57 protein-coding genes and 1 pseudogene (2 of these 58 running past the window's edge) are annotated in these 57,049 nt (G+C 51.4%); 29 read left to right on the forward strand and 29 right to left on the reverse strand.

What is annotated here, in order from left to right:
* The 4 genes in view from MWU63_RS01935 to MWU63_RS01950 are tightly spaced (each overlapping or abutting the next) and all read left to right on the forward strand, a layout consistent with a single transcriptional unit that may run on beyond the window.
* Positions 1-274: the end of an FAD-dependent oxidoreductase gene (locus MWU63_RS01935; RefSeq protein ID WP_247076793.1), read on the forward strand. Its footprint begins 899 nt before the window's first position; the window shows 274 of its 1,173 coding nt (coding positions 900-1,173); the start codon falls outside the window, past its left edge; it ends in the stop codon at positions 272-274.
* A complete protein-coding gene (locus MWU63_RS01940; RefSeq protein ID WP_247076795.1) occupies positions 249-557 on the forward strand; it encodes a (2Fe-2S)-binding protein in 309 nt (102 codons plus the stop codon). The genes MWU63_RS01935 and MWU63_RS01940 overlap by 26 nt, the downstream gene beginning before the upstream one ends.
* Entirely contained in the window at positions 550-1,953 is a 1,404-nt protein-coding gene (locus MWU63_RS01945) for an FAD/NAD(P)-binding oxidoreductase (RefSeq protein ID WP_213887843.1), read from the forward strand. The genes MWU63_RS01940 and MWU63_RS01945 overlap by 8 nt, the downstream gene beginning before the upstream one ends.
* A complete protein-coding gene (locus MWU63_RS01950) occupies positions 1,953-2,297 on the forward strand; it encodes a RidA family protein (RefSeq protein WP_247076797.1) in 345 nt (114 codons plus the stop codon). The genes MWU63_RS01945 and MWU63_RS01950 overlap by 1 nt, the downstream gene beginning before the upstream one ends.
* Before the next feature lie 69 nt (positions 2,298-2,366).
* Here the strand turns inward: MWU63_RS01950 and MWU63_RS01955 are convergent, their stop codons facing one another.
* Complete coding sequence (locus MWU63_RS01955) at positions 2,367-3,059, reverse strand: helix-turn-helix domain-containing protein (protein ID WP_213887841.1); 693 nt, start codon at positions 3,057-3,059, stop codon at positions 2,367-2,369.
* A gap of 158 nt (positions 3,060-3,217) precedes the next feature.
* Here MWU63_RS01955 and MWU63_RS01960 point away from each other — a divergent pair, with 158 nt between their 5' ends.
* Positions 3,218-3,544 carry a DUF1330 domain-containing protein gene (locus tag MWU63_RS01960; protein ID WP_213887840.1) on the forward strand — a complete coding sequence of 109 codons (327 nt, stop codon included), beginning with the start codon at positions 3,218-3,220 and terminating at the stop codon, positions 3,542-3,544.
* 189 nt (positions 3,545-3,733) lie between these two features.
* Here MWU63_RS01960 and MWU63_RS01965 read toward each other — a convergent pair whose 3' ends face one another.
* Positions 3,734-4,351, reverse strand: coding sequence for a TetR/AcrR family transcriptional regulator (locus tag MWU63_RS01965; RefSeq protein WP_213887839.1), 618 nt, complete (start codon positions 4,349-4,351; stop codon positions 3,734-3,736).
* A 188-nt stretch (positions 4,352-4,539) separates the two neighbouring features.
* On the opposite strand from MWU63_RS01965, the gene MWU63_RS01970 reads away from it, so the two are divergent.
* Both MWU63_RS01970 and MWU63_RS01975 read left to right on the forward strand, forming a co-directional pair.
* The gene (locus MWU63_RS01970) at positions 4,540-5,499 is read left to right on the forward strand and encodes a homocysteine S-methyltransferase family protein (RefSeq protein ID WP_213887838.1); all 960 of its coding nucleotides are present in this window, start codon (positions 4,540-4,542) and stop codon (positions 5,497-5,499) included.
* A 55-nt stretch (positions 5,500-5,554) separates the two neighbouring features.
* Complete coding sequence (locus MWU63_RS01975) at positions 5,555-6,133, forward strand: GNAT family N-acetyltransferase (protein ID WP_213887837.1); 579 nt, start codon at positions 5,555-5,557, stop codon at positions 6,131-6,133.
* A 163-nt stretch (positions 6,134-6,296) separates the two neighbouring features.
* On the opposite strand, the gene MWU63_RS01980 is transcribed toward MWU63_RS01975, so the two are convergent.
* The 4 genes from MWU63_RS01980 to MWU63_RS01995 all read right to left on the reverse strand — a co-directional run bounded on the left by MWU63_RS01980 (position 6,297) and on the right by MWU63_RS01995 (position 10,328).
* On the reverse strand, positions 6,297-7,508 hold the full coding sequence (locus tag MWU63_RS01980; protein WP_247076799.1) for a saccharopine dehydrogenase family protein: 1,212 nt from the start codon (positions 7,506-7,508) through the stop codon (positions 6,297-6,299).
* Between the two features lie 39 nt (positions 7,509-7,547).
* A complete protein-coding gene (nspC, locus tag MWU63_RS01985; RefSeq protein ID WP_348646202.1) occupies positions 7,548-8,651 on the reverse strand; it encodes a carboxynorspermidine decarboxylase in 1,104 nt (367 codons plus the stop codon).
* A 90-nt stretch (positions 8,652-8,741) separates the two neighbouring features.
* Positions 8,742-9,290, reverse strand: coding sequence for a pseudouridine synthase (locus MWU63_RS01990; RefSeq protein WP_247076801.1), 549 nt, complete (start codon positions 9,288-9,290; stop codon positions 8,742-8,744).
* A 66-nt stretch (positions 9,291-9,356) separates the two neighbouring features.
* On the reverse strand, positions 9,357-10,328 hold the full coding sequence (locus MWU63_RS01995; protein WP_213887833.1) for a LysR family transcriptional regulator: 972 nt from the start codon (positions 10,326-10,328) through the stop codon (positions 9,357-9,359).
* Between the two features lie 120 nt (positions 10,329-10,448).
* Between MWU63_RS01995 and MWU63_RS02000 the strand changes: the two genes are divergently transcribed.
* From MWU63_RS02000 to MWU63_RS02015, 4 genes are read left to right on the forward strand one after another with little or no spacing between them, the layout of a single operon-like run.
* Positions 10,449-12,008 carry a trimethylamine methyltransferase family protein gene (locus MWU63_RS02000; RefSeq protein ID WP_213887832.1) on the forward strand — a complete coding sequence of 520 codons (1,560 nt, stop codon included), beginning with the start codon at positions 10,449-10,451 and terminating at the stop codon, positions 12,006-12,008.
* A gap of 1 nt (position 12,009) precedes the next feature.
* Positions 12,010-14,409, forward strand: coding sequence for an FAD-dependent oxidoreductase (locus tag MWU63_RS02005; RefSeq protein ID WP_213887831.1), 2,400 nt, complete (start codon positions 12,010-12,012; stop codon positions 14,407-14,409).
* Positions 14,406-16,817 carry an FAD-dependent oxidoreductase gene (locus MWU63_RS02010; RefSeq protein WP_247076803.1) on the forward strand — a complete coding sequence of 804 codons (2,412 nt, stop codon included), beginning with the start codon at positions 14,406-14,408 and terminating at the stop codon, positions 16,815-16,817. Before MWU63_RS02005 ends, MWU63_RS02010 begins: the two co-directional genes overlap by 4 nt.
* A gap of 18 nt (positions 16,818-16,835) precedes the next feature.
* Positions 16,836-18,161 carry an aspartate aminotransferase family protein gene (locus MWU63_RS02015; RefSeq protein ID WP_213887829.1) on the forward strand — a complete coding sequence of 442 codons (1,326 nt, stop codon included), beginning with the start codon at positions 16,836-16,838 and terminating at the stop codon, positions 18,159-18,161.
* Positions 18,162-18,168: 7 nt separating this feature from the next.
* Here MWU63_RS02015 and MWU63_RS02020 read toward each other — a convergent pair whose 3' ends face one another.
* The 9 genes from MWU63_RS02020 to MWU63_RS02060 all read right to left on the reverse strand — a co-directional run bounded on the left by MWU63_RS02020 (position 18,169) and on the right by MWU63_RS02060 (position 26,445).
* Positions 18,169-19,389 (reverse strand): cysteine desulfurase, encoded by a 1,221-nt coding sequence (locus MWU63_RS02020; protein ID WP_213887828.1) that lies wholly within the window; start codon positions 19,387-19,389, stop codon positions 18,169-18,171.
* 2 nt (positions 19,390-19,391) lie between these two features.
* A complete protein-coding gene (locus tag MWU63_RS02025) occupies positions 19,392-19,988 on the reverse strand; it encodes a hypothetical protein (protein ID WP_213887827.1) in 597 nt (198 codons plus the stop codon).
* Between the two features lie 46 nt (positions 19,989-20,034).
* Positions 20,035-20,538, reverse strand: coding sequence for a YIP1 family protein (locus MWU63_RS02030; protein ID WP_213887826.1), 504 nt, complete (start codon positions 20,536-20,538; stop codon positions 20,035-20,037).
* Positions 20,539-20,548: 10 nt separating this feature from the next.
* Positions 20,549-21,838: a Fe-S cluster assembly protein SufD gene (sufD, locus tag MWU63_RS02035; RefSeq protein ID WP_213887825.1), complete on the reverse strand. Its 1,290-nt coding sequence runs from the start codon at positions 21,836-21,838 to the stop codon at positions 20,549-20,551.
* The gene (sufC, locus tag MWU63_RS02040; protein WP_213887824.1) at positions 21,838-22,593 is read right to left on the reverse strand and encodes a Fe-S cluster assembly ATPase SufC; all 756 of its coding nucleotides are present in this window, start codon (positions 22,591-22,593) and stop codon (positions 21,838-21,840) included. Before sufC ends, sufD begins: the two co-directional genes overlap by 1 nt.
* 309 nt (positions 22,594-22,902) lie before the next feature.
* A complete protein-coding gene (locus MWU63_RS02045; RefSeq protein ID WP_247076805.1) occupies positions 22,903-23,322 on the reverse strand; it encodes a hypothetical protein in 420 nt (139 codons plus the stop codon).
* Between the two features lie 51 nt (positions 23,323-23,373).
* On the reverse strand, positions 23,374-24,897 hold the full coding sequence (gene sufB, locus MWU63_RS02050; RefSeq protein ID WP_213887822.1) for a Fe-S cluster assembly protein SufB: 1,524 nt from the start codon (positions 24,895-24,897) through the stop codon (positions 23,374-23,376).
* A gap of 46 nt (positions 24,898-24,943) precedes the next feature.
* Complete coding sequence (locus MWU63_RS02055) at positions 24,944-25,987, reverse strand: cysteine desulfurase family protein (protein ID WP_213887821.1); 1,044 nt, start codon at positions 25,985-25,987, stop codon at positions 24,944-24,946.
* Complete coding sequence (locus MWU63_RS02060; protein ID WP_247076808.1) at positions 25,984-26,445, reverse strand: Rrf2 family transcriptional regulator; 462 nt, start codon at positions 26,443-26,445, stop codon at positions 25,984-25,986. Before MWU63_RS02060 ends, MWU63_RS02055 begins: the two co-directional genes overlap by 4 nt.
* 158 nt (positions 26,446-26,603) lie before the next feature.
* Here MWU63_RS02060 and MWU63_RS02065 point away from each other — a divergent pair, with 158 nt between their 5' ends.
* The 4 genes from MWU63_RS02065 to MWU63_RS02080 all read left to right on the forward strand — a co-directional run bounded on the left by MWU63_RS02065 (position 26,604) and on the right by MWU63_RS02080 (position 29,415).
* Complete coding sequence (locus MWU63_RS02065; RefSeq protein ID WP_213887819.1) at positions 26,604-27,257, forward strand: alpha/beta hydrolase; 654 nt, start codon at positions 26,604-26,606, stop codon at positions 27,255-27,257.
* A gap of 26 nt (positions 27,258-27,283) precedes the next feature.
* Entirely contained in the window at positions 27,284-27,508 is a 225-nt protein-coding gene (locus tag MWU63_RS02070; protein ID WP_213887818.1) for a hypothetical protein, read from the forward strand.
* On the forward strand, positions 27,505-28,092 hold the full coding sequence (locus MWU63_RS02075; RefSeq protein ID WP_247076810.1) for an HD domain-containing protein: 588 nt from the start codon (positions 27,505-27,507) through the stop codon (positions 28,090-28,092). Before MWU63_RS02070 ends, MWU63_RS02075 begins: the two co-directional genes overlap by 4 nt.
* Positions 28,093-28,200: 108 nt before the next feature.
* Positions 28,201-29,415: an NADP-dependent isocitrate dehydrogenase gene (locus MWU63_RS02080; protein ID WP_213887816.1), complete on the forward strand. Its 1,215-nt coding sequence runs from the start codon at positions 28,201-28,203 to the stop codon at positions 29,413-29,415.
* Positions 29,416-29,581: 166 nt separating this feature from the next.
* On the opposite strand, the gene MWU63_RS02085 is transcribed toward MWU63_RS02080, so the two are convergent.
* Positions 29,582-29,788, reverse strand: a complete 207-nt coding sequence (locus tag MWU63_RS02085; RefSeq protein ID WP_213887815.1) for a DUF6356 family protein — start codon at positions 29,786-29,788, stop codon at positions 29,582-29,584.
* Positions 29,789-29,906: 118 nt separating this feature from the next.
* Here MWU63_RS02085 and MWU63_RS02090 point away from each other — a divergent pair, with 118 nt between their 5' ends.
* The 3 genes from MWU63_RS02090 to typA all read left to right on the forward strand — a co-directional run bounded on the left by MWU63_RS02090 (position 29,907) and on the right by typA (position 32,641).
* Positions 29,907-30,365: an Lrp/AsnC family transcriptional regulator gene (locus tag MWU63_RS02090; RefSeq protein WP_213887814.1), complete on the forward strand. Its 459-nt coding sequence runs from the start codon at positions 29,907-29,909 to the stop codon at positions 30,363-30,365.
* 18 nt (positions 30,366-30,383) lie between these two features.
* Positions 30,384-30,719: an SMR family transporter gene (locus MWU63_RS02095; RefSeq protein WP_213887813.1), complete on the forward strand. Its 336-nt coding sequence runs from the start codon at positions 30,384-30,386 to the stop codon at positions 30,717-30,719.
* Between the two features lie 101 nt (positions 30,720-30,820).
* Positions 30,821-32,641: a translational GTPase TypA gene (gene typA, locus MWU63_RS02100; RefSeq protein ID WP_213887812.1), complete on the forward strand. Its 1,821-nt coding sequence runs from the start codon at positions 30,821-30,823 to the stop codon at positions 32,639-32,641.
* Between the two features lie 57 nt (positions 32,642-32,698).
* Here the strand turns inward: typA and MWU63_RS02105 are convergent, their stop codons facing one another.
* The 6 genes from MWU63_RS02105 to recA form a co-directional block, all read right to left on the reverse strand.
* Positions 32,699-33,220 carry a peptide-methionine (R)-S-oxide reductase gene (locus MWU63_RS02105; protein WP_213887811.1) on the reverse strand — a complete coding sequence of 174 codons (522 nt, stop codon included), beginning with the start codon at positions 33,218-33,220 and terminating at the stop codon, positions 32,699-32,701.
* A 295-nt stretch (positions 33,221-33,515) separates the two neighbouring features.
* Entirely contained in the window at positions 33,516-33,908 is a 393-nt protein-coding gene (locus tag MWU63_RS02110; protein WP_213887810.1) for a DUF1348 family protein, read from the reverse strand.
* A gap of 176 nt (positions 33,909-34,084) precedes the next feature.
* Positions 34,085-34,570: an MOSC domain-containing protein gene (locus tag MWU63_RS02115; protein ID WP_213887809.1), complete on the reverse strand. Its 486-nt coding sequence runs from the start codon at positions 34,568-34,570 to the stop codon at positions 34,085-34,087.
* Positions 34,571-34,596: 26 nt separating this feature from the next.
* Entirely contained in the window at positions 34,597-34,881 is a 285-nt protein-coding gene (locus MWU63_RS02120; protein ID WP_213887808.1) for a DUF1330 domain-containing protein, read from the reverse strand.
* A 1-nt stretch (position 34,882) separates the two neighbouring features.
* Entirely contained in the window at positions 34,883-37,540 is a 2,658-nt protein-coding gene (alaS, locus tag MWU63_RS02125) for an alanine--tRNA ligase (protein WP_247076812.1), read from the reverse strand.
* A 126-nt stretch (positions 37,541-37,666) separates the two neighbouring features.
* On the reverse strand, positions 37,667-38,734 hold the full coding sequence (gene recA, locus MWU63_RS02130) for a recombinase RecA (RefSeq protein ID WP_213888145.1): 1,068 nt from the start codon (positions 38,732-38,734) through the stop codon (positions 37,667-37,669).
* A gap of 200 nt (positions 38,735-38,934) precedes the next feature.
* On the opposite strand from recA, the gene MWU63_RS02135 reads away from it, so the two are divergent.
* Complete coding sequence (locus MWU63_RS02135; protein WP_213887806.1) at positions 38,935-39,555, forward strand: sulfotransferase family 2 domain-containing protein; 621 nt, start codon at positions 38,935-38,937, stop codon at positions 39,553-39,555.
* Between the two features lies 1 nt (position 39,556).
* On the opposite strand, the gene MWU63_RS02140 is transcribed toward MWU63_RS02135, so the two are convergent.
* From MWU63_RS02140 to MWU63_RS02160, 5 genes are all read right to left on the reverse strand, one after another.
* Positions 39,557-40,084 carry a response regulator gene (locus MWU63_RS02140; protein WP_247076814.1) on the reverse strand — a complete coding sequence of 176 codons (528 nt, stop codon included), beginning with the start codon at positions 40,082-40,084 and terminating at the stop codon, positions 39,557-39,559.
* A gap of 8 nt (positions 40,085-40,092) precedes the next feature.
* The gene (locus MWU63_RS02145; RefSeq protein ID WP_247076816.1) at positions 40,093-41,514 is read right to left on the reverse strand and encodes an ATP-binding protein; all 1,422 of its coding nucleotides are present in this window, start codon (positions 41,512-41,514) and stop codon (positions 40,093-40,095) included.
* A 449-nt stretch (positions 41,515-41,963) separates the two neighbouring features.
* Positions 41,964-43,154, reverse strand: coding sequence for an RsmB/NOP family class I SAM-dependent RNA methyltransferase (locus tag MWU63_RS02150; RefSeq protein ID WP_213887804.1), 1,191 nt, complete (start codon positions 43,152-43,154; stop codon positions 41,964-41,966).
* 56 nt (positions 43,155-43,210) lie between these two features.
* A complete protein-coding gene (gene guaB / locus MWU63_RS02155; protein ID WP_213887803.1) occupies positions 43,211-44,665 on the reverse strand; it encodes an IMP dehydrogenase in 1,455 nt (484 codons plus the stop codon).
* A gap of 138 nt (positions 44,666-44,803) precedes the next feature.
* Positions 44,804-45,580 (reverse strand): HpcH/HpaI aldolase/citrate lyase family protein, encoded by a 777-nt coding sequence (locus MWU63_RS02160; RefSeq protein WP_247076818.1) that lies wholly within the window; start codon positions 45,578-45,580, stop codon positions 44,804-44,806.
* A gap of 158 nt (positions 45,581-45,738) precedes the next feature.
* Here MWU63_RS02160 and MWU63_RS02165 point away from each other — a divergent pair, with 158 nt between their 5' ends.
* The 7 genes and pseudogenes from MWU63_RS02165 (at position 45,739) to MWU63_RS02190 (ending at position 50,970) form a co-directional block, all read left to right on the forward strand.
* The gene (locus MWU63_RS02165; RefSeq protein WP_247076820.1) at positions 45,739-46,728 is read left to right on the forward strand and encodes an ROK family protein; all 990 of its coding nucleotides are present in this window, start codon (positions 45,739-45,741) and stop codon (positions 46,726-46,728) included.
* Between the two features lie 112 nt (positions 46,729-46,840).
* Positions 46,841-47,116: an STAS domain-containing protein gene (locus MWU63_RS02170; protein ID WP_213887800.1), complete on the forward strand. Its 276-nt coding sequence runs from the start codon at positions 46,841-46,843 to the stop codon at positions 47,114-47,116.
* Positions 47,113-47,478 (forward strand): response regulator, encoded by a 366-nt coding sequence (locus MWU63_RS02175; RefSeq protein WP_247076822.1) that lies wholly within the window; start codon positions 47,113-47,115, stop codon positions 47,476-47,478. The genes MWU63_RS02170 and MWU63_RS02175 overlap by 4 nt, the downstream gene beginning before the upstream one ends.
* Positions 47,479-47,524: 46 nt before the next feature.
* Positions 47,525-47,740: pseudogene (locus MWU63_RS20455) on the forward strand (Hpt domain-containing protein); the annotation flags it as partial.
* A gap of 330 nt (positions 47,741-48,070) precedes the next feature.
* Positions 48,071-49,639, forward strand: a complete 1,569-nt coding sequence (locus tag MWU63_RS20460; protein ID WP_348646203.1) for a chemotaxis protein CheA — start codon at positions 48,071-48,073, stop codon at positions 49,637-49,639.
* A 3-nt stretch (positions 49,640-49,642) separates the two neighbouring features.
* Entirely contained in the window at positions 49,643-50,110 is a 468-nt protein-coding gene (locus MWU63_RS02185) for a chemotaxis protein CheW (RefSeq protein WP_213887797.1), read from the forward strand.
* 38 nt (positions 50,111-50,148) lie between these two features.
* On the forward strand, positions 50,149-50,970 hold the full coding sequence (locus tag MWU63_RS02190; protein WP_247076847.1) for a protein-glutamate O-methyltransferase CheR: 822 nt from the start codon (positions 50,149-50,151) through the stop codon (positions 50,968-50,970).
* Positions 50,971-51,199: 229 nt separating this feature from the next.
* On the opposite strand, the gene MWU63_RS02195 is transcribed toward MWU63_RS02190, so the two are convergent.
* Positions 51,200-53,398 carry a methyl-accepting chemotaxis protein gene (locus MWU63_RS02195; RefSeq protein WP_247076826.1) on the reverse strand — a complete coding sequence of 733 codons (2,199 nt, stop codon included), beginning with the start codon at positions 53,396-53,398 and terminating at the stop codon, positions 51,200-51,202.
* Positions 53,399-53,626: 228 nt separating this feature from the next.
* Between MWU63_RS02195 and MWU63_RS02200 the strand changes: the two genes are divergently transcribed.
* Genes MWU63_RS02200 through mmsB form a run of 3 tightly spaced genes read left to right on the forward strand, consistent with a single transcriptional unit; the run spans position 53,627 to position 56,686 of the window.
* Positions 53,627-54,772 (forward strand): acyl-CoA dehydrogenase family protein, encoded by a 1,146-nt coding sequence (locus tag MWU63_RS02200; RefSeq protein WP_213887794.1) that lies wholly within the window; start codon positions 53,627-53,629, stop codon positions 54,770-54,772.
* On the forward strand, positions 54,769-55,806 hold the full coding sequence (locus MWU63_RS02205) for an enoyl-CoA hydratase/isomerase family protein (RefSeq protein WP_213887793.1): 1,038 nt from the start codon (positions 54,769-54,771) through the stop codon (positions 55,804-55,806). Before MWU63_RS02200 ends, MWU63_RS02205 begins: the two co-directional genes overlap by 4 nt.
* A gap of 4 nt (positions 55,807-55,810) precedes the next feature.
* Entirely contained in the window at positions 55,811-56,686 is an 876-nt protein-coding gene (mmsB, locus tag MWU63_RS02210) for a 3-hydroxyisobutyrate dehydrogenase (protein WP_247076828.1), read from the forward strand.
* A gap of 294 nt (positions 56,687-56,980) precedes the next feature.
* Here mmsB and MWU63_RS02215 read toward each other — a convergent pair whose 3' ends face one another.
* Positions 56,981-57,049 carry the 3' end of an Hsp20/alpha crystallin family protein gene (locus MWU63_RS02215; protein WP_213887791.1) on the reverse strand. It continues 348 nt past the right edge of the window, so the window shows 69 of its 417 coding nt (coding positions 349-417); the start codon falls outside the window, past its right edge; the stop codon is at positions 56,981-56,983.

Consider the following 57,049-nt stretch of genomic DNA (forward strand, 5'->3'; position numbering starts at 1 on the left):
AGCATCCGCAATCGCAGCGCGCGCCGTTGCAGTTTACCCGGATCTGGCGAAAGCCAAACTTGTACGAAGCTGGGGGGCATTACGCATAATGTCACCCGACGGTTTTCCGATCTATCAGGAATCCTCAACCACGCCCGGTGCATTTCTTGTAACATGTCACAGCGGTATAACGCTGGCGGCCGCACATGCGCGTTACCTTCCCGCTTGGCTGGACGGGTCTGATCAGGCCCCAAATCTGGAGGTGTTCAGTGAACAACGCTTCGCCATTTCATAACATTTCCCCTTCTGATGACCTCGTAACTGTTACCTTCGACGGTATTGAATACATCTTGCCCGATGGTGCAAATCTTGCTGCTTCCTTATTGGAAGCCGGTTTGCGGTATTTTCGCAATACGCCTGTCTCAGGCGCGCCACGCGGGCCTTTTTGCATGATGGGTGCCTGCTACGACTGTCTGGTTGAAATCGACGGCGAAACCCGGCAAGCCTGCATGACCGAAGTGACTTCCGGTCTGAAAATAGAACGCGCGCATCGCGACAAGGGTCTTGAAAATGACTGAGGTTGATCTGGTTATCGTTGGTGCCGGTCCAGCCGGAATGAGTGCCGCAGTAACCGCTGCAGAAATCGGCCTGTCTGTTCTACTGCTCGACGAGCAACCCGCAGCCGGAGGCCAGATTTACCGAAACGTTGCAAAGGCTGACGAGACACGCGGCGATATCCTTGGAAAAGACTACACCTATGGGTTGGAGCTGGTGACGGCCATGCGAAGTGCTTCCATTACCCATGTTACGGATGCAACAGTTTGGAAAATTGGCGAAGACGGGACGGTTGCGTATTCCGTAAACGGAAAAGCCAGCCTGGTCCAAGGTCGAAAAGTCATTCTTGCAACGGGTGCCCTGGAACGGCCTGTGCCGATCCCCGGATGGACATTGCCTGGCGTTATGACAGCTGGTGCTGCCCAAATATTGCTGAAGCAATCTGGCCTTGTTGCAGAGCGCGCCGTGATTTGCGGTTCGGGCCCGTTAATCTATCTGATCGCGCAACAAATGATCCGCGCAGGAAAGCCTCCACTGGCGATCATTGAGACGCAGACAAAAAGTGATTTGCTAAACGCCATGCGACACCTGCCCCACGCACTGCGCGGCTGGCGTTACCTGATGAAAGGCGCAAAGCTATTAAGCGAAATCAAACGCGCAGGCGTGATGCGCGTTACAGGCGCAGAGAACCTAGAGATCGAAGGTGATACCGAAGTTCGGGCGATTGCATTTACCCATCGTGGGCAAACCACGCGCATTCAATGCAATTTGGTTTTGCTACATCAGGGCGTTGTGCCCAATACGCAAGCGACTCGCTCATTGCGGCTTGAGCATGCGTGGAGTTCAGCGCAGCGCTGCTTTCATCCCATTACAAACGAATGGGGCCTCTCAAGCCTTGAGACGGTTTATGTTGCGGGTGACGGAGCGGGCATAGGTGGCGCAAAAGCCGCTGAACAGGCTGGCGCAATCAGCGCGTTACACGTCGCCTTTGCCCTTGGGTTTATAACAAAGGCAGACCGCGATAAGAGGGCTGCGCCAATACTGCGCCTGCAATCTGCTGAACTTGCATTACGACCCTTTCTGGACAGGGCATATCCGCCATCAGATCAGGTCCTAAAACCCGCCGACGATACCGTGATTTGTAGGTGCGAAGAAGTCACCGCAGGTGATATCCGCGCCTACGCGCGGCTGGGATGCACAGGGCCTAATCAGGCCAAGGCGTTTGGACGTAGCGGTATGGGCCCCTGTCAGGGACGTTACTGTGGATTGACTGTAACTGAACTGCTATCCCAAGAAACAGGTACAACACCTGATGCTGTTGGATCATATCACATCCGCCCACCTTTGAAACCAATCACGCTGGGCGAACTTGCCACTCTGGAACAAACTTTAACAGACGAAACCAAAGGACTGATTTAATGATAAAACGGATCGAAACTGGCACGCGGATGAGCAAAGTCGTTATACACAATGACGTGGCCTATCTTTGTGGGCAAGTGGGGAGCGGTACGACAGTAACCGAGCAGACAAAGGATTGCCTTGCACGGGTAGACGCATTGCTGGAACAGGTCAGATCCTCGCGTGAACACATGCTTCAGGCCATTGTCTGGATGTCTGATATGGCGGATGTAGCCGAGATGAATGCCGTCTGGGACGCTTGGGTTCCACAAGGGCACGCGCCTGCCCGCGCCTGCGGGGAAGCGAAACTTGTAAGCGAAAGCCTGAAAGTCGAAGTTATCGTAACTGCGGCTATTCCCAGTTAAAGCAGACAAAAACTGAGGCGCGGAAGAACGGCATTTAGAACCTCTATTTCCGCGCCCTTCTCAACAGCTTCAAGCCACCAGTTTCTTTTGTTTTGAAAACGGGCTGAGGCCAAGCCAGACTTGCATGGTTTCCGCAACTTCGCGTGAACCAAGCAGCTCTATCTTTTCACTTTCGCTTTTCACCGTGCCAAGCCCCATCCAGATCGCGGTCATCGTTCTCAAGTCTGTGGTGACGTAAAGGTCGATTTCAAACCCCGGATCAGACCAGCATAAATCAACGTCGCCTTCGCGTTCGATAACAAGCCACCAATCCCGTTTACTTGAAGGAAGATCAGAATACAGAAATTTCACCACTGTTCGCTGATCTGGCAAAGGCGACGGGTTGAGGTTGCGGCGCATGTCCCACATCAAAAGCGAAGGATCGAGGTTTTTCAAAGACAAGGATGACTCGACCCATTTCTGACCCCAAACTCCCAGTGCCTCGACAACAGATCGCAAGTCTTTGCCAGCCTCGGTCAGGTGATATTCAAAGACGCCCCGTTCTCCGCGGCAAGGTCGGCGCACGATAATATTTGCAACTTCAAGTTCTTTTAAGCGGGTCGACAAGAGCGACGGTGACATTTTCGGAACCCCGCGCCTGAGATCATTGAACCGCGTCGTTCCAGCGACAAGCTCTCGCATCAAAACCATTGTCCACCTTGTACAAAGTATCTCTGATGCCATCGCAACCGGGCAGAACTGCTTGTAGCCAGCATTTGTCATCAACGCCTCCTTCATTCTTTCACCAGAGTATAATAGAGAACTCAGGCGCTCTAGTTCAGAAACTGTACTCGTCGATTCAGACTTTGAACTAGATATCGCTCGCTTACTGTTCCACTATCCTGAAACAAGCGAACAAAAAAACAAAAGGGAGACAAACGATGAGCGTGTATCTTATTGCAGAGGTCAAAGTAACAGACGACAGTTGGGTGTCCGACTATGTTACCAATGTTCACGACCTTGTTGAAAAGCACGGTGGCAAATATTTGTCCCGAAGCGGCAATATCGAAACGCTGGAAGGGGAAGACAAGGATGCAACGTTGATTGCGATTCTGGAATTTCCGACAAAAGACGCATTGCTGGGTTTCGCAAATGACCCCGCTTATGCGCCATATGGCTCTGCCCGTCAGGCAGGTAGCATAAGTAATTTTCACATGATTGATGATACCGACCTTGCAGGAACTATTCCGTATCTTCCCGCTGGCTGAAAATACGTGAAACAACAGGCAGTCTAAGCTTACTTGCAACAACTTTCTTTTCCCCGAAACAGCGGAATGGCAACAGTATTCGTTTGGGCGTCCTCAATACTGTAGTTCCCTGTTTCGGGAACATCTTTCTAAATCAGATTTAGCCGAGAAACGGCTTGCCTCAGCTATTCAGGCCAGATTCTGACCGGATCAGTTGCGCGTCGGTGAAAACAATAGCTTGATGTAAGAGCGAAGCAACATGACCTGCCTCGGCAACACACCCGGGTCGCGCAACGCTTTGGACATGATGATACCGCCCTCAACGGTGTTCGAGACCATGTCAGCCAGATCATCCAGATCCACACTATCTCTGGCAGGGTATATTTCAGTGATCTCATCGAATGTGTCGCGAAATCGTTTGCGCCAGACAAGGGTTGTCTCGCGGGTCAGATCCCTGATTTCCTGATCGAACAGACGTTCCTGATAACAATAGGTCGCAACAAGACATCCGGGGTGGCCACTTGATAGATCTTCCATCATCTCTGCGAAAAGTTTCAGACCAATAAGGAATGAATGCAGAGGGTCGTCATGCAATTCGCGCGACCGGTTGAAAAGATCATCAAGTATGAATTCTTCTTTTTCGATGTACCGAACCAACAAGGCACGCGCGAGATGGTTCTTGTCTTTGAAATGATAGAAAAAGCCACTTTTTGTAATTTCAGCTGCAGCAATAATTTCGTCGATTGAGGTTGCTCCAAAGCCTTTTTCAAGGACAGCTACCTCGGCGATGCCAAGTAGCCTCTCTCTTGTTTCACTTCCCTTTGCCAACGTAATCGCTCCGATTTTACTGTACCGTAAGTACAGTTTTTAGGTGGTTTGGAAATCTATGGACGTATAGTAAGGCATAACACGTTGATAAACTACGTAATTTTTTTCTGAATTTTTAGAACTTTAACTCTACTAGTTTCATCGCCTCTCAAATTGGATGTTCCCCCAATCAAAACGGAGGAACTGAAATGACAACCCCAAAATACCGAAAGAACCTTCCGCTGCTTGATGGGCGGCGGTTCCTGACTGACGGTGGACTTGAAACCGTTCTTATTTTCAACGAAGGGTTTGAATTGCCCTTGTTCGCGGCGTTTACGCTGCTGAAAGACCAGAAAGGTGTCGCCGCGATAAAGCGTTACTTCGCAAAATTTTGCGATATCGCCAGAACAAATGGGACTGGATTTATTCTCGACACTCCTACGTGGCGGGCAAGCAAACGCTGGGCGGACGAACTGGGATATTCAGATGTCGCGCTTAGGGCAGCGCACGAAGACGCGGTTACATTAATGAACGAAATCCGAGACGCAAACGAAACTGAAACGACTCCCTACATTGTGAACGGCGTCGTTGGTCCGAATGATGATGGTTACAACCCGAACAGTTTTATGACAGCAAAGGAAGCCGAAAACTATCACGCGACCCAGATCGCCTATCTCGATTCTTCTGGTGTCGATATGATTACCGCACTCACCATGACCTATGTGGAAGAGGCTATAGGTATCGCTAAAGCCGCCCGGGCCAGAAACATCCCCTGTGTGATTTCCTTTACGGTTGAAACTGACGGGCGCCTGCCCTCGGGTCAGACCCTGAAGGACGCCATTCAACAGGTCGACATTGAAACAGACAATGCGCCGATCTACTTCATGATCAACTGCGCACACCCCGACCATTTTGTGGACGCCATCGCGAACAATGAAAGTTGGCTCGAGCGTATTCGCGGAGTACGGGCGAATGCATCCCGCATGAGTCACGAAGAACTGGACAACTCTGAGGAGTTGGATAACGGCGACCCGCAGGAATTGGGGAATGATGTTGTCGGATTGACGGAGTTATTGCCTAATCTGACCGTCTTTGGTGGCTGCTGTGGCACTGACCACAGACATATCGAAGCAATGGCGCGATCTTGCAGACATGAACACGCCGCCTGAAGGAAGATAACCGCCCTCTCATTGACGCAGATATGAGAGGGCGGCGGAGGACAATATGGAAACCATAACGCAAAGAATACGCCCCGCCCGCCCGGAAGACGGAATGCACCTTGCCCATCTGATCAATTTCGCAGGCGAAGGTATGCCTTACCATTTTTGGTCAAAACTCGAGGAACCCGGTCAGGACCCGTGGGAGATTGGCGAGGCACGGGCGCAAAGGTCGGACGGAAGCTTCAGCTACAAAAATGCATTTGTCATCTCCGTTGATAACAGCGTTGCAGCCTGTCTGATCACCTACTCAATTGGTGATGAGCCTGACGAGATAACGCCGGATACCCCGACCATGTTCGTCCCACTTATTGAGTTGGAGAACCTCGCGCTATCCACACAGTACGTCAGTGTTTTGGCTGCATTTCCTGAATACCGCGGAAAAGGATTTGGCTCTGAACTCTTAAAACAAGCCGAAGCCGCGTGCACTAACGACCAGATGAGCATCATCGTGTCAGACGCAAACAAAGGTGCACGCCGCCTGTATGAAAAACACGGGTACAAACCCACTGCCTCGCGTCCAATCGTTAAGGAAGACTGGAAGAACCCGGGTGAAAACTGGATTCTGATGAAAAAGACGCTATAAAAAAGCAGCGTCTGAGGAAAGTTGGAGAAACGAAGTTCGATCGACACATCGTCAAAGAGGTGTCGGTCGAACTTTCTCTGTTTTTTTGGTTTAAACGCCATATCGCCAAACACATTTGGCAAACCCAAAACACTTTTTAGAAACTCAGCAAGCGATCGCCTTTTTAGTCACGGATATGCGTAGGCAAACCCAGAGTATCAAGTTGTTTTAAGAAAGGTTTCGGAGGAAGTTCCTCTATGTTCGCCATTTTTTTCACGTCCCATTCACCAGTTGCGATCAGCATTGCTGCGGCAACGGCCGGCACACCTGCCGTGTAGGAAATACCTTGACTTCCAACCTCGGCATAGGCATCTGCGTGATCTGCAACGTTATAGATGAACACTTCGCGCGCAGCACCCTGCCATTCACCCTTCACAATATCCCCAATACAGGTTTTACCCGTGTATTCGGGCGCGAGAGAGGCCGGATCAGGCAACAAAGCCTTGACCACTTTCAGCGGTACAACCTCTACGCCTTCTGCCGTAACAACGGGTTTTTCCGAAAGCAATCCAAGGTTCTTCAAGACCGTGAAAACGGTAATGTAACGTTCTCCAAACCCCATCCAGAACCGCACATTCGGCACATCAAGGTTTTGCGAGATTGAGTGGACTTCATCATGGCCTGTCATGTAGGCGCGCTGGGTGCCAACAACCGGCAGATCCCAGTCTTTGCCAATTTCAAACATCTTGTTTGAAACCCATTTGCTGCCCTGCCAGGACCAAACTTCGCCCGTGAATTCGCGAAAGTTGATTTCCGGGTCAAAATTTGTGGCAAACCACTGACCGTGGCTGCCAGCGTTGATATCAATGATGTCAATCTCATCAATCCGGTCAAAATATTCGTCAGCCGCAAGTTTTGCATAGGCATTCACCACACCGGGGTCAAAACCAGCCCCCAGAATGGCAGTCACGCCTGCTTTTTCGCATTCCTCGCGACGCTTCCATTCGTAGTTGGCGTACCAAGGTGGTGTTTCGCAGATTTTAGCTGGGTCTTCGTGGATTGCGGTGTCGATATAAGCTGCACCGGTTTCAATACAGGCAGTCATGACCGTCATGTTCAAAAAAGCAGAGCCAACGTTGATAACGATCGTTGCATCGGTTGAACGAATGAGCTCGGCAACGGCCCCGGAATCCATTGCGTCCACTTGATGCGCCTCAAACACACCGGGTGTTTTCATAGCATCTTTATCGTTCACGCTGTCGATGATCATTTTGCATTTAGAAAGGGTTCTTGACGCGATATGCAAATCACCAAACAGGTCATTATTTTGCGCGCATTTATGCGCAACAACCTGCGCAACACCACCTGCACCAACGATAAGGACATTCCGTTTCATGTCGCATTCACCCCTTTCAAGTTTCAACAAATAGACCTGCTAAGACAGGCTGGCTGCGTAATCATCGTAGGCGAACTCTTTAACAAGACGAATTTCGCCGCCTGGTTCTTTCACGACGATTGATGGCATCTGAACGCCATTGAACCAGTTTTTTTTGACCATTGTGTAACCCGCAGCATCCTGAATCGAAATTCGGTCGCCAACTTTCAAAGGCTCGGGAAACGCGAATTCACCGAAAATGTCCCCGGCCAGACAGGACTTGCCGCAAATCATATAGCGGTGATCACCCTCGTTCGGCAGGATTTTCGCTTGTTCCCGGTAAATCAAAAGGTCGAGCATGTGTGCTTCAATCGAGCTGTCGACGACGGCAAGGTGCTTTCCGTTAAAAAGCGTGTCCAGAACGCTCACCTCAAGTGTCGCCGCCCCTGTAATCGCCGCTTCGCCAGGCTCAAGATAAACCTGAACTCCAAACCTTTCCGAAAAGGCTTTTAGTCGGGCCGAGAGCTTTTCAACCGGGTATCCATCACCCGTAAAGTGAATGCCGCCCCCGAGGCTGACCCATGAAACCTCTGCAAGCAATGAGCCAAAATCGGTTTCAATATTGCTCAGCATTGCATCGAACAGATCAAAATCTGCATTCTCGCAATTGCAATGAATCATGAAACCGCTGATGCGGCTAATCACCTTTTCGATACGCTCTGCGTCCCATTCACCCAAACGGCTGAATGGGCGTGCTGGATCCGCAAGATCAAAATCAGACGAGCTTACCCGAGGGTTTAGACGAAGACCCCGTTCAATACCCGCTGCTTTTTTTTCAAAACGCTCTAGCTGGTTGATTGAATTGAAGATGATTTTGTCAGCGTAACCGATAACTTCGTCAATTTCACCGTCGCTATAGGCCACACTATAGGCGTGAGTCTCACCCCCAAAATTTTCACGCCCCAACCGCACCTCAAAAAGCGACGATGATGTTGTGCCATCCATATGCGGGCGCATAGCATCAAAAACTGACCAGGTTGCAAAGCATTTCAGGGCGAGCAGCGCCTTTGCCCCGGAAATCGAACGCAGCTTCGCAATCGTTTCCATGTTTCGAGCCAGCTTCGCTTTATCGATCAGGTAATAGGGAGTCTGAAGTTCATTCACGGCATTAACCTTAGGGCAGCTTTAGATCGGCGCAGCTACAGATTCTGCGAAAACTGTTCAAGATAAAGTTTGCAGCATGAGCTTAAAAGTTCAGCCTTCACGCCATTTGCCCAACTCTATCCCATCCAGCGTCCATTCACCAACGCGGTATCGGATAAGCCTGAGCGTCGGAAACCCGATTGCAGCGGTCATACGGCGAACCTGTCGGTTCTTCCCCTCTGAGATCGTTATTTCCAGCCAACTGTCTCGCACCGTCTTTCGGTAACGTACCGCCGGATTTCGTCGCCAAAGATTGGGAGGTTCAATAATTCGATTAACTTCGGCTGGTAACGTTCTGCCATCTCTCAACAAAACACCTTTGCGAAGCTCATCCAGCTTCTCATCACCTGGTTCACTTTCAACCTGCACCCAATAGGTTTTCGATGTTTTGTGTTTTGGATCACTGATTTTGTGCTGAAGCCTGCCGTCATCTGTCAAAACCAGCAGGCCTTCACTGTCTTTATCGAGCCGACCCGCCGCATAAACCCCCGGCACGTCAATAAATTCTGACAATGTTCTTCGCGCAGACCCAACGGTACCCGCATCTGTAAACTGCGAAAGCACACCAAAAGGTTTGTTAAACAGAATTATCTTTCCCATGGCACAAATCTTTGGACGAAGTCAGCGACTGCTGCAACCGGCTCGGTTCGAAAATGATTAGTACCGCTATTCATCAGACAAAATTTCAACGGCATTCAGGCCGGTTTGCCCCATCTGTCGCTCGATCTGCGTTATCAGTATGCGTTTTGACGTTTCAGCAAACCTGTTTGGCAAAGCGCCAAGTTCTTTGCTGCGCGCAAGCAACGTAATGGTACGTGAGATGCCAGCAATTGGCAGAGGTCTGATATTAAGGGGCATTCGTTCGACAAAACCATCAATCAGCAAGCTTGGCGTCAACAAGGTGCATCCCATACCACGTGCAACGCAGGCCGTCACCATGCTTGAACGATCCGCCTGAATAACCCGTGGCGCCTGCAGTTTCAAACGGCGTAAATGCTGCTCTGTCCGCCGACCAATGCTTGTTGTGCTTGCAAAGCGGACAAGCGGTAGTCTCTTGAATATTTCTTCCAGGTTTGACGTTGGACCGTCGTAAGACTTTGGCAATACAAGCAAAAAGGATTCCTTCAGGATCGAATGCCGCTCCAAACCATCCATGTCGTACAGGGGGTTTGAGGTTATGACGAGGTCAACTTGCTTGGTGCGTAACAAGCCTGCGTGATCCGTTTCCTGACCTGCGTAGACCGTCATGTCGTCAACTTTAAATTCGTCCTTCGCAAGCGCAACAAGGTCGGGTGTTAGGGTTGTCGCGGTGGATGCCAGCATACCAACGCGCAGCCTGCTGATTGGGCGTGCACCTTGGTGGCGCATGTCGGTAACAAGATCTTCTACTTCATTCAGAACCCGAAGCGTGTGACGATGAAACAATTCGCCCGCCTGCGTCAGTTTTACTGGTCGAACAGTACGATCTAGAAGCGTCACGCCAAAGGTGGTTTCCAATGTTCGCAAGTGCTGTGACGCGGCTGATTGTGTGATTCCAAGCAATTTCGCCGCGATTGTAACCTGTCCGGTTTCAGCAATGGCAACAAAGACCTCCATCGCCTTTATCAGGTTGTTATCAAAGGAAATTCGACTCACCATAGAAATTCATCCCGGCTAGATCGCTAATACGCACTATTAGATTAACTAATGTTGTTAATCCGTATTTGCAATTTGCAGAGAGAAAATTCAAACATTTGCCAATGACAGTGAGGCTAACAGGTGAACACTCAACCCCCTGACCCACGAGAAAAGAAACGCCGTTCCGGTGGTCGAAACGGTCACGCCGCAAGCTTGGGCCGAACAACAGAAAAGCGCGCGCCATTCATTGTTCGAAAGATCGGGTGTTTTGAGATTCTGAGCGATGAAGGGCTTTCGCTTATAGAACATAACGCTGATTTGCTTTTGCAGCAGACTGGCATGGAATTTCACGATGACGCCGAAATATTGCAGATATTTCAGGATGCGGGCTGTGATGTCGAAGGGACGCGCGTCCGGTTTGAACCCGGTTTTTGCCGCAAGACCATTCAGGCAACCGCCCCGTCCGAATTTACACAACATGCGCGCAATCCCGAAAACTCCGTCAGAATGGGTGGGCGAAATACGGTATTATGCCCGTCATGGGGGCCGCCCTTTGTGCATGATCTTGACCAAGGGCGCCACTATGCAACGCATGATGATTTCACGCGGCTGGTAAAACTTCACCACACAATTCCCTACCTGCACCATTCAGGCGGTGTCGTATGTGAACCCGTCGATTTGCCCGCCAACAAACGCCATCTCGATATGCTTTATGCCCATATCCGCTGGTCAGACCGGGCGTTTATGGGCGCTTTCATCGGGGCAGAGCGTGCGGGTCATGCGCTTGATATGGCGCGTATTGTTTTTGGCAAAGAATTCGTTGCCAATAATCCGGTCCTTTACTGCGTGTCCAACACCAACGCGCCACTGGTGATGGATGCCAATATGTCCGGGGCTTTGAAAACTTATGCCCGCGCGGGCCAGCCGGTTGCCTGCACGCCGTGGGTCCTTGCCGGTGCGATGAGCCCCTGCACCGTCGCAGGAACGCTGACCCAGGTTCTGGCCGAAGCATTAGCTTCTCTTTGCCTTGTGCAACTTATCAATCCCGGTGCGCCCTGCCTGATGGGCAGCTTTGCCTCTACCCTTTCGATGCAGAATGGCGCGCCCACCTTTGGCACACCCGAGGCTGGTCAAATGGTTCTGGCCGCCGGGCAACTTGCGCGACGCCTTGGGGTACCACTTCATACGGTTGGCACCCTTTCGGCCTCAAAGCTGCCTGACGGCCAATCACAGCAAGAGGCAACATGGGGTCTTATGATGTCTATGTTCGCAGGTGCCAATGTCATCAACCACGCGACGGGCTGGTTGGAAGGCGGGCTTGTGACCAGCTTTGAGAAAACCATGCTCGACGCAGATCTTTGCGGCAAGGTGGCCCGGTTTTTCGACGGAATTGATCTGAGCGAAAATGCACAGGCCATGGCCGCTATTGCGGCAACCGGACCAGGCGCACATTTCCTGGGTTCTGAACACACGCAAGAAAACTTCAGAACCGCATTGTTCCGCCCGGATACACCAGACAACAATTCCTACGAGCAATGGGTCGCAGACGGTGAATTGGATGCAGCAACGCGCGCCAACACGCTCTGGAAACAACGGCTGGAAGGCTATCAAGACCCCGGCCTTGACCCAGCCATAGACGAGGCCCTGCAAACCTACATCGCGAAGCGAAAAGCCGAAAAACCAGATGTGAATTACTACTGAGATGGGGCGGGTTATCATCATAGGCGGCGGTGCCATTGGTCTCAGCCTTGCCTATCATCTGGGCAAGCGGGGGGCAGATGATGTGCTTTTGCTGGAGCGCAATCAGTTAACCTCCGGCACTAGCTGGCATGCTGCTGGCATTGTTGGCCCATTGCGGGCCACACCCAACATGACAAAGCTTGCGATGTATGCAGGCGAGCTGTTTCCGAAACTTGAAGAAGAAACCGGGCTAAGTACAGGATACCGCGAAACCGGTGGATATTGGCTGGCCCGTGTACCAGAACGCATGGATGAGTTGCATAGGATTGCGGCATTGGGCCGTCTTTTTGGGCTGCATCCGAAAATCATTACCCCCAATGACGTTGCGAGCGCCCTGCCCGACATAAAAACCACTGGCCTGATCGGCGGCATGTCGGTGGCCGAAGACGCAAGCGTGAACCCGGTTGACCTGTGCATGGCCTATGCGCGCGCTGCGAAAACAATGGGCGTGGAAATTCGCGAAAACACCGAAGTGGCCGCGCTTGTTTGCAACGGCGCGCAGGTAAAAGGCGTGCGGCTCGCTGATGGCGGAATCATAGAGGCCGACCAAGTCGCGCTTTGTGCAGGCGCATGGTCAAAAAAACTGGCGGATGCCGCTGGTGTCGCCCTGCCCCTGCAAGCGGTCGAGCATATGTATGTTGTGACAGAACCGATGCCCGACCTTGCTCAACCTTTTCCAGTACTACGTGATCTTGATACAGGCATCTACATCAAGGGCGACGCAGGCAAGCTTGTCATCGGTGGGTTTGAGCCAAACGCAAAGTGCTGGGACGCCTATGGCCCCGAGGGCAACCGCCCGTTTCTTGAGATGGCAGAGGACTGGGATCAGTTTACCCCTTTCATGGAGGCGGCCCTTGCCTTGGTTCCCGCGCTGGAAACTACCGGCATTCAGCATTTCATGAACGGCCCGGAAAGCTTTACCGCCGACACGCGACCCTTAATCGGAGAAACGCCAGAAATCGACGGGCTGTTCGTCGCTGCGGGAATGAATTCGGTTGGCATCATGTCCTCAGCGGGCATTGGCCGGGTACTCGCGGACTGGATGGTCGACAAAACCGCACCCATGGAGTTGTGGGAGGTCGATATCGCACGCGTTGACCCCAAAACATCGCAGCCTTCACACATGAAGGACAGGATGAAAGAGGCGGTTTCAGACCTGTTCAAACTGCACTGGCCCTATAAACAACCCAAAGCCGGACGCGGCCTGCGCAAATCTGCTCTGCATGACCACTGGGCCAAAGCGGGTGCTGTCTTTGGGCTGACGGCTGGTTGGGAACGCGGGCTTTGGTACGCGAAAGATGAAACCGAACGAAACCTCCCGTACTCCGTCGGCGCGCAACCTTGGCAGAAGATCTTAGAACGCGAAGCGCCGGTGTTACGCCACGGGACTGCGCTGCTGGATCTGTCGCCCTTTGGTAAATTCGACGTAAGCGGCAAAGACGCTGTGGCGTTCTTGAACTGGATTGCAGCAGGGCAAATAGATGTCTCGGTTGGTCGCGCCATCTACACCCCGCTGATGAACGCGAAAGGCGGTATTGAAGGTGATGTCACAATAACCCGGCTTGCTAAAGATTTGTTCCGTATCACCTCGGGGGCTGCAACCCGCAGCAAAGACATGGCTTACTTGCGCCGCGCCGCAAACGGGTATGAGGTAACAATCAACGACAGAACTGAGCAGGAAGTTGTCCTTGGCGTCATGGGTGCCGGGTCGCGGCAACTTCTGCAAAACCAATCACCTGATGATTGGAATAACTTCCCGTTCTCCACTGCACGCGCTGTCACGCTTTCCGGCATTCCCTGCCGCGCAACACGCATCAGTTTTCTGGGTGAACTTGGTTGGGAGCTTGGCATTCCCGTGCCAAATGCAGGCACGGTTTTCGACGCGCTGATCCGCGACGGGGCCCAGCCAATGGGGCACTATGCCCTGGATGCCTGCCGCATTGAAAAGGGGTTCAAACATTGGGGCCATGATCTTGGGCCAGAGATTAGCCCGCTTGAAGCCGGGCTTGGCTTTACGATTGACTGGACGAAGGCATTTTTGGGTAAGGACGTTCTTGAGGCTCAAAAGGCGCAGGGCTTGACAAAAAAGCTGGTTCTGCTGCACGTCAAAGGTTCGCCGTTGCTCCTGCATGATGAACCCATATGGGAAAATGGCCGCGTCGTGGGGCTGACAACCTCGGGCGCGATTGGGACACGAACCGGGCTTAACCTTGCGTTCGGGCTGATCGAAACAAAAGCTGGTGAACCCCTCTCCGCAACATGTCGTCGTCAGTTCACGATTGAGGTGGCAGGAAAACACTATCCCGCCAAAGCACTTCTTAAACCGCCCTATGATCCATCGGGCGAAAGGATGCGCGCATGACTAACGCACAGGTTTTGATTATTGGCGGTGGCGTGATGGGTGTTTCGCTCATGTATCACCTGACCAAAGCGGGCTGGAAAGATGTCGTACTTGTGGAAAAGAACGATCTCACCCATGGCTCCACCTGGCACGCAGCGGGGCTTTGCACTCATTTCGCGCACAACGCAACAATTCAGGAATTGCGTGCAACATCTGTAAGGCTCTACCGTGATACGCTGCCCCAGGAAACCGGACAGGACGTTGGGTTTCACCCGTCTGGTGCTATGAGAATTACCCGAAACCCGGACCGAATGGATGAATTTGCACATGTCGCAGGGCTGTCGAAGTTTACAAGGTATGAACTGGAAATTCTGACACCCGGGCGGATCGCAGAGTTGCATCCACTTGCCAATCTCGACGGTCTGCTTGGCGGGATATACGAACCTGACGACGGCCATGTGGACCCAACGCTTGCTACCAACGCGATGGCACGTATAGCGACGCAAAACGGTGGCGCAATACAGCGCTACAACCCCGTGCTGTCCATCCGGCGTGAGGGTGACGTTTGGCGCATTGAGACCCAGAAGGGCGCGATCAACGCGCGCCACATTGTGAATGCCGCCGGAACATGGGGCTGGGAAATTGGTCACATGATGGGACTGAACATTCCTTCGGTTCCAATGCTGCACCAATACCTTGTCACAGACACAGTTCCCGAAGTGGCAGACCGCATTGCAGCGGGTAAAATGGAACTTCCTATTATCCGCGATCCCGAAGAAAGCTGGTACGTCCGGCAAGAACGCGACGGGCTGATCCTCGGCCCCTATGAGAGCGAAGCACAGCCATGGTCTGTTGATGGTGTCCCGCCAGATTTTGGTGCTGATTTGATGCCGCCAGACTTTGATCGGGTTGAACACATCATTGAGGCGGCGATGGCGCGAATCCCTGCCCTTGGCGATGGCGGTGTGAAATCTGTCGTCAATGGCCCAATCACCTTTACCCCCGATGCCAACCCGCTGATCGGCCCCGCGCATGGGTTGCAAAACGCGTGGTTGCTAACCGGCTCTTCCATGGGTGTTATGGAGGGTGGCGGCGCAGGTTGGTTCCTTGCGCATTGGATGACACATGGCGCACCCCCCATGGACGCGCTCGCCGTTGACAGCCGGCGTTTTGGCAAATGGGCGGACCGTGACTATCGCGTCGCTAAAGCCGTTGAATGCTTTGGTCTGCAGTTCGGCGTGCATTACCCCTATGAAGAACGCCCTGCCGCCCGAAACAAACGCCTGTCCCCGATCCACGATGAAATGCTGGAACGCGGCGCGGTGATGGGTGCGGCTTACGGCTGGGAACGGCCAAATTGGTTCTCGGATAAAACGGGTGACACGGCGACCCATAGCTTCAGGCGACCGAATTGGTTTGAGCATGTGGCGCGCGAGATCGATACCGTGACAAACCATGTTGGTCTGGCTGATTTGTCTGTTTTTTCCAAGTTTGAGGTCAATGGCCCGGATACACGAGAGTTTATCGATACGGTCGGCGCAAACACGGCACCCAAGCCGGGCCGGATCGGGCTGACACATGCGTTGACCCCTGCCGGGGGGACGCGTTCAGAATTCACAGTGGCCATGCTCACAGATGACCATGCCTACCTAACGTCTGCTGCTGCGGCCGAGGAAATGGACTGGGATTTGCTGAAGGAACACGCGGTTGGTTTCAATGTTGCTGTCAGCAATGTCACCGAAGACCGGGGCGTCTTGGGGCTGATGGGGCCAAAATCCCGTGCAACCTTGGCAAAACTGACGGATCAGAACCTTGATGACGGTTTTCCATGGCTCAGTTCAAAGATCATTCAGATTGCCGGAAAAACCGTTTTAGCCTTGCGCATGTCTTATGTCGGTGAATTGGGGTGGGAATTGCACGCGGCAAGATCAGACTTAAGAGATATCTTTCTCGCAATTGAAACCGCGGGAAAAGAACATTCGCTTGGCTTTTACGGGGCTTATGCTGCCAACTCCATGCGCCTTGAAAAAGGGTATCGCGGCTGGGGGGCTGATCTCACAACAGAACGCACACCAGTTGAAACCGGTGTCGGGTTTCTGGTGAAGCCCGAGGGGCACGAATTTACCGGGCGCGAGGCGTTGAAAGCACGAATGTCACGCGACAACCGATGGGAAATGGTCTTGCTGGAGCTAGAAACCCAAGAGGTTGATCCGTTTTATGCCCACCCTGTTTTTCATAATGGCAAGGCAGTTGGCATCATAACCTCGGGTGGTTTCGGACACCGCACCGGTATGGCTCTGGCGCTGGCCTACCTTCGCATCCGAGGATTGCGAGATGATCTGACCGTCGAAATCCTTGGCAAGCCCTGCAAGGCGACGGTTCTTTCGACGCCACCCTATGATCCTGATAACCTGCGCTTAAGGGCCTGATCCTTTCGGAGAGACACGATGAACGATGAAACCCACCTGAACATAGACTGGTCAACCGAAGCAACGGCGGCCCGGCGCGACACCTACTACGCGGCCTCACAGCAAAAATTTGTACCTTTCAAAGACCCTATCGTCTTTAAGAAAGGGTCGATGCAATACCTTTGGGATGCCGAAGGAAATAAGTACACTGACCTTCTGGGCATGAATGTCTGCATTTCGGTGGGCCATTCGCATCCACGCGTCGTGTCGGCTGCGATGGAACAGGCGCAGGAACTGACTCATTGCACGACGATGTTTCATCATCCCGTTCCCGCTCATTTTGCCGAGGAATTTGCTGCAACAATGCCAAAAGGAAAAGATGACAACATCGAATGGGTGGTGCATTTCACCAATTCAGGTTCCGAAGCAGTTGATCTCGCGATGGCAGTTGCGCGCACCTTTACGGGAAATCTTGACCTACTTGCGCTCCGCTCCGGATATCATGGGCCAACGTCGGGTGCACAGTCGATCACCGGAATCGCAAATTTCCGCCATCCTGGCATGTCAGGCAACGTTGCCTTTGTGCCTGAACCAAACCAGTACCGGGGCATCTTTGGCAAAGGTGCCGATCCTTATCTGGATGAAATCGATCAGACCATCAGAGCGGCAACGACAGGCCGTGTTGCCGGAATATTCGTTGAATCCGTGCAGGGATATGGCGGTATCATCGAAATGCCCAAAGGATACATGTCAGGTGCGGCAGAACGCGTGCGGGCCGCTGGCGGCCTGTACATAGCGGATGAGGTGCAATCAGGGTTTGGCCGCACCGGCGACAACATGTGGGGCTTTGAGGCCGACGGCGTGATCCCCGATATCGTGGTCATGGCCAAGGGCATTGGCAATGGCTTCCCGCTTGGGGCCGTTGTTACGCAGAAACACATCGCAGCGCCGATGGCTGAAAAATTCATGTTCCACACCTATGGGGCCAATCCAACCTGTTGTGCCGCTGGCCGGGCCGTATTGGCCGTAATTCGCGACGAAAAACTACAACCTAATGCAAAGAACGTCGGGAACGCCTTGCTGGCACGTCTTAAAGACCTGCAAGACAAGCACAAGGCGATTGGCGATGTGCGCGGTCGGGGCCTGATGCTCGCCATTGAAATGGTGAAGGACCGGAAAACTAAAGAGCCGGACCCAGAGACGACGGCTGCCGTATTTGAAAACTGCCGCGAATCCGGGCTTATCCTGTCAAAATCCGGCCAGTATCAATCCGTGCTGCGGATGGTGCCGCCGCTTTGCCTGTCGATGGACGACGTCGACACGGTTGCAAACGGGTTAGACCGGGCCTTTAGTGCGCTTCGCTAGGAGTGGTTCAACCCAAGAGATCGTGGCATAGTTCCAGCGCGTCGACCAATACGTCGACTTCTTCCTTGGTATTATACAAACCGAATGACGCACGCGCTGTCGCCGGAACACCAAGGTGTTCCATCAGCGGTTGGGCACAGTGATGCCCTGCCCGCACAGCGATTCCTTTTTTGTCCAGCACAGTTGAAATATCATGAGCGTGGGCCGTGCCATCCAGCGTGAAGGAAAAGATTGCTCCTTTGCCTGCGGATTTTCCCTGAACGCTTAGCCAGTTCAGCCCATCAAGGCGCGAACGCGCATAGTCTCGGAGCGTGCGTTCATGCGCGGCAACATCCTCCATCCCGAGGTTCATCATGTATTCAAGTGCGGCACCAAACCCGATTGTCTGAACGATACCGGGTGTTCCTGCCTCAAACATCATCGGTGGGTCGTTATAGCTGACAGCATCCTTGCTGACCTCGCGGATCATATCACCGCCTCCCATGAAGGGGCGCATTTCAGCCATTCGTTCCTTACGGATGTAGATTGCGCCTGACCCTGATGGACCGTAGAGTTTATGCCCCGTAATCGCATAGAAATCGCACCCGATATCCTGAACGTTTACGGGTGAATGAACAGAGGCTTGAGAGCCGTCAACTAGAACCGGCACGCCTTTTGCCCGCGCACCTTCGCAAATCGATTTAACGTCAACAATTGTACCCAGCACGTTTGACATATGCGTCACAGCAACCAGCTTGGTCTTTGGTCCGATCGCATCCAGAATTTTTTGCGGATCAAGATCACCGTTCGCATCAACATCGACCCACTTCAGCACCACACCCTGACGTTCACGCAGAAAATGCCAGGGTACGATGTTGGCATGGTGCTCCATCACGCTCAGAACAATTTCGTCACCCGCTTCCATACGGGGCATAGCCCAGCCGTATGCGACGGTATTGATCCCCTCGGTCGTACCGGAGTTCAGTACAATCTCCCGCTCATCACCCGCATTCAGAAAGCGTGCGATGGTTCCGCGGACGGCCTCATATTGTTCCGTCATCAGATTGGACAGAAAATGCAGCCCGCGATGCACGTTGGAATAGTTTTCAGCGTAACTTTGTGTGATTGCGTCAATAACCACCTGCGGTTTTTGGGCAGACGCACCGTTATCTAAATAGACCAACGGCTTACCGTTCACCTGACGTGACAGTATCGGAAAATCACGGCGAATAGAGGCAACATCATACATGTTTACGTACCGATCACTGGGCTCACGCCCATCAGGTTAAGGATAACGATGATCGGTATCGCGGCGATCAGCGCGGACAAAAGAACAAGCCCAAGTGTTTTTCCGAGAGACATTCCGCCATGCGCTTCGGCGACAAAATTAAGCATCAGCCAGAACAGATAAAAATAAGTCGCATAGAGCACCATCTGCCCAACCCCCGGGCTGATCAAATAGGCGACAATGCCCGCCACCATCAGAACGATTTCAAAAACGCGCAACCAGATATCTGCCAGCAGGATATCAAAAAAATTGCCCGTGCCACCAAAGGCATTTCCGAGACGCGCGATAACGAAATCAATTAAAATCCGCACAACAAGTGTAAAGAAAACAAGAATAAATGGGCTGGGCAGGACAAGTGGGTTACCTTGCAAATCCGTGACAACAGGCGTCACCATCTCGTGTACGTAATTCAGCAAGGTCGCAACGATAACGCTTATTCCAAGCGCTAACCACAGAGTTTGCCGATTTAGCCCAAGCAACAAAACCCGGCGCATCCCGTCTTTGGGACGTTTAAGCGACAGGCGCAGGGAATCCAGCAGTTCAGTTGTAATTGGGGTCATGTCGCTCTCACTACGTGCTGGTTTACTTTGTTGTTACTCATCATATTCAGCGGTTGGCGTCTCTGGGTGCAAGTCCGCGTGCAACACCAATTGCGACCGTTGTAAAGAACAAAAACCCAAGTCCGGCCATCAGGTTCATCAACTGAAGTTGCATACCAGCCCCGACAAGACCCTCTGTTAACCCTCGCAAAAGCATCAGAGGAGTCGTTACAAGAAGAGCCCAAAATAATGCAAGTCGCACGCGCACCCCGGAGAGCCCGGTTCCTGCAAGTCGCAGTATCAGCCACAAAAGCGCAGACAGCGCATAAAGCACAATTGGCGCAAGGAGGACCGCACCCAGAAAGGACCCATAAGCAAGGCTCGCCAGATTACCGTTCTCCGGAGCCAGATGTGCACTGCGTTGCAACCCTGGAAGCGTCGCAACAAACAGAATAATGCAGGCGCTGATGAGGTAGCCAAGAGCAAGGGGTTCATCATCCCCCTCAATCCGGCGCTCTGCCACAAGACGCGGACGCACATAAGACCGGAAGATATCACGAGTGACAGACATCTTGCTTCCCTTACCCGCGTCGCCTTACAAGCCAGCCCTCAAGTCGAGCTGTCAGATCTTCAGAAATCTCTTCGTTTTCAATTTCGTCAATTGCTTCTGCAAGAAAGGCTTTTACCAAAAGGTCCTGGGCTTCTGTTTCCGGAACACCACGCGATTTAAGATAAAACAAGGCTTCTTCGTCAATCGCACCAGTTGTTGACCCGTGCGAACACGCAACATCATCAGCATAGATTTCGAGCTCTGGTTTAGCTAGAAACTGGCTGTCGCCATCTAAAAGCAAAGCTTGGCTGATCTGATAACCGTCTGTTTTCTGAGCCCCTGCTTTCACAAGAATTTTGCCCTGGAAAACGCCTGTCGCGCCATTTCGCAGCACTTTCTTAAAGACCTGCCTGCTTTCGCAATTTACGGCGTCATGTGTGATGAAAATCGTATCGTCATGGTGAAAATCACCATCCCCCAATGCAGCGCCTGCAACATGGGCAACGGAATCGTCACCTATCATTTCAAGGACAACTTCGTTTCGGGTTAGAACGCCGTTGGCCGTGAGGGTGAAAGATTTAAACGTGCTTTCCGCCCCAAGCCGCCCAAACAAATGGGTGACTGCGCGACGTTCATGATCTCTGCCCTGCGCACGAACATGATGGAAGGCAGCGCCGTCACAAACTTCAACTTCCATAACCTTATTGAAGCGCGCTGCGGCTGGACCATTCTCTAGCACGGTCAGTTCAGCACCGGGTTCAACCTTGATTACGTGATGCAACAATACGTCTGAATCATCTGATCCATGGTTATAAATCAAAGAAATCGGTCTGGCGGCCTTCTTCGTCACATGAATAATGAGGCCATCAGTTGCAAAGGCAGTGTTCATTGCCGCAAGCGGGCGCTGAACGGGGGTCTGACCGTTTGTCTCTAGCTTCCCATAAAGCTCTTTCGCCCAGTGAATATCGCTTTCAGCTGCGTGTTCCAGTCGTTCGATCTTTACACCGGCCATAGCCAGATCATCTGATGCCTCGGGGTCAAAAACGCCGTCAACAAAAACAATCTTCAGCCGATCGATCGCATCAAATACTGGCGGTTCATCCTTCGGATCGAAGACCGCTGCGCGGGGGACTTCGGATGAAGTCAGCGTGTCTGGACGCGTGAACTTCCAGTACTCGTCACGACGCGTGGGCAAACCCATATCCTGCAACCGAGCGAGCGCAGATTTGCGCGCTGCTGTCGCCCAACTCCCACCTTCCGGCAGGGAACAACCTTCCAGCCTTGCCGTCGTTGCATCTTCTTTTGTCTGGCGCAGCGCCATCACGCAACCTCCGCCAAAATATCAGCGTACCCATTGTGTTCAACTTCCAGCGCCAATTCAGGCCCGCCGGTTTTCACAATGCGGCCATCTGCCATGATGTGGACGACATCAGGTTTAATATGATCCAGAAGCCTTTGATAATGCGTGATAACCAGAAACGAACGCCCCTCGTCACGCAGGGCATTCACACCTTCTGCCACAAGTTTCATTGCATCAACATCAAGACCTGAATCGGTTTCATCGAGAATGCACATTTTAGGCTCAAGCATCGCCATTTGCAGAATTTCATTGCGCTTCTTTTCGCCGCCCGAAAACCCGACGTTCACGGGCCGCTTCAGCATGTCCGCGTCGATCTTTAAGGTCTTGGCTTTTGCCCGGATAAACTTCAGAAAATCTGCCGCACTCATCTCTTCTTCACCGCGCGCCTTGCGTTGGGCATTCACCGCGGTCCTTAGGAACGTCATGTTCCCAACGCCCGGAATTTCCACGGGATATTGAAAAGCAAGAAACAGGCCAGCCGCGGCGCGTTCTTCAGGCTCCATTTCCAGTATGTCTTCACCGTTTAGCGTAACGGTGCCCTCAGTCACTTCGTAACCGTCACGTCCTGACAGAACATAAGAGGTCGTTGATTTTCCAGACCCATTCGGTCCCATAATAGCGTGCACTTCACCCGCACCAATCGACAAGGAAACGCCTTTAAGGATGACCTTGTCTTCCTCTTCAAGTTTGACGTGCAGATTATTGATTTCTAACATTTTAAACTCTTCTTCACCATCTGCGCCAAGCGACGCTTTGCTTTAACTTTTGTGGCCGCGAGGGCCGATCATTCCGTTCCAGAAAGGGTCTTATCGAACATTCGCAGCCTTACTTGCGCCCTTCAAGAACGGTTTGGGCAAACAGGCTGCCCAGAAAACCAGATGTCCCAGCCCCTAACAGAAGCGCTGTTACAGTCATTGTCGGAAGTACGATGTTCAGTAAAAATCGCAAAAACCGTACAAAACCCACCTGTGAGCAATGCTGCAATAATCGAAATCCTTTTGCCATTTTCCAACAACCGTATCACCTTACAATACCGTGGGCATTAGCCCGGAAACCGCAGCAACGGCGGTTCCGAACAAGAACCCCAGCATCATCCTTCTCAATCCTGTTCGACCTGTCATAAGTGTCAAAGCAAGAATTCCAAGAACGAGGGCAACCACAACCGATAACAATCCAAACCCTGCAGTTCCCGCCAGAACGTTAATCATCTCGGGAGACTGCTCCCGTTCCGCCATAATCAGATCGTAGTTCGCGTTGGCAAAATTCACGCAACTGATCGCAATGAACCCCCACAACGCGCCCAAAAAAGCCCAGCCAATATTCATTAGTGAAAATGCCGGGTTTTCTTCGATGTTCTGAGCGACCAAAACAGGTTCAGAAACAGGCGAACCTACATTATTCTTGTGTTCTATCCTTCGAAGACGGTCCTGAAATGATTCAGACAAGGGATTTACCCTCGCTTCTAGAACCGTTCTGACAACTCAACACCCTAGCCATTAGCCCACTGAACCTTCTAAGGAAATCGCGACAAGCGCTTGGGCTTCAAGCGCGAATTCCATCGGCAAGGCCTGTAGAACGTCTTTGACAAAACCGTTTACAACAAGCGCCACGGCCTCTTCTTCGTCCATTCCGCGCTGGCGGCAGTAAAACAGCTGTTCATCATCAACTTTGGACGTCGTTGCCTCGTGTTCAACCCGACTGCTGTTGTTCCTTACTTCGATATAAGGAACGGTATGCGCACCGCATTTGTCACCAATCAGCAGAGAGTCACATTGCGTGTAGTTCCGGCTGTCCTTTGCCTTGGGGTGCATCGAAACCAGCCCGCGGTAGGTGTTCTGCGCCTTCCCGGCACTGATCCCTTTTGAAACGATCCTGGATTTTGTCTTCTTTCCAAGGTGGATCATTTTGGTGCCGGTATCGGCCTGCTGCATATTGTTGGCGATCGCGATAGAGTAAAACTCTCCTTGGCTTTCGTTGCCACGGAGGATGCAGGAAGGATACTTCCATGTCACGGCAGACCCGGTTTCAACCTGTGTCCACATCACTTTGGACCGGTCCCCGCGACAATCCGCGCGTTTGGTGACAAAGTTGTAGATGCCGCCAACGCCGTTTTCGTCACCGGGGTACCAGTTTTGAACGGTGGAGTATTTAACTTCGGCGTCTTCTTCGATGATGATTTCAACCACGGCGGCATGAAGCTGTGCGACATCGCGTTTCGGTGCTGTGCAGCCTTCCAGGTAACTCACGTAGCTGCCTTTATCAGCAATGATCAGGGTACGTTCAAATTGCCCTGTGTTTTCCGCGTTAATGCGGAAATATGTACTCAGCTCCATCGGGCAACGAACGCCCGGCGGCACATAAACGAATGAACCATCTGAAAACACTGCAGAATTCAGTGTGGCATAGAAGTTGTCAGATGCCGGAACCACCGTTCCAAGGTACTTTTTAACCAGTTCCGGGTGCTCGCGGATTGCCTCTGAAATCGAACAAAAGATGACACCGGCTTTTTTCAGTTCTTCCTGAAACGTTGTTCCAACGGAAACGGAATCAAACACCGCATCGACAGCAACTTTGCGCCCCTCGGCCGGGGCACCCTCAGCCCCTTCCACACCCGCCAAAATCATCTGTTCTTTCAGTGGTATTCCCAGCTTCGCATAAGTTGCGAGCAGCTTGGGATCTACATCGTCAAGAGATTTTGGCTTCACTTCCATACTTTTCGGGCGGGCGTAGTAGTAGATATCCTGAAAGTCGATTGTCGGATAGCTGACCATTGCCCACGTCGGTTCTTCCATCTGTTCCCAACGGGCAAAGGCAGACAAACGCCACTCCGTCATCCATTCCGGTTCTTCATTTTTACCAGAGATCAAACGAACGATATCGGTGTTCACGCCTTTTGGCGCGTATTCCATTTCGATATCTGTTTCCCAGCCGTACTTATACTTTCCGGACAAAGATTGCACCGCTTCTACAGTTTCCTGATCGACGCCTTCTTTTACGTCTACATCCTCAAAGACAGCCATAATCTTACCCGTTCTCTTTAACTTTCATAGGCTTAACGCCCGATCCTCAAGCAGCGCGTGCGCGGAATTTCTGGTAATGCGCCGCCCATGTATCTGCAAAGCGCAATACGTCATCCTCGCTGGTCGTTGGCCCAAGGGACACCCGGATCGCTGATCCTGCAGTTTCCTTGTCATAGCCCATCGCCAACAGCACTGGGCTTGCCTTGACCTTACCGGATGAACAGGCCGACCCCGCCGAAACGGCAAAGCCTGCAAGGTCCATCTGCATCACCTGTGTCTCACTTTTCCATCCCGGAACAGCGAAGCAAGAGGTGTTTGGAAGTCGTTTCGCGCCTTTCCCGACAAAAATAGTACATTTTACAGATTCTGCCAGTTCTTTTTCTAGAATGTTTCTAAGTTTCTCGACCCGATCCCACATTCCATCGGCCAAATCGCGCGTTGCAGCTTCGGCTGCGGCACCAAATCCAGCGATCCCAATCAGGTTTTCGGTACCGGACCGACGCCCCATTTCCTGACCGCCACCTTTAATTTGTGATGGTAAATCAACGCCCTGCCGCAGCACAACAGCCCCAACACCCTTTGGGCCACCCAGTTTATGCGCAGAGACAAGTGCCATTTCGGCCCCGCACCAACTGAAGGCAAACGGAAGTTTGCCGAAAATCTGGGTCGCGTCTGTGACTGCGAGCCCCTCAGGTAGTTCCTGCAGAATTCCGGTTTCGCTGTTCGCCGCCTGAAGCGTCGATGACACAGGATCTGTCACCTCGACCGCCCCGTCCGCACTGACGTTCAGGGTGGGGTTAATCCAGCTTGCAACGGCGTCATGTTCAACGAGCGCTCCGTTCAGGTTACGACCGGCAAGCGCAAGCGCGGCGCCTTCCGTTGAACCAGAGGTAAAGACAATATCCGCCCCCAAAGCACCGAAAGCTTCGGCGACCTGCGCGCGCGCACGCTCAACAATCGCTTTTGCGGCGCGGCCTTCTGCGTGCACGGACGACGGATTGCCGAACACATCCATCGCCGCAATCATGGCTGCGCGTGCTTCGGGGCGAAGCGGCGTTGTCGCGTTCCAATCCAAATAAGTGCGGGTCAACTTTCATCAACCACTTCAAACAAATTTGGTACCGCAGGACATGGCGTAAGGTCGTTCTTCACAACATCAGAAAGACGGGTCTGATGCAAAAATACATAGACATGCGCTGACAACCCTTCCCAAAGCCGGTTGGTAAGCGATTGCGCCCTTGAACCAGACACAGCGCCCGATGCCCCCGCCCCCGTGTGCATCGCCGAAACGGTTTCATCAACTGCGGTCAAAACATCCACAACTCTTATTTCCGAGGGTGCGTGCGCAAGCCTGTACCCACCACCCGGCCCGCGGACCGATTCTACCAGATCTGCACGGCGCAGCTTTACGAACAATTGCTCCAGATAGGGCAGCGACACGTCCTGGCGTTTGGATATTTCGGCAAGCGAAACCAGTGATCCTTTGGGCTGAAGTGCCAGATCAGCGAGCGCAACCATTGCATATCGGCCTTTTGTGCTGAGTTTCATTGGTCTTTCCCTGCAAAAACATTGACGTGCGGCTGTTGTGGCCTTAACTCCGTAACAGCCATCCGGCATACCCGTCGGAATTTAGAATTGTTCTAATGTAGTCGAGTGATTTCGTCAAGAATACCGCCTGCTTAGCAAAAAGAGAGACAAGGACAGCAATGCCCGAGGTTATATTCCCGGGGCCGGAAGGCCGCCTTGAAGGACGCTACCACCCGCAAAAAGAAAAAGACGCACCAATTGCGATCATTTTGCATCCGCACCCGCAGTTTGGTGGCACGATGAACAATCGCGTCGTCTATAATCTGCACTACACCTTCTACAATATGGGGTTCACCGTTTTGCGGTTTAACTTCCGGGGTGTCGGCAGGTCACAGGGCGAGTATGACCAAGGTATTGGCGAATTGTCAGATGCGGCGTCTGCGCTCGACTATCTGCAATCGATGAACCAGAACTCAAAGCACTGCTGGGTTGCCGGATTTAGCTTTGGTGCCTGGATTGGCATGCAGTTGCTGATGCGCCGGCCAGAGATCACCGGATTTATTTCGGTTTCCCCGCCCGCAAACATGTATGACTTCAGCTTTCTCGCACCCTGCCCGGCGTCTGGTCTGATTATCAACGGCACCAACGACCGGGTTGCACCGCCGCAGGATACGCACACGCTTGTTGAAAAACTACACGAGCAAAAAGGCATCACGGTTACCCATCAGGAAATCGAAGGGTCCGGACATTTCTTTGAAGACCCTCATATGGACACGATGCTTAGCTCGGTTGATGCCTATGTCCGGCGCCGGCTGACCGAAACAACACGCTAACTTACAAAGCCAGGGGTTTTATAACGATGGGCATTGTAGAAGATCTTGCAGATGAGCTCGCAGTAGATGCGCTTGCAACCTCTGAACGTCTGGAAAACGAAAAAATCATTCTTGAGGTTTCAGAAATACTGGGCGCAAGTTCGACCACTGCTCAAGAAGCTTATTTGACGGCAATTCGTGTGCGCCGCGCAGAAGCAAGAGCGCGTAAATATCTTGAAGAATGCCGAACGAAAGCCGCAAAAGCGCAATGACAACGCGCCTGACGCAGCAGTTCGCCTTTCTTCAGGAAATTGACAAACTCAAGGGTATTCTTCGCGCGACAGCTATTAACGACGGCTCCCGCCCGGAAAATTCTGGCGAACACAGTTGGCACATTGCCATGTATGCGATGGTTCTGGCCGATCAAGCGGGCTCTGAAGTCGAAATCACCCGTGTTATCAAAATGCTGCTGATCCACGATATCGTCGAAATCGACGCCGGTGATGCGCCGATACATTCGCAGTTCGATACTGCCGATCAAGACGCAAAAGAACAGCGAGCGGCTGATCGGATTTTCAACTTGTTGCCCGAAGATCAGTCAAAGGAGTTTCGCGCGCTTTGGGATGAGTTTGAAGCTGCAATCACCCCTGACGCAATTTTCGGCAAAGCGATTGATCGTGTTCAGCCGCTTCTGCTTAATCTTGCGAATGATGGGAGCAGTTGGAAGCAATACGACGTTAGGCTTGCGCAAATTGATAGCCGTATAGGCGAAAAGGTTAACAAGGGCGCACCCTGGGTCTGGGCCTATATACGCGAGAAGATCAAGCCATGGTTCGCTGCGCGCGGTCTTGACTAGAACCGGCTTGCGACATTTACGTATACAATCGTATACCGTCTTCCCTTGCTGAAGAATTTAGCGTAGAAGACGCGGGAATTTGATTCACTTAGCAAAGAGGCCAACCCCATGACCAAGATCAAGGTGGAGAATCCCGTCGTCGAACTCGACGGAGACGAAATGACCCGCATCATCTGGGATTTTATCAAAAAGAAACTGATCCTTCCTTATCTGGATTTAGATCTGCTCTATTACGATCTCGGCATGGAAGTGCGCGATGAAACGAACGACCAGATCACCATCGACGCCGCCGAAAAAATCAAAGAAGTCGGTGTTGGTGTAAAATGTGCAACCATCACACCGGATGAAGCGCGCGTTGAAGAATTTGGTCTGAAACAGATGTGGCGCAGCCCCAACGGAACCATCCGCAACATCCTTGGTGGTGTTGTGTTCCGCGCACCAATTATCTGTTCCAATGTCCCGCGGCTTGTTCCCGGCTGGACCCAACCGATTGTTATCGGTCGCCACGCCTTTGGTGACCAGTATAAAGCAACAGATTTCCTGATGCCCGGCCCCGGAAAGCTTACAATGAAATTTGTTGGCGAAGACGGAACAGTGATCGAGAAAGAAGTGTATGACGCGCCATCCTCTGGTGTGGCTATGGGTATGTACAATCTTGATAGCTCTATTATCGATTTCGCTCGCGCCTCTATGAACTACGGCCTGAAGCTTGGCTGGCCAGTTTACCTGTCGACGAAGAACACGATCCTGAAGGCCTATGACGGCCGCTTTAAGGACCTTTTCCAGAAAGTCTTTGACGAAGAGTTCGCTGGCAAATTCGAAAAAGCAGGCATCACTTATGAGCATCGCCTGATCGATGACATGGTCGCCGCTGCAATGAAGTGGTCCGGTGGCTTTGTTTGGGCCTGTAAAAACTACGATGGCGACGTTCAGTCAGACACAGTTGCGCAGGGCTTTGGCTCGCTTGGCCTGATGACCAGCCAGTTGATGACCCCGGATGGAAAGGTTGTTGAGGCAGAGGCCGCCCACGGCACCGTGACCCGCCACTACCGTCAGCACCAAAAGGGCGAGGCAACGTCAACAAACTCCATAGCATCGATCTATGCTTGGACAGGTGGCCTGAAGCACCGTGCTAAACTGGATAGCAATGACCAGTTGATGCGGTTTGCTGAAACGCTGGAAAAAGTCGTTGTTGATACCGTTGAAAGCGGCTTCATGACCAAAGACCTTGCTCTGCTTGTTGGACCAAACCAGAAATGGCTGACAACCGAAGGCTTCCTGGAAAAAGTTGATGAAAACCTGAATGCCGCTTTAGCGGGTTAATATTTCATTCGAGAGACAAAGAAAGGGCGGGGTGCGTATGCGACCCGCCCTTTCCCGTATCCATGCATAAATTCTGCTTTGATTCCATATTGATGTGAGTGGTGGCAATCAAAACAATCAGCCGGATACTCCCCCTCCCAGAGTCGTCTCTAATGGTGCAGGGTTGTTACTTTCCGCGATTGTGCGTGCGCGCATATATTTCAGCGACCATCCGGCTTGCGGTTTTTTCGAACATGCATGGAATAACCGCATGCACCATCGCCGCAAAGCCAGCAGCAAGAAGTCTCAGTGAAAAGCCCGACGCAAATCGCGCATGCTCGAGGTAAGTTTCTTCTACGCTTCGCGGATGCTCTAGAAAAACTTTGGTAATCATTTCAATTCCCTTCTTGGTCCTGTTCAAACCGAGATTAAAACAAACCGGTTGTGAATTTTTCCCATCTTTCTACGGTTTCTGCTTTTTTAGGTGAAATTTTCCCAATATGATTCACCTTATGGCTATCATTGATGAAACAGACCGCAAAATATTAAAAGAATTGCAACGTGACGCCTCTTTGGGGCTCGAGTCGCTCGGGGAAAAGGTGCATCTTTCGCGAAACGCCTGTTGGCGCCGGATCAAAGCGCTGGAAGATTCCGGTGTTATTCGGGGCCGCGTCGCGTTGCTTGAACCAGGCAAGGTCGGGCTTGGTTTGACCGTCTTCATGTTTATCCGAACCAGTTCTCACGATGCGAACTGGCTGACCAAATTCGCACGTGCGACAAGTGATATGCCGGAAGTTTTAAGCGCGTACCGCATGACAGGTGATCTGGACTATCTGATCCGCGCCCGCGTCAGCGACGTCGCCGGATATGACCAACTTTATCAGAGATTGATAAACAAGATTGATATGTCGGACGTTTCTGCAAGTTTTGTCATGGAAGAATTAAAAGAAACGACTGAACTGCCCTTGTAAGCAACGAAAGAGACAACAATGCCAATTCATTATGTTTATCTGATACTTGCAGTCATGGCCGAAACGATTGGAACAACAGCCCTTCAGGCAAGCCATCAGTTTTCCCGGCTCATTCCATCAATCATTGTTGTTGTTGGCTACGGTATTTCCTTTTACCTGCTGGCGCTGACTCTCAAATCTATGCCAGTCGGCATTGTTTATGCGATATGGTCGGCCCTTGGCATCGTCTTTATCGCAGCAATCGGTTTTCTGGCGTTTGGCCAGAAACTCGATTTTGCCGCTATTCTGGGGATCGGCTTTATACTGCTTGGTATTCTGGTCATTCACCTCTTTTCGAATTCTGCGACACATTAAACGCTATATTCTGGCGCAATCGCCGGGATTTGTGCTTTAGGGCTGGTCTTTTCTGCGCCTGCACGGTACGCCGCGCGCGAACAGGACAAGGCTACCTTCCAATGGAACTTCGCAATATCGCCATCATCGCGCACGTTGACCATGGCAAAACCACGCTTGTAGATGAGCTGCTGAAACAGTCAGGCACCTACCGTGAAAACCAGGCGACCACGGAACGCGCAATGGACAGCAATGATCTGGAGCGTGAGCGCGGTATTACCATCCTTGCGAAGGCAACGTCCGTTGAATGGAAAGGCACCCGGATCAACATCGTGGATACCCCTGGCCACGCCGACTTTGGTGGCGAAGTTGAGCGTATTCTTTCGATGGTTGACGGTGTTGTATTGCTGGTCGATGCGGCCGAAGGCCCAATGCCCCAAACCAAATTCGTCACGTCCAAGGCGCTTGCGCTGGGGCTGCGGCCGATTGTTGTTCTTAACAAAGTAGACAAACCCGATGCCGAACCTGATCGCGCATTGGACGAATGTTTTGATCTGTTCGCCAACCTTGGTGCAGACGACAACCAGCTTGATTTCCCGGCGATGTATGCATCGGGTCGGTCTGGCTGGGCGGACATGGAGCTGGACGGTCCACGCAAAGATTTGAGCGCGCTTTTTGATCTGGTGATAGAGCACGTCCCGCCTCCCGCGCAGGTTGCCCGTCGGGACGAACCGTTCAGGATGTTAGCAACAACACTGGGCGCCGATCCCTTTATTGGGCGAATTCTGACAGGACGTGTTGAATCCGGCACCTTGAAGGCAGGCGAAAGTATCAAATCGCTGACGCGCGACGGCGAACTTATTGAAAATTTCCGTGTCTCAAAAATTCTGGCCTTTCGCGGTTTGGGCCAACAGGCAATCGATTTGGCCGAAGCCGGCGACATCGTAACAATTGCTGGCATGTCCAAAGCAACGGTTGCAGATTCTCTGGTGGCCCCATCGGTCAACACAGCGCTACCCGCCCAACCGATTGACCCACCCACAATTTCCGTGACATTCGGCATCAACGACAGCCCGCTGGCGGGACGTGAAGGTAAAAAAGTGCAGAGCCGCGTCATCCGCGAGCGTCTGATGAAGGAAGCCGAGTCTAACGTGGCAATTCATGTGACAGACACCCCCGGCGGTGACGCCTTCGAAGTGGCGGGCCGTGGTGAGTTGCAGATGGGAGTTCTTATCGAAAACATGCGGCGCGAAGGATTCGAGCTTTCGATCTCTCGCCCACAGGTTTTGTTCAGAGAAGAAGATGGTCAAAGGCTAGAGCCCATCGAAGAAGTCACAATTGACGTCGATGATGAGTATTCCGGCGCTGTGATTGAAAAAATAACCGGTGTGCGCAAAGGTGAACTTGCTGAGATGAAACCTGCGGGCGCTGGCAAGACGCGGATCATTGCACATGTCCCGTCCCGCGGGCTTATTGGCTATCACGGCGAATTTCTGACAGACACACGCGGAACCGGCGTTTTGAACCGGGTGTTCCATGAATGGGCCCCTCACAAGGGTGCAATTCCGGGTCGGCGCGCAGGTGTTTTGATTTCGATGGAAAATGGTGTGTCCGTCGCCTATGCGCTATTCAACCTTGAAGATCGCGGTAAAATGTTCATTGGCGCGCAGGAAACCATTTATCAGGGAATGATCATTGGCGAGCATTCGCGCGAGAATGATCTGGAAGTGAACCCCCTTAAAGGTAAAAAGCTGACAAACGTTCGTGCTTCGGGCACGGACGAGGCAGTACGCCTCACCACACCTGTGCGTTATTCTCTGGAAGAGGCGATTGCCTATATCGACAACGACGAACTCGTCGAAGTCACGCCAAACGCTATCCGGATGCGCAAACGCTACCTCGACCCACACGAACGCAAACGCCAATCCCGCGCAGCGGGCTAGGGTCGACGTAAAGCGTCGGAAGACTGCTATAAGTCCGAAGAGTTCGTGATCGTATGCTCAGGCTTGCGCGAAACGAAGAGACGCACCATTGATGCAGTGAAGCAATTGGTCTCGAACATTTACGATATGGCCAAGGTGGCTGCCGCATCTGCGGCAGTGCGCTTCTATCATGGCATCTTGGGACATTGCGCTCGTATCATAAGAGGGATTGTCATCAATGCTGGTCAGGACAGCATTGGGACGCGAGTGTTTAAAGAAAACCCAACCGAGATCAAGAACCACTTTCCAGGATGATTCATAGAGCGTCAGGCCACAACCTTTGCATTTATAGGTACCTCGAGGCATTCGGCGGCTATACTGGCTGCTGTTTGGGTTCTCGGTTCCGCCGCGTCGCAGGATTCTGAATTCTGATCTGCTAAGCAGCGCGCGCCATTCCGCCCGGGTGCGGGTGACTTCGTAGGTAAATCCTCCGGAAGCTGATGAAGCCGTTGCCAATGAAGGTCCAGACGCTGGTACGAGAGCAACAGCGGAAATCGCGCTCGCTTTCAAAAACGTCCGCCGCTTAATAAGATTGCTCATAGTTTTCTTCCTTTTCAAAAATAATCAATTTTCTTGATCTTTGCTTTCCATCCTTAAGACCGTACTTTCAGCAGCCTACATGGAAAAGATGCACTCACCCCCTGATTAGTTACATAGTGCACATATAAATGTGGTGCATCAATTCGTGATTTTGATCTGCGGTTGTGGCCAAGTTTACGGCAGGGCAAGCCCCAAAAATTAAAACCAGCTTGGCTAACGACCGCTACGGGCCCAACATGGCCCTGTATAGCGATGGCTCTTTTCTAAGTAGTTTCCGGAACGCCGCTAGCACGAGTTATCCAGCAATTTGCCGATTGTAATCTTCAACATCATACCAGCCGAGGGATTTTGTAACTTGCAGGTTATCGTCCAAGTCCCATTCTTCCCATCCACCAAAGCGGACCAGGTTTCCGGTTTCTACGTGACGACCTTCGAAGGTCCAAGCATAGACAATGTGATGGTCTGCAGCCAAAACGGTATCGCAGGTGAGCTTTAAATCCGGAAACTCCGACATGAATCCGCTTGCCATCTCCGTTATTTCGGCTCGCGAAGTCATTGGGTCGCTGCGGTTCATGGCAAAACTAGTTTGTGCTGAATATCTTTGTGCAACCTTACCTGCTGAAGATGAGCTCCAGGCCGCACAATGCGCATCTGCCAGCTTTCTCGCGTCTTCAAGAGAAGGGAACATGTCACACTCCAATCCATAGTCTAGCTTGAATTTTTGTCATTCCAGCATGGAATTATTTTCCAAAATAAGTCAAATGATGAACTTGCCGTTCTAATCTAGTGAAAAATCTCGTTTGCCAGCTTTGTCCGGAAAAAGGTATTCGCGACATTTGGATTTAATAGGGGCAAAGCTTGGTCTTAGGTTTTCAAGTTTGTTTTTTCGGCTCGATCCACGGAAACCGGTTTCACAAGATCTCCAACTTGTATCTGGCCTTCGGTCAAAACCTCGGCTGTCCAGCCACCATGTCCGCGCATTGCATTGTAACCTCCTGTCCCAAGTTCTGTCTCCATCCGCGAACAGGGGGCGCAGGGTCCGGTGATCTGTAAAATAGTCGTTCCAATCTCAATCGTTGCGCCGCGAAGTGCAGACAAGTTGATACCGCTTACCACGAGGTTCCTTCGCAACCTTTCCGGGGTTACTTCGGTCGCGCCAGAGAGGGCAGCGATAACCGGCAAATGCTCTGCCTGAATAAGGGTAACAGCGCGTTTCCCCGGGCTTGGGTGGCGATCACCAACCAAACCAGAAAACGTTACTTCTGCGGTGCCTGCTGCAGTCATGGCTTCGCGGCGGGCGGGACGCAGCCCGATCCAATCCAAACGGCCAGCAGCCGCATGGATCGTCATCAACTGACGCAGTGGGGAAAGGCTGCTCAAACTTCTTCTACGATGACCAGATCCCGTTCTGCTGCGCCCCGCGCATGACTGAGCGCCTCTTGGTACTGCGGCGAATTATAACAAGCTTCGGCATCTTCAAGGCTCGGGAAACGCGCTACAACATTACGTGCGCGGTCATTTCCCTCTAGCTGCTTGTAACGTCCCGCACGGGCCAGAAACACGCCACCATGTGCAGTAATCGCACCTGTCGCGAGAGCAGCGTATTTTCCGTAAGATTCTTCGTCGGTGACATGCACATTTGCGATCCAGAGTGCGCCCATTTTAGTTCTCCAATATCTGTTCAGCTGCTTTTATAGCAGCGTCTGCTTGTCCGAAATCTGAACCACCGCCCTGTGCCATGTCAGGCCGGCCGCCTCCGCCTTTGCCACCAAGTGCGGCGACAGCGGCTTTCACGATATCAACTGCGGACACCGTGCTGGTCAGATCATCTGTGACACCCGCCGCGACTGCAACCTTTCCACCGGTATCGGCAATCAAAAGTACGGCACCTGACCCGATCCGGGCTTTGTGGTCGTCAATCAATGGGGGTAGGTCCTTGCCGCTTACACCACTTAACGTTTGCGCCAGAAACGCAACGCCGCCTACGTCACGGGTTTCCGGCGCAACGTCCGCCCCCCCTGACATCGCAAGTTCGCGGCGCAATTGGGCAACTTCGTTTTGCAGGGCTTTGCGTTCGTCCATCAATGCTTTGACACGGTCACCCACCTCAGCGGGTTGTGCCTTTAACATCAGGGAAACTTCAGAAAGCAGTTTTTCCTGCTCAGAAAGGTGGCGCAGCGCGGCCTCTCCGGTCAGCGCCTCAATCCGGCGCACCCCGGCGGAAGATGCTGAATCACCAAGCAGTGCAAACACGCCGATATCCCCGGTTTGGCGGACATGTGTGCCACCGCAAAGTTCAATCGAATAGGTTTCGCCATTAGTCCCTTTCTCGGACTTCGCATCGTGACCCATCGAAACAACCCGCACCTCGTCACCGTATTTTTCGCCAAACAGCGCTTGCGCCCCAAGGGCGCGCGCGTCATCCGGCGTCATGATACGGGTTTCGACCTTGGTGTTTTGACGGATGTAGGCATTCACGTCTTCTTCAACTTTTGACAGTTGTCCTGATGTCAACGCCTTGGCGTGGCTGAAATCGAACCGCAGCCGATCTTCTGCATTCAAAGACCCGCGCTGAGACACATGGTTCCCCAGCGTTTCGCGCAGAGCTTCGTGCAGCAGGTGGGTTGCCGAATGGTTCGCACGTATCGCGGAGCGGCGATCATGATCAACAACAAGTTCGGCGCCTGTACCCGTGACCAAAGTGCCCTCTGTCACCTCGGCGAAATGAATAAAGACTCCTGCGGTTTTACGTGTGTCGATTATTTTCGCTTTGCCGGTATCAGATTTCAAAAAGCCCTGGTCGCCAACCTGACCACCGCTTTCCCCATAAAACGGTGTCTGGTTCACGACAACCTGAATGCTGGCGCCTTTCGCGGATTCTTCGACGCTCTTACCGTCCTTTATAAGCGCTAGAATCTGGCCTTCGGCAACCTCGGTCTCGTATCCTAGGAATTCCGTAACCCCATGCTTATCTGCGAGGTCATACCAGATGGTGGCATCCGCCGCTTCACCAGAGCCGGTCCAGGCCGCACGTGCCTTTGCTTTCTGGGCTTCCATAGCAATGGTGAACCCATCAGTGTCAACCGCCCTGCCCTTTTCGCGCAACGCATCCTGCGTCAGATCGAGCGGAAAACCATAGGTGTCATAGAGTTTGAAAGCGGATTCACCGGGCAACGCTGCATCATCGGGCAGCTTTTCCAATTCGTCGTCAAGCAAACGCAAACCGCGGTCCAGCGTCTGCCGGAACCGGGTTTCTTCATTTTTCAGTGTTTCTTCTATCAAAACCTGTGCGCGTCCAAGCTCTGGGAACGCAGCACCCATTTGCGTCACAAGCGCTGGCACCAAGCGGTGCATCACTGGGTCTTTCGACCCCAGCAAATGCGCATGGCGCATCGCGCGGCGCATGATACGACGCAACACATACCCACGGCCTTCGTTGCTGGGCATTACACCATCGGCAATTAGAAAAGACGTCGATCGCAGGTGATCTGCGATAACCCGGTGGTGGACATTTTTATCACCATAGGGGTCCTGGCTTGTTGCGTGGGCAGACGCTTCGATCAACGCCTTAAACAAGTCCGTGTCATAGTTGTCATGACTGCCCTGAAGCAATGCGCCTATACGTTCCAGCCCCATGCCGGTATCGATTGACGGTTTTGGCAGGTCTTCACGGTGGCCATCTTCAAATTGCTCATACTGCATGAAAACGAGGTTCCAGATTTCGATGAACCTGTCGCCGTCCTCTTCTGCACTACCCGGAGGACCGCCCCAGATGTGATCGCCGTGATCAAAGAAAATCTCTGTGCAGGGGCCGCAGGGGCCGGTTGGTCCCATCGACCAGAAGTTGTCATTTGTCGCAATGCGGATAATGCGCTCGTCCGGAAGACCCGCATGCTTTTTCCAGATATTCGCAGCCTCGTCATCCGTGTGATATACGGTGACCAGCAGTTTATCCTTGTCGATGCCAAACTCTTTTGTGATCAGATCCCATGCAAATGGGATAGCGTCTGCCTTGAAGTAATCGCCAAAGCTGAAGTTCCCCAACATTTCAAAAAATGTGTGATGGCGCGCCGTGTAGCCAACATTATCGAGGTCGTTGTGCTTTCCGCCAGCCCGCACGCATTTTTGACTTGTGGCGGCGCGTGTAAAGTCACGATGTTCAACGCCCGTAAACACGTTCTTGAACTGCACCATGCCAGAGTTCGTGAACATCAATGTGGGGTCATTGCGCGGCACCAAAGGAGAGCTGTCGACCACAGCGTGCCCATTGGATTTGAAATAGTCTAAGAAGGTCGAGCGGATATCATTCAGGCTCGGCATTATCGTGGCTCACTTGCGCTAAATTCTAAGTCCCGCCCGGTTTAGCCCCACAGGCAAACGCTGTCCACAGCAAGTAAAAAGGGCCAGGGTTTTTCTGCCCCGGCCCTTTCAAAAAGAAACGTTAGTTTACGCTTCCAAAATGTCTTCGTCTGTGGCTTCCGGGGGCATTTCAAACTCAAGCCCGTGCGCTGCGCGAATCTTATCTTCGATTTCATAGGCGACCCGCTTGTTCTCTTTTAGGTAGGTCTTCGCATTTTCGCGCCCCTGCCCGATCCGCTCGTCCCCGTAAGAATACCAGGCCCCGGATTTTTCAACGACTCCGGCTATCACGCCAAGATCAAGAAGCTCACCATTTTTTGAAATGCCTTCCCCATAAACAATGTCAAATTCGACTTGTTTAAACGGCGGAGCCACCTTGTTTTTAACAACTTTCACACGGGTCGCATTACCGACAATTTCATCCCGGTCTTTCACTGCGCCAATACGGCGGATATCAAGGCGCACAGAGCTATAGAATTTAAGCGCGTTGCCCCCCGTTGTCGTCTCCGGGCTGCCGAACATAACACCAATTTTCATCCTGATCTGGTTAATGAAAATGACCATGCAGTTGGAGCGGGAGATTGAACTCGTCAGTTTGCGCATCGCCTGGCTCATGAGACGGGCATGTACGCCAACGCTGGAATCGCCCATGTCCCCTTCAAGTTCGGATTTTGGGGTGAGTGCAGCGACAGAATCGACGACCACCATGTTCACAGCCCCTGATCTGACCAGCGTATCCGTGATCTCAAGTGCCTGTTCGCCTGTGTCCGGCTGCGAAATAAGCAATTCATCGATATCAACACCCAGTTTGCGGGCATAAAGCGGGTCAAGTGCGTGTTCCGCATCAACGAAGGCGCAAATGCCGCCGGTTTTCTGCATCTCTGCAACACAATGCAGGGTGAGTGTTGTTTTTCCGGATGATTCAGGACCATAAATTTCAATGACCCTGCCTTTCGGCAGCCCGCCGATACCTAAAGCAATATCAAGGCCCAGAGAACCTGTGGAACTCGACTCGATCTCCTGTACAGCGCCTTCCTGACCGAGCTTCATGATCGAGCCCTTGCCAAATTGGCGTTCTATCTGCGCCAAAGCTGAATCGAGCGCTTTTTGTTTATCTGCGTCGCGTTTGTTTGTCATATCGAGTATATCTGCCATCGCCATTTTAAGCTTCCTTATTCCACACCCTTGTACGGGCGGCAATCATTGCCCTTGTTCACCTCTTGTTCCGATTCCTTATGGGACCAAAAGGAGAACATTTCAACAAAATTATTTCTTTATCCACTTTTGATTGCGAAGATTAACAGGTAGTTTACTCTTCAGAACTATTTACAGCGGTGACTGAGAGTGAGAGTGAAATGCTGATATTCTGGAGTAAGAAGCTTGCTTTTCTCGCCGTTCCGAAAACGGGGACAACATCTATCGAAGCGTCTTTGTGTCTTAAGGCAGATATCGTTTTACGAAATCCACCGCGACTAAAACATATGACTGCACGCATGTTTGAAAAAAAGTTTGCTCCTGCAACATCCGGCGAGGATGTGATCAAATTCGAAACCGTCGCTGTTATGCGCGAACCCGTTGACTGGTTGGCCAGTTGGTACCGGTATCGAAAACGCCCCCAGTTGGCGGGAAAGCCTGCGAGCACGGAAGGAGTAAGTTTTGACACATTTATTGAATCTTACCTTTCGGATGAAAGGCCCATCTACGCGGATATCGGTTCGCAGTTCAAATTTATGACCGACAAGGATGGAAACGTCCTTGTGGATCATATCTTTGACTACGCCCACTTCAGCCAACTTATTGCTTTTCTTGAAAACAAGTTGGATCTCTCTCTGGAACTGGGACACGCAAACAAGTCTCCGAAGGAAGAAATGTCTTTATCTCCTGCGCTTTTGTTCGAGTTAAAAAGACTTTATAACAAAGACTTCGAGCTTTATGCTAAAGTCCGAGTGCAGGCGTTAAAATCCGCCCACCCCTAGTTTAGTGAATTTGCTTTCGTACCGTTTGAGTAAGGTCCTTTAAAGAAAACGGCTTAGGTAGAAAGATTGAATTTGGAATCTTTTTCTGCCCCTCTTCAAACGCTTCTTCCGCGTAGCCGGAAACAAAAACGACTTTGACATCCGGCCGATCGCGCAAAGCCTGCCTGACCCAACTGGGCCCATCCAGACCTGGCATGACCACATCTGTAACAAATACATCGACATCAAGACTGGGATCCTCAAGTGTTTTAAGGGCTACTTCAGCGCTATCTGCCTCGATAACCGTGTATCCCCCTAATCTCAGGGCACGCGACGCAAAGGCACGTACCGGCGCCTCGTCTTCAACCAAAAGCACAACACCTTCCCCTTCTTCGTTCTCAGTTTCTTTCGAGTGTGAAAGGACTTTCTGCGCTTCGTTAACTTCTGATGTTTGATAGCAAGGAAGATAGATTGTAAAAACAGTTTCGCGGGCGACCACGCTGTCAACAAAGATGAAACCACCCGTCTGTTTCACAATTCCATAAGCCATTGAAAGCCCTAACCCCGTGCCTTCGCCTGTTTTTTTGTGGTGTAAAAGGGTTCAAAGATCTTTGTCAGCTTGTCGGCTGCGATCCCGATTCCAGTATCGAAAACGCGAACTGTCACGTAGTCACCAACGGGAACCTCTGCCCGGTCGCGCCGCAGAGGGCCCTTCAATGTTTCGACCTTTGTTTCTATTCTGATCTCTCCACCATCGTGCATGGCGTCACGCGCATTCACGACCAAATTCATCAAAACCTGTTCCAATTGCCTCTTGTCTGCCCGTATCGGTGGTAGATCGGGATCATGAATAAGTTTGAGCAGGACTTTCTCACCGACCAACCTATCGAGTAAATGTGTCAAATCACACAAAATCTCGCGTAAGTTCAGCACCTCGGGCTGCAAATTCTGCTTTCTCGAAAACGCGAGCAGTTGCCCGACCAAGCTGGCAGCACGATGAGCGTTTTGATTGATTTGGGTTAAGTCACTAAAATCAGGATCCCCCTTTTTGTGTCTTAGTAGTAACAAATCACAATGCCCGGTGATCGCGGTCAGCAGATTGTTGAAATCATGTGCGACCCCGCCAGCGAGTTGGCCGATCGCCTGCATTTTCTGGCTTTGTACAAACTGAGCCTCAAGAGTCTTCAACTCTGTGGCATCCGTCAGAACAGCTATCAGGACTGGTGTTTCGCCCTGAGTTATTTGGCTTAGCGTGATTTGAAGAAATACTTCTTTTTCTGGTTTTCGCGCCCGAATAACTTCGGATTTCTTATGACCTCGGCCTTGAAATGCATCTTCCAGCCAGTCGCGAACAGAACGGCCAAGACCTTCAACAAGCTCTGAAACCGACGTTCCGGGTAAAAGCGGGTCGGCTAATAGATTTCTTGCCAATCTGTTACCCGCAAGAATATTGCCGTCTCGCCCGATTTTCAGCATTGGCACAGGAAGTTCATCAAAGCTTGGTAAACTTAACCGCGATTGTTCGCTCATTTCATTTTCAGGAATGAAATAAATTTCCCTACGTCCGCCAGAACCAGAAATTTCAGTTATCAACCGGGTGATCTTGCCGTTCTTGGTTGCGATTTCATGCTTGGTTCCCGTTCGAAGCGGGAGCTGCGTAAATATACGATCAAGCGTCTTGACGCGCTCCCCCAAAACAAGCCTCATTTCTTTGTTCATAAACAGGACTGTTCCGGTTTTTGATGCCGTCAGCATCGGCAGACTTACTGTGTCCGCAGACTGGTCCTTCGGAACGAGATTACCAAAATGTTCAATACGCCAAAGAAAAGCATCGCCGGATAATTGCTGTACAGAAATACGAGACCAATCCCGTTTGGTTAAAATGTCTTCCTGAGCCGAGCCTCTGGACATGGCTTTCTTTTTCAGACGACGAATGACCGTTTCAGGATGAGCAAAAAGACCGCTTAGAGATTGTGACATCGTCTGGCCAGGTTGTACTGCGCGGCCACCGCTCGCGGCGAAGTTTTTATATTTAACGACCCCTTTGCCATCAGAAAAAAAGCACTGTGCGCTATCTCGTCCACAAATCGCTTCGACGTAACGAAGGTATTTACTCTCAAAACTCGCCCGGGCTGCAACAAACACGCCTAGTGATAAGACCACTAATCCGAGGACTATGGCACTCCCAAATAGAAAAATCCGAAAATCAGACTGTGGTAAAGAGTTTATGAGAACGAACAGTGCCGATGCAACTCCGGCACTCAAAAACGCGCCCAATTTTCGTCGGGTTAGCAATCTGGTCTCAAAGTTCGTCGTAAATTCCGGATGTTTCACGCAAAGGCCCTTAATCGATTCATGGCCTCGCTATTTCGTCGCGAAAATCTTAAACGCTGCTTAATTTTTGCTGCTGGAAAAGAAATAAAAAAACTTTAGATCGTTTTCTTTGAAATTTTTCTTTTTAGAATAGCAAGATAGAAACCATCACAACCTTCAATAGGCGTCAGCTTCGTTTCGCTAGCCAGATGCCAATCGGAGTTGTTTTCAAGGAATTTATTGATCTGGTCTCTGTTTTCTTCGTTCAGCAAAGAACAGGTAGCAAATGCTAACGTGCCGTCTTGTCCAACGTATGTTGCAGCTTTTTGCAGAATCTCGTCTTGAACCCAGATAAGATCTTCAAGGCGATCTTTCGTTAAATTCCATTTCGCGTCGGGGCTTCGTCGCCAGGCTCCACTCCCCGAACAGGGAACATCGCAAAGAACAACATCGAAAGGTGCGGCGGCGGAAGCATCATCGCTGCTTAAGATTTTGACACGAACACCCGCGCGTTTCGCACGCGTTGGCAGATCAGCCATTCGGGATGGGTCAACATCATGTGCAAAGAAAACAGCTTTTTCCCGCGCTGCCATTGCAAGCGTTTTGCCCCCGCCACCTGCACAATAGTCAAGAACACGCTGCCCGGCTGCAACCGGAATTTGATCCATAATATGCTGCGATCCGGCGTCCTGAAGTTCTACCAACCCATCGCGGAAAGCAGAAGAATTCAAGATTTTTCTTGGGTTTTCCACAACTTCCAAAGCGGTTTCAGACAAAGCGTGTGGCTTTGTTGTGATCCCGTCTTTTAACAACGTTTCCAAAGCCCCTTCGCGCGAGGTTTTCCGTAAATTAACCCTGAGGAATACAGGAGCTCGAAATTTGAGAGCGCCGCAAACGGATTCGAACATTTCGCCAAGGCTATTGCGCAGCATGGGTGCCAGCCATTCTGGACAATCAAGCCTTACCAACTCTGACAGATCAGAAAGGTTGCCACTTGCTGCTTGTTCTTCGGGTGTAAGTGATGATGGCGCGTAACCTTCGCCGTTGAAAATTTGTGCGGGATCGAGATTGTTTGCCCGCAAAGCGCCAATCATGGCGCCGCGTCCGTTTTCAGCCCCGCCAAGCGTCGTATAAGACTTTCGATTGCGAAGGGCGTCAAAGACATGGTCGCGAACGGCGGCACGATCTCCCGATCCTGCAAAACGGCTGCGACGTGCCCAGTTGATCAGGGATTTCTCTGCGGGATTGCCGGCAAAAACCTGATCCAGAACATCAATGGCAGCGGCGATACGCGCAGCGGGAGTCATGCTGCACAACCATTCGCATTTTTCACATCACTATCGGGACGTAACATTCTGATACTTCACATAGCTCTGTAGTTCGGGCTTTCACGGGTAATCTGAACATCATGAACGTGACTTTCTTTAAGACCAGCACCCGTGATCCGCACAAACTGTGACTTCGTCCGCATATCTTCGACCGTTCCATTCCCCGTGTAGCCCATCGCGGCCCTCAGGCCACCTACAAGCTGATGAATAACTGCGTTTGCAGTCCCCTTGTATGGCACCTGCCCTTCAATACCTTCCGGAACCAGTTTGTCACTGGCGGCATCTTTCTGGAAATAGCGATCAGCAGATCCACGCGCCATTGCGCCAAGGCTGCCCATGCCCCGGTACGACTTGAAAGACCGACCTTGATAAAGGATGACTTCGCCCGGGCTTTCATCTGTACCGGCGATCATCGAGCCAACCATTGCGCAAGATGCACCCGCAGCAATTGCTTTTGCGAAATCGCCAGAGAACTTAATACCGCCATCCGCAATAATCGGAGTGCTGGTGTCGCTTGCGCCTGCGGCAGAATCCATGATGGCTGTAAGCTGCGGAACACCCACACCGGCAACCATGCGGGTCGTACAGATCGAGCCGGGCCCAATACCGACTTTCACGGCGTCTGCACCCGCACCGATAAGCGCCCGCGTCGCTTCCGCAGTGGCAACGTTACCTGCAACGATCTGAACCTGATTAGACAGGGTTTTTGCCCGCTCTACAGCGAGTGCCACACCCTCGGAATGGCCATGTGCGGTGTCGATCACCACCATGTCTGCACCCGCGTCTATCAGCGCCTGTGTGCGTTCAAAACCCGCGTCCCCGACAGTTGAGGCTGCTGCGACCCGAAGGCGGCCCAAATCATCCTTGCAAGCATGTGGGTTCAATACCGCCTGTTCAGTATCTTTCAAGGTAAGCAACCCCGTGAGCTTGCCCTGACCATCTGTTACAAGCAGCTTTTCAATCCGGCGCGCCTGCATCAGGCTTTTAGCTTCTTCCAGTTCCGCGGGTTCCTGCAACATCGCGAGATTGTCGGATGTCATCATGACAGAAACTGGCGTTTTTTCATCCGTTGCAAAGCGCATATCCCGGTTGGTCACAATGCCAACAACGCGTCCGTCACCGTCCACGACAGGAAACCCGGTTATACGGTAGCGTTCCATCAGTTGTTTTGCATCAGCCAGTGTCTGATCCGCGGTCAGCGTTATCGGATTAAAGACAATACCGCTTTCAAACCGTTTCACCCGGCGCACCTGGCGCGCCTGTTCTTCGATATCGAGGTTGCGGTGAATCACGCCGATACCACCTGCCTGCGCCATCGCAATGGCCATGCGCGCCTCGGTAACCGTGTCCATTGCGGAAGACAGAAGTGGGATATTCATCCGGATCGACCGGGTCACATAGGTGCTTGTGTCAGCCGTAGACGGCAATACATTGCTTGCGGCCGGGACCAGTAGAACATCGTCGAAGGTAAGTGCCTCGCGAATCTCCATGGGGGTTCTCCTAGGATGCTTCGTTTGACGCGTCCCTATTACATGTCTTTGCCGTATGGAAAACCCCAATTCGTTCAGCAACGCGCTTTCAGTCACAGATTAACGGTCAAATACCGCTGGAAATTAGTTAAGCCTTGCTTACTTAATCTGTTCTTGTGCATGGCGCGCAAGAGCGCGAACCGATGACGCAAACGTTGCAACGTCGCCCCCGACACCCAGAAAGGTTACACCCAAAGCTTTGTAGTACCCTATCTGATCTGGGTTGAAAGTGATCGTCCCCACGGCCTTGCCAGCCGCCAGGATGCGCGAGACAGAATATTCGATTGCTGTAACGACCTCGGGCGCATCGGGTTGCCCCGGGTACCCCATATCCGCCGACAAATCAGCAGGCCCGATGAAGACGACATCGACGCCTTCCGTCGCCGCGATAGCATCAATATTTTCGATCGCTTTTCGGCTTTCTGCCTGAACCATCAGACAGATCTGTTCGTTTGCGCTGGCAACATAGTCTGAATCAGCACCATACCCGGTGGCACGCGCTTGTATTGCCCCCATGCCGCGGTTTCCTTCTGGCGGGTAACGGACTGCGCGCGCCATCACTGCCGCCTCTTCCGCTGTATCAATCAACGGAACCAACAGCGACTGAACCCCGATATCCAAAGCACGTTTTAACAACCAGTCTTGCCCAGAGGTCACACGCATTACGGCCTGTGCAGGCGCACCATTCATTGCCTGAAGCTGTGACATCGCGCTTTTGTCTGAGTTAGGGTTGTGTTCCGCATCGATCAAACACCAGTCAAAACCTGCTCTTGACGCTATCTCTGCAACCGTCGCAGACCCAAAGCCCATCCAGAGGCCTACTTGCATTTTTCCATTTGCGAGGTTCTCTTTCAGAATATTGCGCGGTGCGGCCATATTATATCCTTTCCGAATAATTTGGCGGAGTATCAACCTCTTTAAACCTCAAAGTCTAACCTTTTCTCGCAAAGCCGCTGACCCTATGCCAAATACCAAAAATTGACCAAACTAGCTAAAATTCGTGCTAACGCTTCCCCAGGTAACGAGAGCAATTGATGGCCAAACACTCTGTAACAAATCGGCATTTGGTTGCTGACATCGGCGGTACAAACACACGAATCGCGCAAGCGGAAGGGTCTGTTCTGATTTCCGGCACTATGGAGCGATTCAGGAACAATGAATATTCCTGCTTTGATAACGTGCTACGAGCGTACTTGGCGACGCACACTGGTGTCAGATTTGAAAGCCTATGCTTCGCCCTTGCAGGCCCTGTCTGGAATGGCTGCGGAACACTGACCAATCTAAACTGGAAAATCGACACGCGTCGTATCTGTGAAGATTTTGGAATACGCGAGGCGTTTTTGCTGAATGACCTCGAGGTACAGGGCCACGCAATTGATCATCTTGAGCATGAAGCGATTTCAACGATTTTTCCTTCACAACGCGGGAACGCCGCGATCAATAGAAATAGTGCAAAGCTGGTTGTTGGGCTCGGCACCGGCTTTAATACTGCAACAGTTCAAGAAACTAAATCTGGTCCGCTCATCTTGTCATCAGAATCTGGCCATATGGGGCTAAATTTAACCACCCCAACCGCGCGCGCACTGATACAGCATTTGGAAAAAGATATTAATTTCGTCGCTTGCGAAGATGTGCTGTCCGGGCGCGGAATAGAACGCGTTTTTCAGTGGCTTTCTAACGGTGTAAGGACGGCACCCATCCTTTCTGCACCAGAAATAGTGCTAGCCGCAGACAATGGTGACGAAAAAGCAAAAGAGACGATCAGAAGCGTTTGCAAAATTTTGGGGGCAACCGTTGGTGATCTCGCCTTAACGCATCTTCCGTTTGGCGGAATATTTCTGGTTGGCAGCGTCGCGCGTGCTTTGTCGCCGTATCTTGCCGAAATGGGCTTTGACGAATGTTTTCGCGCGAAAGGCCGTTTTTCTGATTTCATGGACGAATTCTCTGTATCCGTGATGGACGATGACTTTGCAGGCCTGAAAGGGTGCGCTGTATTTCTTGGGCAATCTCAGGGAAGAGCCTGAATTTCTTCATACGTAAGCGAATGTTAACGCACGCGCCTTAGACCGTTCTGAAACGGCTTAAGGAAAGGTACATTTTGCGAACGTGTTTAGCTTCTCTACGACGGGCATTCTCATGACCCTTCGTATCGAATTACAGCCCAAACTGGATTTGCGCGCGGCAAACTCGCTTGTGGACGCGTTGCGCCATGCAGCAGGCGCCGATGTAATTCTTGATGCGTCAAAAGTTTCGCATCTTGGAACACTTTGCCTTCAAGCGCTAATAGCGGCAGCAAAAGATCACAAAACTGAAGGCACAAAATTTGTCCTCGAGCGTGCGAGCGATACGTTCATCAATCATCTGGCGATCTTTGGGTTTTCAATCGAAACATTTGCAGAGGATGCAGCATGAGCCTTAATATTCTTGCCGTTGATGACAGCCGAACGATGCGCGATATGTTGAAACTCGCGTTGGGCCAAGCCGGTTTCACCACCCATCTTGCCGAAGACGGCGAGCACGGGCTCGAGGTTTTGACACAGCTTTCGCCCGACGCCATCATAACAGATATTAACATGCCCAATCTTGATGGTTTTGGCTTTATTGACGCGGTTCGAAAACAACAAAAACATCGCGGTATACCCATTCTCGTTCTTACAACCGAAAGCGCACCCGAGCTCAGAGCGCGGGCGCGCAAAGCAGGTGCAACGGGATGGATTGTTAAGCCATTTGATCCAACAAAACTTGTTCAGGCCATAACCAAAGTCGCCGGTTAGGACAAAAGATGTCAGCTTCCATAGCAGAAATACGCGACTCTTTTTTCAGGAGTGCATTAGTCATCTGGAAGCGTTGCAAGATGGCCTATCCGAAATCGAAAATGGCACTGAAAACGAAGAGACCATTCATGAAGTGTTCCGTGCCGTTCACTCCATAAAGGGCGGCGCTGCCGCTTTCGACATCGTTACCCTGGTTAAACTTGCGCACCGTTTTGAAACCGCGCTCGAAGCGGTGCGGAGCAAACAGGCGGCCCCGGATAAAAAAGCGGTAAAACTGTTTCTTCGTGCGTGTGATTTGCTTGGAGATTTGCTACGGCTGGCCGGAACAAAAAATTCGGAAGAGCCAGAAGGGTTTCGTACCTGCCTTTCAGAGCTCGATGCATACATTCAGAACAACGCTGAATCCCCGGTAAAATCAAAATCTACAGAGAACGCTGCTTCAAACGCACAGGATAGAGAAAGCACATCAGTCGGGATCCAGCAGGCAGAGCCAATATTCGACATTTTCTTCGAACCAAACTCGGAAATATTTCCATCCGGAAACGAGCCTTTATATGTATTGAAGTCGTTGTATGAGCTTGGACATGTTACCGTGACGTGTGACACCGCGAAAATACCTTGCCTTTCAGATTTAAATCCAGAAAACAGCTACTTAAGCTGGAAGGCAGAGCTGCTAACCACCTGCGATTTAGCCGAGGTCAAAGAAGTATTTGATTTTGTCGAAGACCTTTGTGTACTGAATATTTCCGAACGGCAACAAGCGCATTCGCATACCCGAAATCTCGATCTAACGAGCAATAGAGTAACGGAGTCCGATAGCAACGCAGAGCAGCAGCCAGCCGAGCCTTTTCAGATCACGCAACCGGATGCATCAGGCCGTCAAAGTTCAGCGAAAGCATCTGTAGAGAAAGCACGTTTTGAAAGCCGTCCTCCCGAAGAAATCGCCGCACCGGCAGCGAAACCAACGGTCCGCGTCGATCTGGATCGTGTCGACCTTTTAGTCAATCAGATCGGGGAACTGGTCATCAATCAGGCCGTTCTCGCACAAAGCATAGCCACCACAAGCCTTAACACAGACGCAAGCATATTTGCAGCACTAGAGGATTTTTCACAACTTGCCAGCGACCTTCAGGACAGTGTTATGATGATACGCGCGCAGCCTGTAAAAACACTCTTTCAACGTATGGCACGTGTTGTTCGGGAAACATCAAGAACGACGCAAAAAGACGTGCGTCTGTTGACGGAAGGTGAATCTACTGAAATTGACAAAACAGTTATTGAAGGGCTATTTGATCCTCTAACGCATATTATCAGGAACGCGATAGATCATGGGATCGAATGTCCCGCCGAAAGGTCTGAATACGGCAAACCAGAAATCGGGGAAATCCATCTCACTGCACGCCACAAATCGGGCCGTGTTACGATAGAAATTTCGGATGATGGCCGCGGCATAAACCGCTCGGAAATTCTGCGAAAAGCAAAAGAAACCGGTTTGGTTGATCAAAGCGCCAAACTTTCCATCTCAGAAGTCGACAATTTGCTGTTTCTACCCGGTTTTTCGTCCTCGAACAGTATATCAAACGTTTCCGGCCGAGGTGTTGGTTTGGATATCGTGCGAAATTCAATCGCGGCGATGGGCGGGCGGATTTTCGTGACAACAACCGAAATGAAGGGAACAGTTTTTAAGATTGACCTTCCACTAACACTCGCGGTCCAAGATGGTCTCGTTGTCGAGGTGAGCCACAACACACATGTGATACCTCTCAGCAATATCGTCGAAACGCTGATTTTGAAAAATTCTGATATCCATCTGTTCGGTAGCTCAACAAAAATGATCAAAATACGCGAAAAATTTCTTCCGATCATCGACCTCGGAGCGGCTCTCGGATATCGCAAACGGAAATCACATTTTGATGGGTGTAACGTTCTTCTCATTGCTCAGGAAGAAAGCTATTTTGCGCTGATTGTTGACGCAATTATTGAGCAGCGCCAAGTCGTTATTAAAGCACTACAGAACAACATCGGTGCGTGCCCTGGCGTCTCTGGGGCAACAATTCTTGGAGACGGTAAAATTGCCCTCATCCTTGATCCGATTGACATCGTGAAAACCACAGCGCCTCAAAATCGATTTCGTAAAGAAGAGTATTCTCTAGCAGGTTAAAAAATGCACGAAACAAACGAACTGGATAGACCAGCCGATTCCGAGCTTTTATCTTTCTGGGTCAACGGCCAGGAATACACTATTGACGTCATGTTCGTGCGCGAACTTCGAGGTTGGTCAAAATCAACACCGTTGCCCCACGCGCCAGATTTTGTTCACGGCGTTATCAATCTTCGCGGGAATATATTAACCGTACTGGATCTCGCATGCAGGCTTGGACTTCGACCCATCAATGCGACCGAGCGCAATGTAATCATTGTTGCTGAAATACAGGGCAAAATTGTTGGGCTGTTGGTTGATCGTGTTTCAGATATTTTTTCCATACCAACAAACAGCCAACAGGCCTTGCCGGATATCGGCTCAGGTTCAGGTCAAAGGTTTGTAACCGCGATTCTCACCATAGAGGATCGTCTGATTAGGGTGCTTGATCTGAAAGCCATTGTAAACGTCGACGCTGCAAATGCGGCATAAGCTAAATCGAGAGAGCCTTTATTTTGATCGCCCCAATCTTGACTGACAGGGATTTTCAGGCAATTTCAAATCTTGCTCTGACAAGTGCCGGACTCTCATTCTCAAAGGAAAAACGTCCAATGATTCGAAGCCGCCTGGCCAATCGAATCCGTGTATTGCAACTCTCAAGCTTTTCAGAATACTGCGACATTCTAAGACAAAAAAACGCTGTCAGGGAACGTCAGCACATGATTTCCGCGCTCACAACAAACGTGACGCGGTTTTTTCGGGAACCACACCATTTCGATCTTCTGCGCCAAAAAGTTCTTCCGCCTTTGGTTGCGAGTTTAAGGAAAGGCGAAAGCGTCAGAATATGGTCCGCAGGATGTTCAAAAGGACAAGAAGCCTATTCTATCGGTATGACTTTGCTGGATCTTGCGCCCGACGCCGCTTCTTTGGATGTAAAGATTCTCGCTACAGATATCGATCCAAATGTTGTCAGAACTGGCCACAATGGATGTTACCAGATCCCGGAAATGGCAGAAATAAGTTCTGGACAACGCTTAAAATATTTCAAGTATCACGATCCACCATCGATCAACGAGATGACAGTTCGAAACAGACTCAGAAGAATAGTCCGCTTTCGAGAGCTAAATTTGATCAACAACTGGCCGATGAAAAAGCACTTTGATGTAATTTTCTGCCGGAACGTCCTTATCTATTTTGATGCGCACGCACGGCTCTGCTTGTTGCCACGCTTTGAGGCGGCAAACACGGCTGACGGCTGGCTGTTTCTGGGGCACGCAGAGAAACTGCCAGCCGGGTCACAAACGACCTATGAAAGTGCCGGGGTGACAGCCTATCGTCGATACAGCGTTTAAGTTTTCTTTCTTCACCGGAGACGATGAAATGCGCAACTGCACTTCACATACCAAATGAAAAACCTGTTTGGAATGCTTGAGACAATTCAGTAACGACGCCATGATATCTGTGAGTATCACCTTTTCAATCTTTGCGAACCCATGAGCAAACACAAGACCTTTGAGAACGAACTGAGGTTTAAATTTGCTTTTTTGTAGGTTTGAAAAGGCTCCGAAGAGAGTTTTGATGTTAAAACTCTTTCCAATCCTGAGTGTCCGGTTCGCGATCTAGTTCGTAAGCGACATTCTCCGCAACAACAGCGGAACCGGAATTTTGTGATAGCATTTTGCTTGTTGCATCAATCCTCGAATGTATCGACTGCCCATTAAAGGCGGGGGCAATGATGTTTGACATGTGCCTTTGTGTTTTAAAGAGAGACAGCGTTTGCGTTAGGTTTTCAGCTTCGCACGTCAAAGAATGGCTCGCTGCAGTCGTCTGTTCAAACATTGCCGCATTATGCTGCGTAACCTGATCCAGTTCATTTACAGCCGTATTTATTTCAACCAGTCCAATAGACTGTTCTTTTGCTGAAACCACGATTTCGTTAACATGCATCGAAATATCGCTGACAGAGTGAATTATCTGCTCAAGCGATTTCCCGGTTTGACCAACGAGTTCCACACCCTGTTTAACATGTTGTCCGCTTTCTGAAATCAACTGGTTGATTTCCCGCGCTGCCTCTGACGACCGTTGTGCAAGCGCCCGAACTTCTGATGCAACAACCGCAAACCCACGCCCCGCATTACCGGCACGCGCGGCTTCAACCCCTGCGTTCAATGCCAGAAGGTTGGTCTGAAATGCGATGTCATCAATCACACTTGTAATTCTGGAAATCTGACCCGAAGACGTTTCGATTTTTCCCATAGCATCAACTGTTTGCGCAACAATCAGACTGCTGGCCTCCGCGTTGGTTTTGGCATCAATAACAACCTGGTTGGCCTGTTCCGCTCCCTCCGCAGCGGACCGCACACTTGAAGTCAACTGATCCAGGGCAGCCGCTGTCTCTTCGAGTGTTGCCGCCTGCTTTTCCGCCCGTCGAGAAAGATCATCGGAAGCACTGGTTATTTCAGAAGCTTCACCTCTGATTGATGTTGCATTTTCAGCAACGCGCAGGGTTGCATCCCGCAGTTTCATTACGGCAAGGTTAAAATCTTCTCTAAGCTGCTCATAATTTTCGGAAAAGGCCTTTTCAATTTCAGCAGTAAGATCACCATCGGAAAGCGCTTTCAGGCCCACCCTCAATGCCTCCACCACTTCCAACTGAGCGTGCTCCATATCGGCGCGCTCTCCCTCTGACTGACGCATTAGTGTCTGCGCTTCGGTCACATCGTTTCCAATAAGAAGAATTCGAACAGGTTTTTTGTCGCTGTCCACGACCGAACAAAACACACCCTCGATCAAACCGGCCTTCCCGTCAGGTGGGTTTACCTCAAACCGTCCAAATACCGATCTCCCCGAAAGCAACACATCCCAAAACGATTCACCCTCTTTCAGGCAAACCTGCTCTGCTGTTATGATCCTGTCCTGAGGCAACCCGATGATAGATTGCTCCGAAACAGAAACCATCGACAAAAATTTTGCATTTACACCAAGAAACGCGCCGGTCAGGTCAAACTCCGCCCTCGCCTGATGTGTTTCCAGCGCATTCAGTATCGCGCGACTTGTTAGCGACTTAGACGCATCGCGCCATTCAACCACCCAACCGACCTGCATTCCGTCAGCGTTTGTAATTTTGTCGATGGTATATCCATACCGGTTCTCAGTAAATTTTGTGCTACCACAGAACGGCAAAGATTCGGCTTTTGTTGCGGCGCGTTGTAGCTCAGATAAATCGCCCAGGAAAAACCCCGTGTTATCCGCATTCGAAAAAGATTGGCCCGTTTTCTGTGCCTCGATCGCAGACCTGTCCTTGCTGCTTTCAAGCAGACGGGTCGCAGCTTTGTTTTGACCCGCGATATTAAACTCATTGTCCAAAATCATCAGCGCCGCTGACGTATGCTCAAACGCTGCACCTATTATAAAACTGTCCACAGCAGCTTTTTCCGGATTCGTTGGTTTCTGGTGCTGATCTTTCAAAGCCCGTATGATTTCGCCCACTCCGTCTTTCCGGCCCAGCCCCTTTGGTGTAGCGCTAAGATCGGAAAGGTCGCTGATTTGCATCGCATTAATGTACCCAAAAAACTGATTCAGAAAGCGCCGTAAAAAAACCGCAGCAGCACAAAAGCAGACCGTTAACGTAATAGCAGCCGCAACGAGTAAATAAAAAACCACGTTCCCGGGTACCGCCACGTAAGTCGCGGCTCCAACCCCAGCCAGCACAAAACAGATCATAAGCAAAATCATCAACGGGAATTTTCCAGGTATTCTGATAGTGTTGAGAACTTTCATAAAATCTCTCCAAAGGTGCGATCGCAATGCTGAGGCAACCAAGTAAGCGGCTTCACCCAGATCAATGAAGGCAAGGAATGAAGAATCGTTTAAAGTTGCAGAACCAGACGTTGTTTTTAGCGCAGAATGAGCTTGCCCCATCAGGGTGGTCATTCCTGCCTTGCAAAATTCTTGCAATAATTGGTAATTAAACAAACGTTCAATTTTAGCTGACAGGAGGGCCAGACATTGGATTTTTCCCTGAGTGAAGAACAAAGCGCAATTTTTGACATGGCTGAGGCCTTCGGTGCAGAGCATATCGCCCCGTTCGCGCGAGACTGGGAAAAAGCTGAGTCCATTCCCAAAGACATTTGGCCAAAACTGGCAGAGCTTGGCTTTGGTGGCCTATATGTAAGCGAAGAAAACGGCGGCTCCGGCCTCTCGCGCCTGGACGCTACACTTGTGTTTGAGGCATTGTCGATGGCTTGCCCGGCAACCGCCGCCTTTCTATCGATCCACAATATGTGCGCAGCCATGATCGACAAGTTCGCAAGCCCTGCCTTACAGGAAAAATATCTGGCCAGCGCGACCAGTATGGAGACATTTTTTGCCTATTGTCTGACAGAACCCGGTTCCGGTTCAGATGCCGCTGCCTTGAAAACAAGAGCCGAAAAAACCGAACAGGGGTACAGCCTGACAGGCACAAAAGCCTTCATTTCTGGGGCCGGTTATGCAGATGCCTATATCGTAATGTCGCGAACTGGTGGTGAAGGTCCTAAAGGTATCTCGGCAATTGTCATTGATGACGGCCTGGAAGGTCTGAGTTTCGGCGGTTTGGAAGACAAGATGGGTTGGCGTGCCCAACCCACCCGTCAGGTCCAAATGGATAACTGCATCGTCCCATCAGCCAATCTGATCGGTGAAGAAGGCTGCGGTTTTTCTTATGCAATGGCGGGGCTTGATGGTGGGCGACTCAATATTTCTGCCTGCAGCCTCGGGGCTGCACAGGCTGCCCTCAATGCGACTTTGACATATATGGGAGAGCGAAAAGCCTTTGGACGCTCAATTGACCAGTTCCAGGCCCTCCAATTTCGTATTGCCGATCTTGAGATTGAACTGCAGGCGGCGCGCGTGTTCTTACGCCAGGCGGCGTGGAAGCTGGACAATAACGCGCCAGATGCAACGAAATTCTGTGCAATGGCAAAACGCTTTGTCACGGAAACTGGTTCAAAGGTTGTAAACCAATGCCTGCAACTTCATGGTGGCTATGGTTATCTCGCCGACTACGGCATCGAAAAACTGGTGCGTGATCTGCGTGTGCATGAAATTCTGGAAGGCACCAATGAAGTTATGCGCCTGATCGTTTCGCGCCAGATGCTTGCGGATCGCGGTTGATGGACATCAATATCCGCAAAGAAGGCGTTGTTGGGCGCATCACCCTGAACCGCCCCAAAGCACTGAACGCGCTTAGCTATGGCATGTGCCTGAAAATAGAAAAAGCACTGGATAGCTGGAAAGACGACGCGTCAATCAAGTTGCTTCTGATTGATGCCGAAGGAGATCGCGCCTTTTGCGCGGGTGGCGACATAACAGAAATGTATAACACCGGCAAAAATGGTGATTTTGACTATGGTCGAAAATTTTGGCGCGATGAATATCGCATGAACGCCAAGATGTTTGAATTTCCTAAACCTGTCGTAAGTTTGATGCAGGGCTTCACCATGGGGGGTGGAGTAGGCGTCGGGTGCCATGCGTCGCATAGGGTTGTTTGTGACAGCAGCCAGATCGCGATGCCAGAGGTCGGCATTGGTCTTATCCCCGATGTAGGTGGTTCTTTGATACTGGCGCGCGCACCGGGACGGTTGGGCGAATACCTTGGCACAACCGCAGCACGGCTTGGCCCTGCAGATGCGATTTATGCTGGATTTTCTGATTATTACATTCCGGAAAATGAATGGCCCGCGCTGATTGCCAAGCTTGTAGAGTCCGGGGACCCTCAGGCTGTTGACACCCTTGCAATGATAGCGCCGGAAAGCACCTTCGCTAAACAAAAAACGGAAATTGACAAACATTTTGCAGGTGAATCGCTTTCGGATATCGCCCGGTCTCTGACTGCATCGGAAGATGCGTTTTCGGATGAGACCCTTAAAGCACTTAACCGGAATGCGCCTCTTTCCATGGCATGCGCGGTTGAGATCATTCATCGCGTCCGTGGGCTCGACACCATTCGCGCCGCTTTGGAACAGGAATACAGATTTACGCACCGTGCTATGGAACACGCTGATTTTCTGGAAGGCATCCGCGCGCAAATCATTGACAAAGATCGCAATCCTCAGTGGAAGCACAAAGATTTGCAGTCCGTTCCGCTGATTGATGTTACGAGCATGCTATTGCCCGTCAAAGACGTGGCGTTGGAATTTGGGGAGTGAAAAAATGAAAATCGGTTTTATCGGACTTGGAAATATGGGTGCGCCCATGGCGCTGAACCTGGCAGCCGCTGGCCATGACGTATCGGGTTTCGATCTGACCGCCCCCTGCCCCGAAGGCGTTAAGAAAGCCGCAAGCGGTGCCGAAGCTGCAAAGGGTGCTGACGTAGTGCTCACCATGTTGCCTAACGGCGCGATCTTGCGCGCTGTCGCGGCAGAGATCATTCCGGCAATGTCGGTTGGGTCTGTCTTACTGGACTGTTCCACCGTTGATGTCGAAAGCGCGCGCGCCGTTGCCGAACAAGCCGAAGCTGCCCAGTTGATGGCCGTCGATGCGCCTGTTTCAGGGGGTATCGGGGGCGCGGCCGCCGGCACGCTTACCTTCATGGCAGGCGGAACCGAGGCAGGTTTTGCCAAAGTGAACCCTCTTTTCGACATTATGGGGCAAAAGGCCGTTCACTGTGGTGCATCTGGCGCGGGCCAGGCCGCAAAAATCTGCAACAACATGATCCTTGGCGTCACGATGATTGCCACGTGCGAGGCCTTTTCCCTTGCCGACAAACTGGGGCTTGATCGTCAAAAAATGTTTGATGTTGTCTCCACGTCTTCCGGTTACAGCTGGACCATGAACGCCTATTGCCCGGCACCGGGTGTCGGGCCACAATCACCTGCGGACAATGACTATAAACCGGGCTTTGCTTCCGAATTGATGCTGAAAGACCTGCGGCTAAGTCAGCAAGCAGCCGAAGCTTCTGACGCCGACACGCCAATGGGTAAAGCGGCGACAGAACTTTATGCAAAGTTCGTCGAAGAAGAAGGTGGTCAGGGTACCGATTTCTCCGCAATGCTGCCCCGGTTCGAAAAACGCGCACGCAGCGGCTGATGCAATTTACCAGCTAAATTGCGGTTTCAGTAGCTCGAAGAGGAGGAGTCTCCGCCACCATTCGTACTGCTATCTTGCGGGTCAGCAGCTAGCTGAGTAGCGCAAGCGCATAAAAACCTACGACTAAGAGCCCACGCAGAAAATTCTTTATGAATTTATCCCCTTAAAGGTTACCTTGATTTATTTGAAACTGCTGTCGAGGCACAGCTGGTCTGTGTATGCAAAAGCCTTGATTAGAAATTGAAACCTATTGGTAGGTTTAAGAAAACTGACCTTATGACCGAAGGTAAATCCTTAACCGCGTTTGATTTCGACTTTCTTGGACGTTTCTGATTCGGGTGCGGCTTTTGGCACTGTGATTGT

It is taken from the genome of Pseudohalocynthiibacter sp. F2068, from assembly GCF_023015645.1.
Taxonomy (GTDB): domain Bacteria; phylum Pseudomonadota; class Alphaproteobacteria; order Rhodobacterales; family Rhodobacteraceae; genus Pseudohalocynthiibacter; species Pseudohalocynthiibacter aestuariivivens.

What these genes read in the sequence shown, in the direction of transcription:
- MWU63_RS02160 (WP_247076818.1), bottom strand. Translation starts at nt 45,580, where the DNA reads ATGGCCGCACCGCGCAATATTCTGAAAGAGAACCTCGCAAATGGAAAA.
- MWU63_RS02085 (WP_213887815.1), bottom strand. Translation starts at nt 29,788, where the DNA reads ATGATTACCAAAGTTTTTCTAGAGCATCCGCGAAGCGTAGAAGAAACT.
- MWU63_RS01955 (WP_213887841.1), bottom strand. Translation starts at nt 3,059, where the DNA reads ATGACAAATGCTGGCTACAAGCAGTTCTGCCCGGTTGCGATGGCATCA.
- sufD (WP_213887825.1), bottom strand. Translation starts at nt 21,838, where the DNA reads ATGGCGCTGCGCCAGACAAAAGAAGATGCAACGACGGCAAGGCTGGAA.
- typA (WP_213887812.1), top strand. Translation starts at nt 30,821, where the DNA reads ATGGAACTTCGCAATATCGCCATCATCGCGCACGTTGACCATGGCAAA.
- MWU63_RS02195 (WP_247076826.1), bottom strand. Translation starts at nt 53,398, where the DNA reads ATGAAAGTTCTCAACACTATCAGAATACCTGGAAAATTCCCGTTGATG.
- MWU63_RS01960 (WP_213887840.1), top strand. Translation starts at nt 3,218, where the DNA reads ATGAGCGTGTATCTTATTGCAGAGGTCAAAGTAACAGACGACAGTTGG.
- sufC (WP_213887824.1), bottom strand. Translation starts at nt 22,593, where the DNA reads ATGTTAGAAATCAATAATCTGCACGTCAAACTTGAAGAGGAAGACAAG.
- MWU63_RS02060 (WP_247076808.1), bottom strand. Translation starts at nt 26,445, where the DNA reads ATGAAACTCAGCACAAAAGGCCGATATGCAATGGTTGCGCTCGCTGAT.
- MWU63_RS02175 (WP_247076822.1), top strand. Translation starts at nt 47,113, where the DNA reads ATGAGCCTTAATATTCTTGCCGTTGATGACAGCCGAACGATGCGCGAT.
- MWU63_RS02025 (WP_213887827.1), bottom strand. Translation starts at nt 19,988, where the DNA reads ATGACCCCAATTACAACTGAACTGCTGGATTCCCTGCGCCTGTCGCTT.
- MWU63_RS02005 (WP_213887831.1), top strand. Translation starts at nt 12,010, where the DNA reads ATGGGGCGGGTTATCATCATAGGCGGCGGTGCCATTGGTCTCAGCCTT.
- MWU63_RS02105 (WP_213887811.1), bottom strand. Translation starts at nt 33,220, where the DNA reads ATGAGCAATCTTATTAAGCGGCGGACGTTTTTGAAAGCGAGCGCGATT.
- MWU63_RS02135 (WP_213887806.1), top strand. Translation starts at nt 38,935, where the DNA reads ATGCTGATATTCTGGAGTAAGAAGCTTGCTTTTCTCGCCGTTCCGAAA.
- MWU63_RS02075 (WP_247076810.1), top strand. Translation starts at nt 27,505, where the DNA reads ATGACAACGCGCCTGACGCAGCAGTTCGCCTTTCTTCAGGAAATTGAC.
- MWU63_RS01970 (WP_213887838.1), top strand. Translation starts at nt 4,540, where the DNA reads ATGACAACCCCAAAATACCGAAAGAACCTTCCGCTGCTTGATGGGCGG.
- MWU63_RS01980 (WP_247076799.1), bottom strand. Translation starts at nt 7,508, where the DNA reads ATGAAACGGAATGTCCTTATCGTTGGTGCAGGTGGTGTTGCGCAGGTT.
- MWU63_RS01975 (WP_213887837.1), top strand. Translation starts at nt 5,555, where the DNA reads ATGGAAACCATAACGCAAAGAATACGCCCCGCCCGCCCGGAAGACGGA.
- MWU63_RS01990 (WP_247076801.1), bottom strand. Translation starts at nt 9,290, where the DNA reads ATGGGAAAGATAATTCTGTTTAACAAACCTTTTGGTGTGCTTTCGCAG.
- MWU63_RS02120 (WP_213887808.1), bottom strand. Translation starts at nt 34,881, where the DNA reads ATGGGCGCACTCTGGATCGCAAATGTGCATGTCACCGACGAAGAATCT.
- MWU63_RS02010 (WP_247076803.1), top strand. Translation starts at nt 14,406, where the DNA reads ATGACTAACGCACAGGTTTTGATTATTGGCGGTGGCGTGATGGGTGTT.
- MWU63_RS02170 (WP_213887800.1), top strand. Translation starts at nt 46,841, where the DNA reads ATGACCCTTCGTATCGAATTACAGCCCAAACTGGATTTGCGCGCGGCA.
- MWU63_RS02095 (WP_213887813.1), top strand. Translation starts at nt 30,384, where the DNA reads ATGCCAATTCATTATGTTTATCTGATACTTGCAGTCATGGCCGAAACG.
- MWU63_RS02070 (WP_213887818.1), top strand. Translation starts at nt 27,284, where the DNA reads ATGGGCATTGTAGAAGATCTTGCAGATGAGCTCGCAGTAGATGCGCTT.
- MWU63_RS02020 (WP_213887828.1), bottom strand. Translation starts at nt 19,389, where the DNA reads ATGTATGATGTTGCCTCTATTCGCCGTGATTTTCCGATACTGTCACGT.
- MWU63_RS02030 (WP_213887826.1), bottom strand. Translation starts at nt 20,538, where the DNA reads ATGTCTGTCACTCGTGATATCTTCCGGTCTTATGTGCGTCCGCGTCTT.
- MWU63_RS02065 (WP_213887819.1), top strand. Translation starts at nt 26,604, where the DNA reads ATGCCCGAGGTTATATTCCCGGGGCCGGAAGGCCGCCTTGAAGGACGC.
- guaB (WP_213887803.1), bottom strand. Translation starts at nt 44,665, where the DNA reads ATGGAGATTCGCGAGGCACTTACCTTCGACGATGTTCTACTGGTCCCG.
- alaS (WP_247076812.1), bottom strand. Translation starts at nt 37,540, where the DNA reads ATGCCGAGCCTGAATGATATCCGCTCGACCTTCTTAGACTATTTCAAA.
- sufB (WP_213887822.1), bottom strand. Translation starts at nt 24,897, where the DNA reads ATGGCTGTCTTTGAGGATGTAGACGTAAAAGAAGGCGTCGATCAGGAA.
- MWU63_RS02145 (WP_247076816.1), bottom strand. Translation starts at nt 41,514, where the DNA reads ATGTCACAATCTCTAAGCGGTCTTTTTGCTCATCCTGAAACGGTCATT.
- MWU63_RS02110 (WP_213887810.1), bottom strand. Translation starts at nt 33,908, where the DNA reads ATGTTCCCTTCTCTTGAAGACGCGAGAAAGCTGGCAGATGCGCATTGT.
- MWU63_RS02080 (WP_213887816.1), top strand. Translation starts at nt 28,201, where the DNA reads ATGACCAAGATCAAGGTGGAGAATCCCGTCGTCGAACTCGACGGAGAC.
- MWU63_RS02090 (WP_213887814.1), top strand. Translation starts at nt 29,907, where the DNA reads ATGGCTATCATTGATGAAACAGACCGCAAAATATTAAAAGAATTGCAA.
- MWU63_RS01950 (WP_247076797.1), top strand. Translation starts at nt 1,953, where the DNA reads ATGATAAAACGGATCGAAACTGGCACGCGGATGAGCAAAGTCGTTATA.
- recA (WP_213888145.1), bottom strand. Translation starts at nt 38,734, where the DNA reads ATGGCAGATATACTCGATATGACAAACAAACGCGACGCAGATAAACAA.
- MWU63_RS02140 (WP_247076814.1), bottom strand. Translation starts at nt 40,084, where the DNA reads ATGGCTTATGGAATTGTGAAACAGACGGGTGGTTTCATCTTTGTTGAC.
- MWU63_RS01945 (WP_213887843.1), top strand. Translation starts at nt 550, where the DNA reads ATGACTGAGGTTGATCTGGTTATCGTTGGTGCCGGTCCAGCCGGAATG.
- MWU63_RS02150 (WP_213887804.1), bottom strand. Translation starts at nt 43,154, where the DNA reads ATGACTCCCGCTGCGCGTATCGCCGCTGCCATTGATGTTCTGGATCAG.
- MWU63_RS02165 (WP_247076820.1), top strand. Translation starts at nt 45,739, where the DNA reads ATGGCCAAACACTCTGTAACAAATCGGCATTTGGTTGCTGACATCGGC.
- mmsB (WP_247076828.1), top strand. Translation starts at nt 55,811, where the DNA reads ATGAAAATCGGTTTTATCGGACTTGGAAATATGGGTGCGCCCATGGCG.
- MWU63_RS02015 (WP_213887829.1), top strand. Translation starts at nt 16,836, where the DNA reads ATGAACGATGAAACCCACCTGAACATAGACTGGTCAACCGAAGCAACG.
- MWU63_RS02115 (WP_213887809.1), bottom strand. Translation starts at nt 34,570, where the DNA reads ATGACGATCCATGCGGCTGCTGGCCGTTTGGATTGGATCGGGCTGCGT.
- MWU63_RS02185 (WP_213887797.1), top strand. Translation starts at nt 49,643, where the DNA reads ATGCACGAAACAAACGAACTGGATAGACCAGCCGATTCCGAGCTTTTA.
- MWU63_RS01995 (WP_213887833.1), bottom strand. Translation starts at nt 10,328, where the DNA reads ATGGTGAGTCGAATTTCCTTTGATAACAACCTGATAAAGGCGATGGAG.